Source organism: Streptomyces sp. NPDC002057 (genome assembly GCF_040296665.1).
In the GTDB taxonomy this organism is placed as follows: domain Bacteria; phylum Actinomycetota; class Actinomycetes; order Streptomycetales; family Streptomycetaceae; genus Streptomyces.
This window is the reverse complement of sequence record NZ_JBEOXR010000015.1, coordinates 1-57,671: the sequence shown is the minus strand read 5'-3', so window position 1 is coordinate 57,671 and position 57,671 is coordinate 1. Positions and strand designations below refer to the sequence as shown.

43 protein-coding genes are annotated in these 57,671 nt (G+C 73.7%); 17 read left to right on the top strand and 26 right to left on the bottom strand.

Annotated features, from left to right (window positions below; all coding sequences use genetic code 11):
• Positions 1 to 252: 252 nt before the first annotated feature.
• The 5 genes from ABT129_RS14870 to ABT129_RS14850 all read left to right on the top strand — a co-directional run bounded on the left by ABT129_RS14870 (position 253) and on the right by ABT129_RS14850 (position 7,558).
• Positions 253 to 2,094 (top strand): glycoside hydrolase family 15 protein, encoded by a 1,842-nt coding sequence (locus ABT129_RS14870; protein WP_351900772.1) that lies wholly within the window; start codon positions 253 to 255, stop codon positions 2,092 to 2,094.
• Positions 2,095 to 2,289: 195 nt separating this feature from the next.
• A complete protein-coding gene (locus ABT129_RS14865; RefSeq protein ID WP_351900770.1) occupies positions 2,290 to 3,360 on the top strand; it encodes a phosphatase PAP2 family protein in 1,071 nt (356 codons plus the stop codon).
• Positions 3,361 to 3,405: 45 nt separating this feature from the next.
• Entirely contained in the window at positions 3,406 to 5,625 is a 2,220-nt protein-coding gene (locus ABT129_RS14860; protein WP_351900768.1) for an NADP-dependent isocitrate dehydrogenase, read from the top strand.
• A 97-nt stretch (positions 5,626 to 5,722) separates the two neighbouring features.
• Positions 5,723 to 6,013, top strand: coding sequence for a hypothetical protein (locus tag ABT129_RS14855; protein ID WP_351900766.1), 291 nt, complete (start codon positions 5,723 to 5,725; stop codon positions 6,011 to 6,013).
• 93 nt (positions 6,014 to 6,106) lie between these two features.
• Positions 6,107 to 7,558, top strand: a complete 1,452-nt coding sequence (locus ABT129_RS14850) for a sigma-70 family RNA polymerase sigma factor (RefSeq protein ID WP_351900764.1) — start codon at positions 6,107 to 6,109, stop codon at positions 7,556 to 7,558.
• A 16-nt stretch (positions 7,559 to 7,574) separates the two neighbouring features.
• Here ABT129_RS14850 and ABT129_RS14845 read toward each other — a convergent pair whose 3' ends face one another.
• The 4 genes from ABT129_RS14845 to ABT129_RS14830 form a co-directional block, all read right to left on the bottom strand.
• Entirely contained in the window at positions 7,575 to 8,456 is an 882-nt protein-coding gene (locus tag ABT129_RS14845) for a CAP domain-containing protein (RefSeq protein ID WP_351900762.1), read from the bottom strand.
• A 151-nt stretch (positions 8,457 to 8,607) separates the two neighbouring features.
• Positions 8,608 to 9,480: a universal stress protein gene (locus ABT129_RS14840; protein ID WP_351900760.1), complete on the bottom strand. Its 873-nt coding sequence runs from the start codon at positions 9,478 to 9,480 to the stop codon at positions 8,608 to 8,610.
• A gap of 163 nt (positions 9,481 to 9,643) precedes the next feature.
• Positions 9,644 to 11,089: an acyl-CoA dehydrogenase family protein gene (locus tag ABT129_RS14835; protein WP_351900758.1), complete on the bottom strand. Its 1,446-nt coding sequence runs from the start codon at positions 11,087 to 11,089 to the stop codon at positions 9,644 to 9,646.
• A gap of 158 nt (positions 11,090 to 11,247) precedes the next feature.
• Positions 11,248 to 11,703 (bottom strand): RrF2 family transcriptional regulator, encoded by a 456-nt coding sequence (locus tag ABT129_RS14830; protein WP_351900756.1) that lies wholly within the window; start codon positions 11,701 to 11,703, stop codon positions 11,248 to 11,250.
• Positions 11,704 to 12,346: 643 nt separating this feature from the next.
• On the opposite strand from ABT129_RS14830, the gene ABT129_RS14825 reads away from it, so the two are divergent.
• Positions 12,347 to 13,207: a glutathione S-transferase C-terminal domain-containing protein gene (locus tag ABT129_RS14825; protein WP_351900754.1), complete on the top strand. Its 861-nt coding sequence runs from the start codon at positions 12,347 to 12,349 to the stop codon at positions 13,205 to 13,207.
• Between the two features lie 93 nt (positions 13,208 to 13,300).
• On the opposite strand, the gene ABT129_RS14820 is transcribed toward ABT129_RS14825, so the two are convergent.
• A complete protein-coding gene (locus ABT129_RS14820) occupies positions 13,301 to 14,338 on the bottom strand; it encodes an NAD-dependent epimerase/dehydratase family protein (RefSeq protein ID WP_351900752.1) in 1,038 nt (345 codons plus the stop codon).
• A gap of 141 nt (positions 14,339 to 14,479) precedes the next feature.
• Here ABT129_RS14820 and ABT129_RS14815 point away from each other — a divergent pair, with 141 nt between their 5' ends.
• Complete coding sequence (locus ABT129_RS14815) at positions 14,480 to 14,722, top strand: DUF5133 domain-containing protein (protein WP_351900750.1); 243 nt, start codon at positions 14,480 to 14,482, stop codon at positions 14,720 to 14,722.
• A 198-nt stretch (positions 14,723 to 14,920) separates the two neighbouring features.
• Positions 14,921 to 17,302 (top strand): ATP-binding cassette domain-containing protein, encoded by a 2,382-nt coding sequence (locus tag ABT129_RS14810; RefSeq protein ID WP_351900748.1) that lies wholly within the window; start codon positions 14,921 to 14,923, stop codon positions 17,300 to 17,302.
• A gap of 108 nt (positions 17,303 to 17,410) precedes the next feature.
• On the opposite strand, the gene ABT129_RS14805 is transcribed toward ABT129_RS14810, so the two are convergent.
• Entirely contained in the window at positions 17,411 to 18,745 is a 1,335-nt protein-coding gene (locus tag ABT129_RS14805; protein ID WP_351900746.1) for a D-alanyl-D-alanine carboxypeptidase family protein, read from the bottom strand.
• 330 nt (positions 18,746 to 19,075) lie between these two features.
• Here ABT129_RS14805 and ABT129_RS14800 point away from each other — a divergent pair, with 330 nt between their 5' ends.
• Both ABT129_RS14800 and ABT129_RS14795 read left to right on the top strand, forming a co-directional pair.
• A complete protein-coding gene (locus tag ABT129_RS14800; RefSeq protein WP_351900892.1) occupies positions 19,076 to 21,010 on the top strand; it encodes an NAD-binding protein in 1,935 nt (644 codons plus the stop codon).
• Between the two features lie 136 nt (positions 21,011 to 21,146).
• A complete protein-coding gene (locus tag ABT129_RS14795; RefSeq protein WP_351900890.1) occupies positions 21,147 to 22,352 on the top strand; it encodes a cytochrome P450 family protein in 1,206 nt (401 codons plus the stop codon).
• A 39-nt stretch (positions 22,353 to 22,391) separates the two neighbouring features.
• Here ABT129_RS14795 and ABT129_RS14790 read toward each other — a convergent pair whose 3' ends face one another.
• The 5 genes from ABT129_RS14790 to ABT129_RS14770 form a co-directional block, all read right to left on the bottom strand.
• The gene (locus tag ABT129_RS14790) at positions 22,392 to 22,637 is read right to left on the bottom strand and encodes a hypothetical protein (RefSeq protein ID WP_351900744.1); all 246 of its coding nucleotides are present in this window, start codon (positions 22,635 to 22,637) and stop codon (positions 22,392 to 22,394) included.
• A gap of 62 nt (positions 22,638 to 22,699) precedes the next feature.
• On the bottom strand, positions 22,700 to 23,176 hold the full coding sequence (locus ABT129_RS14785; protein WP_351900742.1) for an NUDIX hydrolase: 477 nt from the start codon (positions 23,174 to 23,176) through the stop codon (positions 22,700 to 22,702).
• A gap of 84 nt (positions 23,177 to 23,260) precedes the next feature.
• A complete protein-coding gene (locus tag ABT129_RS14780) occupies positions 23,261 to 24,466 on the bottom strand; it encodes an FAD-dependent oxidoreductase (RefSeq protein WP_351900740.1) in 1,206 nt (401 codons plus the stop codon).
• On the bottom strand, positions 24,463 to 25,884 hold the full coding sequence (locus ABT129_RS14775; RefSeq protein WP_351900738.1) for an FAD-dependent oxidoreductase: 1,422 nt from the start codon (positions 25,882 to 25,884) through the stop codon (positions 24,463 to 24,465). Before ABT129_RS14775 ends, ABT129_RS14780 begins: the two co-directional genes overlap by 4 nt.
• On the bottom strand, positions 25,881 to 27,404 hold the full coding sequence (locus tag ABT129_RS14770) for an FGGY family carbohydrate kinase (RefSeq protein ID WP_351900736.1): 1,524 nt from the start codon (positions 27,402 to 27,404) through the stop codon (positions 25,881 to 25,883). The genes ABT129_RS14775 and ABT129_RS14770 overlap by 4 nt, the downstream gene beginning before the upstream one ends.
• Positions 27,405 to 27,707: 303 nt before the next feature.
• On the opposite strand from ABT129_RS14770, the gene ABT129_RS14765 reads away from it, so the two are divergent.
• Together ABT129_RS14765 and ABT129_RS14760 are read left to right on the top strand one after the other, a co-directional pair.
• Positions 27,708 to 28,682 (top strand): hypothetical protein, encoded by a 975-nt coding sequence (locus tag ABT129_RS14765; RefSeq protein WP_351900734.1) that lies wholly within the window; start codon positions 27,708 to 27,710, stop codon positions 28,680 to 28,682.
• Positions 28,683 to 28,853: 171 nt separating this feature from the next.
• Positions 28,854 to 30,383 (top strand): amino acid permease, encoded by a 1,530-nt coding sequence (locus ABT129_RS14760; RefSeq protein WP_351900732.1) that lies wholly within the window; start codon positions 28,854 to 28,856, stop codon positions 30,381 to 30,383.
• A 164-nt stretch (positions 30,384 to 30,547) separates the two neighbouring features.
• Here ABT129_RS14760 and ABT129_RS14755 read toward each other — a convergent pair whose 3' ends face one another.
• Complete coding sequence (locus ABT129_RS14755; protein ID WP_351900730.1) at positions 30,548 to 31,303, bottom strand: GntR family transcriptional regulator; 756 nt, start codon at positions 31,301 to 31,303, stop codon at positions 30,548 to 30,550.
• Positions 31,304 to 31,488: 185 nt separating this feature from the next.
• On the opposite strand from ABT129_RS14755, the gene ABT129_RS14750 reads away from it, so the two are divergent.
• The gene (locus ABT129_RS14750) at positions 31,489 to 32,829 is read left to right on the top strand and encodes a DUF2252 domain-containing protein (RefSeq protein ID WP_351900729.1); all 1,341 of its coding nucleotides are present in this window, start codon (positions 31,489 to 31,491) and stop codon (positions 32,827 to 32,829) included.
• Between the two features lie 96 nt (positions 32,830 to 32,925).
• Here ABT129_RS14750 and ABT129_RS14745 read toward each other — a convergent pair whose 3' ends face one another.
• From ABT129_RS14745 to ABT129_RS14700, 10 genes are all read right to left on the bottom strand, one after another.
• Positions 32,926 to 34,317: an FAD-dependent oxidoreductase gene (locus tag ABT129_RS14745; protein WP_351900727.1), complete on the bottom strand. Its 1,392-nt coding sequence runs from the start codon at positions 34,315 to 34,317 to the stop codon at positions 32,926 to 32,928.
• A gap of 152 nt (positions 34,318 to 34,469) precedes the next feature.
• Entirely contained in the window at positions 34,470 to 35,006 is a 537-nt protein-coding gene (locus tag ABT129_RS14740) for a PadR family transcriptional regulator (RefSeq protein ID WP_351900725.1), read from the bottom strand.
• Positions 35,007 to 35,133: 127 nt separating this feature from the next.
• On the bottom strand, positions 35,134 to 37,149 hold the full coding sequence (locus tag ABT129_RS14735; RefSeq protein ID WP_351900723.1) for an oxidoreductase: 2,016 nt from the start codon (positions 37,147 to 37,149) through the stop codon (positions 35,134 to 35,136).
• Positions 37,150 to 37,374: 225 nt separating this feature from the next.
• Positions 37,375 to 37,794, bottom strand: a complete 420-nt coding sequence (locus ABT129_RS14730) for a PTS-dependent dihydroxyacetone kinase phosphotransferase subunit DhaM (protein WP_351900721.1) — start codon at positions 37,792 to 37,794, stop codon at positions 37,375 to 37,377.
• Between the two features lie 23 nt (positions 37,795 to 37,817).
• Positions 37,818 to 38,462, bottom strand: coding sequence for a dihydroxyacetone kinase subunit DhaL (dhaL, locus tag ABT129_RS14725; RefSeq protein ID WP_351900720.1), 645 nt, complete (start codon positions 38,460 to 38,462; stop codon positions 37,818 to 37,820).
• Positions 38,463 to 38,488: 26 nt separating this feature from the next.
• Positions 38,489 to 39,481, bottom strand: coding sequence for a dihydroxyacetone kinase subunit DhaK (dhaK, locus tag ABT129_RS14720; protein WP_351900718.1), 993 nt, complete (start codon positions 39,479 to 39,481; stop codon positions 38,489 to 38,491).
• A 605-nt stretch (positions 39,482 to 40,086) separates the two neighbouring features.
• A complete protein-coding gene (locus ABT129_RS14715) occupies positions 40,087 to 40,371 on the bottom strand; it encodes a WhiB family transcriptional regulator (RefSeq protein WP_502981766.1) in 285 nt (94 codons plus the stop codon).
• Positions 40,372 to 40,626: 255 nt separating this feature from the next.
• Complete coding sequence (locus ABT129_RS14710) at positions 40,627 to 41,784, bottom strand: Rieske 2Fe-2S domain-containing protein (RefSeq protein ID WP_351900714.1); 1,158 nt, start codon at positions 41,782 to 41,784, stop codon at positions 40,627 to 40,629.
• A 288-nt stretch (positions 41,785 to 42,072) separates the two neighbouring features.
• Positions 42,073 to 43,881: a cytochrome c biogenesis protein CcdA gene (locus ABT129_RS14705; RefSeq protein WP_351900712.1), complete on the bottom strand. Its 1,809-nt coding sequence runs from the start codon at positions 43,879 to 43,881 to the stop codon at positions 42,073 to 42,075.
• 628 nt (positions 43,882 to 44,509) lie between these two features.
• A complete protein-coding gene (locus ABT129_RS14700) occupies positions 44,510 to 46,135 on the bottom strand; it encodes a sulfatase family protein (RefSeq protein WP_351900710.1) in 1,626 nt (541 codons plus the stop codon).
• Between the two features lie 276 nt (positions 46,136 to 46,411).
• Here ABT129_RS14700 and ABT129_RS14695 point away from each other — a divergent pair, with 276 nt between their 5' ends.
• On the top strand, positions 46,412 to 48,250 hold the full coding sequence (locus ABT129_RS14695; protein WP_351900708.1) for an APC family permease: 1,839 nt from the start codon (positions 46,412 to 46,414) through the stop codon (positions 48,248 to 48,250).
• Between the two features lie 142 nt (positions 48,251 to 48,392).
• Positions 48,393 to 49,148 (top strand): DUF4118 domain-containing protein, encoded by a 756-nt coding sequence (locus tag ABT129_RS14690; RefSeq protein ID WP_351900706.1) that lies wholly within the window; start codon positions 48,393 to 48,395, stop codon positions 49,146 to 49,148.
• Here the strand turns inward: ABT129_RS14690 and ABT129_RS14685 are convergent.
• The 4 genes from ABT129_RS14685 to kdpB all read right to left on the bottom strand — a co-directional run bounded on the left by ABT129_RS14685 (position 49,126) and on the right by kdpB (position 53,930).
• Positions 49,126 to 49,662 (bottom strand): hypothetical protein, encoded by a 537-nt coding sequence (locus ABT129_RS14685; RefSeq protein WP_351900704.1) that lies wholly within the window; start codon positions 49,660 to 49,662, stop codon positions 49,126 to 49,128. The two genes, ABT129_RS14690 and ABT129_RS14685, sit on opposite strands and share 23 nt — an antisense overlap.
• A 53-nt stretch (positions 49,663 to 49,715) precedes the next feature.
• Positions 49,716 to 50,453, bottom strand: a complete 738-nt coding sequence (locus tag ABT129_RS14680; protein WP_351900702.1) for a GNAT family N-acetyltransferase — start codon at positions 50,451 to 50,453, stop codon at positions 49,716 to 49,718.
• A 230-nt stretch (positions 50,454 to 50,683) separates the two neighbouring features.
• Positions 50,684 to 51,493, bottom strand: a complete 810-nt coding sequence (locus ABT129_RS14675) for an SDR family NAD(P)-dependent oxidoreductase (RefSeq protein WP_351900701.1) — start codon at positions 51,491 to 51,493, stop codon at positions 50,684 to 50,686.
• Positions 51,494 to 51,758: 265 nt separating this feature from the next.
• Positions 51,759 to 53,930, bottom strand: a complete 2,172-nt coding sequence (kdpB, locus tag ABT129_RS14670) for a potassium-transporting ATPase subunit KdpB (RefSeq protein ID WP_351900699.1) — start codon at positions 53,928 to 53,930, stop codon at positions 51,759 to 51,761.
• Positions 53,931 to 54,753: 823 nt separating this feature from the next.
• Here kdpB and kdpF point away from each other — a divergent pair.
• Positions 54,754 to 54,843 (top strand): K(+)-transporting ATPase subunit F, encoded by a 90-nt coding sequence (kdpF, locus tag ABT129_RS14665; RefSeq protein WP_351900698.1) that lies wholly within the window; start codon positions 54,754 to 54,756, stop codon positions 54,841 to 54,843.
• A 98-nt stretch (positions 54,844 to 54,941) separates the two neighbouring features.
• A complete protein-coding gene (locus ABT129_RS14660) occupies positions 54,942 to 57,344 on the top strand; it encodes an ATP-binding protein (protein WP_502981765.1) in 2,403 nt (800 codons plus the stop codon).
• Positions 57,345 to 57,671: the final 327 nt, after the last annotated feature.

The following is a 57,671-nucleotide window of genomic DNA, read 5'->3' as shown; positions in this document are numbered from 1 at the left end:
GCGGCGGACCCGCGTTCTCCGAATGACCCGCGTTCTCCACGATCCTGCGCGGCGGAGATCCCGTCAAGAAAAGGGGAAGGGTATGCGAGACCCCGCGAAACGAAGCACCGGCCGAACTCGGAACGGGCCGACGATCGATCACCCGCGCACGGCCGAGCGGTGGCGCGTGAATTCCTGACGGGCTTTCGATCGGGCCCCGCCGAAACGACGGCCGATTCGGCAAGGGAATCCCGTAAGGCATACAATCCGGTCATGGCAGGGCGAATTGAGGACTACGCCCTCGTCGGTGACCTGGAGACGGCCGCGCTCGTGGGGACCGACGGGTCCGTCGACTGGTGGTGCGCGCCGCGCTTCGACTCGCCCGCCTGCCTCGCGGCCCTCCTCGGCGATCCGGGCCACGGCCGCTGGCTCCTGGCACCCGTGGGAAGGGCCCGTTGCACCCGCAGGGGTTACCGGGGCGACACGCTCGTCCTCGACACCGTCTGGGACTCCCTCGACGGCACCGTCAGGATCACCGACTTCATGCCCCCGCGCTCGCCGAGCGAGGACTCCCCGCGCATCGTCCGTGTGGTCGAGGGGATCGCCGGACGGGTCGACGTGCGGGGCGAGTTGAGGGTCCGCTTCCACCACGGCAGCATCGTGCCCTGGACCCGCTCGGTCGACCGCCGCACCGTCGCCTGGGTCGCCGGACCCGACGCCGCCTACCTCTCCTGCGGGCCCGGCGTCGAACCCGTCGTCACCCCGGACCGCGCCACCGTCGACTTCACCGTCACGGCGGGACGGCGCGTCGCGTTCGTCCTCGGCTGGCGCCCCTCGCACACTCCCGTGCCTCCCGCCGCCCCGCCCGCCGGGATCGACGCCGCCCTCACCCGTACCCTCGCCTTCTGGAACGACTGGTCCGCCTCGCTCCGGTACGAGGGACCCGCGCGCGAGGCCGTGATCCGCTCCCTGCTCACCCTCAAGGCCCTCACCTACGCCCCCACCGGCGGGGTCGTCGCCGCGGCGACCACCTCGCTCCCCGAGTCCATCGGCGGGGAGCGCAACTGGGACTACCGCTTCTGCTGGCTGCGCGACTCCACCTTCACCCTCTCCTGCCTGCTCCGCGGCGGCTACCGCCGCGAGGCGCTCGCCTGGAACGACTGGCTGGTCCGCGCCGTCGCGGGCGACCCCGCCGACCTCCAGCCGCTGTACGGGGTCGAGGGGCAGCGGCGCCTCCCCGAGCGGCACGCCGACTGGCTGCCCGGCTACGAGAACTCACGCCCCGTCAGGTTCGGCAACGCGGCCGTCGGCCAGTTCCAGCTCGACATCTACGGCGAGGTGCTCAGCACCGTCTACTCGGCCGTCCGGGCCGGGGTCGCCCTGGACGCCACGGCCTGGGCCCTGGTCGCCTCGCTCCTGGAGTACCTCGGCAAACGCTGGCAGGAACCGGACGAGGGCATCTGGGAGGTCAGGGGCCCGCGCCGCCACTTCGTCCACTCCAAGGTCATGGCCTGGGTCGCCGCCGACCGGGCGGTCCGCCTGGCCCGGGTCGCCGGTCTCCGCGGCTCCCTCCGCCACTGGCAGGCCCTGCGCCGCGAGATGCGGGCGGAGGTCTGCGCCCAGGGGTGGAGCGAGGAACAGCAGTCGTTCACCCAGTACTACGGCGGCCACGAGGTCGACGCGACCGCCCTGCTGATCCCCCGGCTCGGATTCCTGCCCGCCCACGATCCCCGGGTGCTCGGCACCGTGCGGGCGATGGCACGGCTCGACGACCACGGCTTCCTGCGCCGCTACGGCGACGTCCGGTACGGCGGCACCCATGGACTCGACGACCTCGGCGGCACCGAGGGGACCTTCCTCGCCTGCACGTTCTGGTACGCCGACGCGCTCGCCCTGACCGGCCGCCGCGACGAGGCCAGGGCCGTCTTCGAGCGGGTCCTCGCCGTCCGCAACGACGTCGGACTCCTCGCCGAGGAGTGGGACCCGGTGGCCGGCCGCCAGCTCGGGAACATGCCCCAGGCCCTCAGCCACGTGGCCCTGGTGAACACGGCCTTCACGCTGTACGGGACGCGCCGCCGCGACCGTACGCCTCCGAGGCCCGCGGCGGTGGCCTGAGCCCGACGGCTTCGGGCGCGGCGGCCGCACGCCCCACCGCTTCGAGCGCGGCGGCCGCACGCCCGACGGCGTCGGCCACGGCGGCACACGCCGGTGGGCGGCCTCGCGGGGCACGGACGCCGTCCGCGGTTCCTCGGCGTGTCGTTCGGGTGCGTCCAGCGGGCGAGGTGGGCGCACCTGGGTTCGAATCGGGGCATGGCTTCCTACGACAGGCCTCGCGCGGGCGGCCCCCCGAGGCCGCTGCAGTCCGGTGACACCTGGTGGTACGCCGCCGTGGCGGGCGAGGCCGCGGGATCGTTCAGCACCCGCGTCCGCACCCGGACCCGGCGCGCCTGCCTCGGGGCCGTCCTCCTGCTCACGGTCGTCTACGCGGGCCTCGTGCTCACCGCGACCGGCCGCCGCTGGGGCGACGCCGCCATGACCGGCCGGCGGGCCGACTCCGCCGCCGTCACCGTCCTCCGCGAGCACCCGTCGCTCGCCGGGTTCACCACCCTCTCCCTGGTCCTCGGCTGCGTCCTCCTCGTCGCCGTCGGCCTGATACGCAAGCGGTACGCCCTCACCGGCTTCGCCGCCGGCGCGGTCGTCACCGCCCTCGCCCTCACCGGACTGCTCCAGCGGTACGCGCCGCGCCCCCGCCTCCTGGACACCGTCGGGCTCGCGACGAGCGGCTTCCCCAGCGTCCAGACCACCCTCGCCCTGGGCGTCGCCCTCGGCCTGGTCCTCGTCGTCCCGTACCGGCTCCGGGGCCTCGTCGTCGGCGCCGCCGTTCTCTGGGCCGCCGCCGTCGGCGCGTACACGATCGCGGCCGGGCAGCACCGGCCCGGCGACGTCATCGCCGCCGCCCTGGTGGTCCTGGCCGTCCACTGCGGCCTCCTCGCCCTCCTCGCCCGCAGGGGCAAGGTGCGCCCCGGAGCCCGGCGCGGGCCCGCCCCGACCGGCCTCCCGGCGATCGTGCCCCTCGTCCTGGTGGCCGCCGCCGGGCTTGGCGCGGGCCTCTGGCTCCTCGGCGACACCCTCGCCCTGCCCGCCACCGCCCCGTACGACCCGGCCGAGCTCCGGCTCGCCCACCGCTGCGGCCAGGCCCTCGCCGCGGGTGTGGTCGCCGCCGCGGGGCTCGTCCCGCTCGCTCTGCTGCGCCGCGTCGACGTGGACGGTGCCCCCGCCCCGTACCGGCTCGGCGGACCTTTCGTCGAAGCCGCCGGGGTGCCCCGGGACGACGAGGTCGTGGGGCCCTTTACGGAGGACCTCGATCACGAGATATCTTGATGTCGAGCAATCTCGCATACGCAGACGTGGAGCTGGAGAACCCTGGTGACTGACTCGACCATCATCTACACCCACACTGACGAGGCGCCCGCCCTGGCGACGTACTCGTTCCTGCCCGTGATCCAGGCGTATGCCTCGCAGGCCGGCGTCACGGTCGAGACGCGGGACATCTCCCTCGCGGGCCGCATCATCGCCGTCTTCCCCGAGTTCCTGGAGGAGGGCCAGCGCATCGCCGACGCCCTCTCCGAGCTCGGTGACCTGGCCAAGACGCCCGGCGCCAACATCATCAAGCTGCCGAACGTCTCGGCGTCCATCCCGCAGCTCAAGGCCGCGGTCGCCGAGCTCCAGGCGCAGGGCTACGCCCTCCCGGACTACCCGGACGACCCGAAGACGGACCAGGACAAGGACGTCCGCGCCCGCTACGACAAGATCAAGGGCTCGGCCGTCAACCCGGTCCTGCGCGAGGGCAACTCCGACCGCCGCGCGCCCGGCTCGGTCAAGAACTACGCCAAGGCCCACCCGCACCGCATGGGCGCCTGGACCCCCGAGTCCAAGACGAACGTCGCCACCATGGGCGAGAACGACTTCGCCTCCACGGAGAAGTCCGTCGTCGTCACCGCGGACGACACCCTGCGCTTCGAGTTCACCGCCGCCGACGGCACCACCAGCGAGCTCCGCGAGCCGCTGAAGGTCATCGCCGGCGAGGTCGTCGACGCCGCCGTCATGCGCGCCGCCGCCCTCCGCACCTTCCTGAGCGAGCAGGTCGCCCGGGCCAAGGCCGAGGACGTGCTCTTCTCCGTGCACCTCAAGGCCACGATGATGAAGGTCTCCGACCCGATCGTCTTCGGCCACGTCGTGCGCGCCTTCTTCCCGCAGACCTTCGCCACGTACGGCGAGACGCTGGCCGCCGCCGGCCTCTCCCCGAACGACGGCCTCGGCGGCGTCCTGAAGGGTGTGGAGTCCCTCCCCCAGGGCGCCGAGATCAAGGCCTCCTTCGAGGCCGAGCTCGCCGCGGGCCCCGCCCTGGCGATGGTCGACTCCGACAAGGGCATCACCAACCTGCACGTGCCGTCCGACGTCATCGTCGACGCCTCGATGCCGGCCATGATCCGCACCTCCGGCCACATGTGGGGCCCGGACGGCCAGGAGGCCGACACCCTCGCGGTCCTCCCGGACCACAGCTACTCCGGCGTGTACCAGGTCGTCATCGACGACTGCCGCGCCAACGGCGCCTTCGACCCGTCGACCATGGGCTCCGTGCCCAACGTCGGCCTCATGGCGCAGAAGGCCGAGGAGTACGGCTCCCACGACAAGACCTTCGAGATCGCGCAGGCCGGCACCGTCCGCCTCGTCGACTCCGAGGGCAACGTCGTCCTGGAGCAGGAGGTCGCCGAGGGCGACATCTTCCGCGCCTGCCAGACCAAGGACCTGCCCATCCAGGACTGGGTCAAGCTCGCCGTCACCCGCGCCCGCGCCACCGGCGCCCCGGCCGTCTTCTGGCTGGACGAGAACCGCGCGCACGACGCCCGCCTGATCGCCAAGGTCGGCGAGTACCTCGCGCAGCACGACACCGAGGGCCTGGACATCAGGATCCTGTCCCCCGTCGAAGCGACGAAGTTCTCCCTGGAGCGCATCCGCCGCGGCGAGGACACCATCTCCGTCACCGGCAACGTCCTCCGCGACTACCTGACCGACCTCTTCCCCATCCTGGAGCTGGGCACCAGCGCCAAGATGCTCTCGGTCGTCCCGCTGATGGCGGGCGGCGGCCTCTTCGAGACCGGCGCCGGCGGCTCCGCCCCGAAGCACGTCCAGCAGCTCGTCAAGGAGAACTACCTCCGCTGGGACAGCCTCGGCGAGTTCTTCGCCCTGGCCGCCAGCTTCGAGCACCTCGCGACCTCCACGGGCAACTCCCGTGCCCAGGTCCTCGCCGACACCCTCGACCGCGCCACCGGCACCTTCCTCAACGAGGACAAGTCGCCGACCCGTCGCCTCGGTGGTATCGACAACCGCGGCAGCCACTTCTACCTGGCCCTGTACTGGGCCCAGGAGCTGGCCGCCCAGACCGAGGACGCCGAGCTGGCCAAGGCCTTCGCGCCGCTGGCCGAGACCCTCGCGGCCAACGAGCAGAAGATCGTCGACGAGCTCGTCGCCGTCCAGGGCTCCCCGGCCGAGATCGGTGGCTACTACCAGCCCGACCCGGCCAAGGCCGCGGCCGTGATGCGCCCGTCCGCCACGTTCAACGAGGCCGTCGCGTCCCTCGCCTGACCCGGTACGCGCCCCGCGTACCGCCCCGGCCGGAACTCCTCCGGCCGGGGCGGTCCCGTCGGTGGCGCATCCGCCGTTCGGGTGTGAACCTGGATGGATGAGCTGGGCATCTTGGACGACCGCCGGTGTCTACACCGGGCGAGGTGGGGTGCTGACCGTCGAGGCAGGCGTCGTCACGGGCGATGTGACCGTGCACACGACCTGGACCGAGACCGAGGCACGCGTGGCCGTGCAGTACAGCGGCGCATCCGACTGGTTCACCATGTCGGGCAGTCCCGTTCCGTGCGCGTCGGAGGGAGAGAGCCGCGATCTGCACGACGCCGTCGTGCAGGCCGTCCGGGAGGGCCACGGGGCCACGGTCCCGACGCTCCCCGTACCACCCGTGTAGCTTCCCGTACCACCCGTGTAAAAGTGTTATCCCTCCCGAGCCCGTGGGTCTCCGAACGACGGGGGACTCGTACCAGGGATGAGGGAGCGATCCATGCACAGCGACGAGCGCCGCACCACCGCACTGGTGGAGGCGGCCAGGGCCGGTGACGCGCAGGCCAGGGACACACTGGTACGCGCGTACCTGCCCCTCGTCCACAACATCGTCGGCCGCGCCCTCGACGGGCACGCCGACACGGACGACATCGTCCAGGAGACGATGGTCCGCGCCCTCGACGGCCTGACCGGCCTCCGCGACCCGGCCCGCTTCAGGTCCTGGCTCGTCGCCATCGCCATGAACGGGATACGCCGCCGCTGGCGCGAGCGCCAGCAGGCACCCGTGCCCGGCCTCGACCGCGCGATGGAGCTCGCCGACCCGGCCGGGGACTTCACCGAGGTCACCATCCTCCGCCTCGGCCTCTCGGGGCAGCGCCGCGACGTGGCCCGCGCCACCCGGTGGCTCGACGAGGACGACCGCGAACTCCTCGCCCTGTGGTGGCTGGAGGCCGCCGGCGAGCTGACCCGCGCCGAACTCGTCGAAGGCCTCGACGGGATAACCCCGCAGCACGCCGCCGTCCGCATCCAGCGGATGAAGGAACGCCTCGAAACCGGCCGGACCGTCGTCCGCGCCCTCGACGCCGTACCCCGGTGCCCCGGGCTCGCCGAGACCGTCACCACCTGGGACGGCCGCCCCTCCCCGCTCTGGCGCAAGCGCGTCGCCCGGCACCTGCGGAGCTGCGCCGCCTGCACCGCCCGTGTGACCGGCCGCAGCGGCCTCACCCCCGTCGAGGGACTGCTCGTCGGCCTCGGCCTCGTCCCCCCGCTCGCGCTCGCGTTCACGGACGGCCCCACCCCGGAACCCGTCGCCCTGGAGACCGTCTCCCGGTGGACACCGCTCCGCCGCGCCGGCGTCGCCGGAGCCGCGGCCGTCGTCGTCCTCGGAGCGGTCGCCCTTCTCGTACCCCAGGAGCCACGCGCGCGCCTGGCTCCCGCCGCCCCGGTCGCCGCACCCCCGGCGCCCTCCCCCCGGACCACGACACCGCCCGCCCCGGCGGTCACCACCACCACCCCCGCGCCGACGACCCCGCCGCCCACACCGCGCCGCACCACCCGTCCCGCGCCCACCGCCGAGGAGCGGGTGACCGGACTCGTCAACCGGCTCCGGGCGTCGGCGGGCTGCGCCCCGCTGCGCATCGATCCCCGCCTCACCGAGGCGGCCCGGGGATACGCCCGGGACATGGCCGCGCGCGGCTACTACGGACACGCCAGCCCCGAGGGCGAGGCCGCGGACTCACGGATCACCGCCGCCGGATACGACTGGAGCGCCTGGGCCGAGAACCTGGACCGCGGTGCGAACGACCCCGCGACCGTCGTCGACGACTGGACGGACGGCGCGGGGCACGAGCAGAACATGCTCGACTGCCGGTACCGGGACACCGGCGTGGCGTCGGCGCCCGGCCCCGACGGCAGGGTCTGGGTGCAGAAGCTGGCCGCCCCCGCACCCTGACGTCAGCGGCCGGTGCTCAGCGCCTCACCCCGAAGTTCTGCACCCACCAGGGGCCGTTGGCGGTGAGGGTCACCCCGACGCCGATGTCCTCGAAGGAACAGTTGAGGATGTTCGCCCGGTGGCCGGGACTCCCCATCCAGCCCTCCATGACGCCGGCCGGGGTCTTCGGCCCCCGGTGGATGTTCTCCCCCCAGGTGCTCCAGTCGTACCCGGCGCCGCTCATCCGGTCGCCCGCGTCCCGGCCCTCCGGGTCGGCGTGCTCGTAGTAGTCCCGCGCGGCCATGTCGTCGGCGTGCCCCTGGGCGGCCGTCCGCAGACGGCCCTCGGCACGCAGCGGGCCGCAACCGGCCTTCTCGCGCTCGGCGTTGGCCAGGGCGACGACCTCCCGCACGAACCGCGCCGCCTTCCCCGCCGGGGCCACGGCCGCGGAGGCCACGCCCCGCCGCTCGGACTCCGCCTTCGGCCCCGGCCCGGTCCGCCCGGCACCGGGGGAGGGCGTGGCCGCGTCGGCGGGGACCGACGGCCGCGGGGAGCCCGGCCCGGCCTCCGCGACGACGGGAACCACGGTGCCCGGGGGGCCCGGCGCCGTCATCCGTACGGTCTCCGGCACGCTGGACACGGCTCCGGCGGTGGCGGAGTCCCACGAGGCCACGTACATCCCGGTGGCCACCGTCAGCACGGCGGCCGCGGCTCCGGCGACGGTGACGGCGGTACGGAAGGAGGGGCGGGGCGACCGGCGTCGTCGGCGTGCCCCGCCGTCCCTGCGGTGCCGGCCGGCCGTACGCGGAGGAGGGTCCTCCTCGCGTACGGTCTCCGCCGCGAGGTCCCGCGGGGAACCGTCGGGGTGTGAGATGGGTCCGGGGTCGTCGGGGTGACCGGAACGGTCGTGGTGCCGCATGGAACTCCGCTCTCTCGCCGTGGTCGCCGGACGGTCCGGCGCTGGAGAGAGCCACCGGGGCGACGGCGGTAACACTGTCCGGCCCCGACCGCCCCGACACTCCTCGTCAACGCGACGCGTCAACCTGACGCGTCAACCACAAGAGACCCTGTCAGCCCTGCGGGACGACCGCCACCGGACAGGGCGCCAGATGGAGCGCCGCGTGCGCCACGGAACCGATCCTGGACCCGAGGGCGCCCCGCCCGGCCCGCCGGCCGACGACCAGGAGCTGCGCGGCCCCCGAGGAGGAGAGCAGCACCTGCCCGGCGCTGCCCAGCTCGACGTGCTCGGTGACCGGCACGTCCGGGTAGCGCTCACGCCAGGGCGCGAGGGCCTCGCGCAGCGCCTTCTCCTCGTACGGGACGAGCCCGCCGGCCTCGTCGGCGAGCCGCATCGAGGCCGGGCTGTACGCGTACAGGGGCGGCAGGCTCCACGCGCGCACGGCCCGCACCGAGGCCCCGCGCGCCGCGGCCGTCGCGAAGGCGAAGCCCAGGGCGGCGGCGCTGTCCTCCGGGTCGCCGAGCTGCCCCACGAGCACGTGCCCGGTGGGCGGTTCGGCCGGTTCGCCGTCGCGGGACCGGACGGCCACCACCGGGCGGGTGGCGCCGGCGATGACCTGCTGGCCGTACGAGCCGAGCAGGAAGCCCGTCACGGCCCCGTGGCCCCGCGAGCCGATGACGAGCATCTCGGCCCGCTCCCCGGTCCCGAGCAGCGCCGCGACGGGCGTGTCGCGGAGCACCTCGGCCGTCAGGGCGAGCTCCGGGTAGCGGTCGGCGAGCGCGGTCTCCGCCTCGCGCAGGACCGCGTCCGCGACGCGCTCCTGCGTCTCCCGGTCCTGGACCAGGGGGAGGTCGATCGGTTCCCAGCGCCAGGCGTGCGCGAGCCGTAGCGGGAGCCCCCGGTGGAGGGCCTCGCGGGCGGCCCAGTCGGCCGCGGCGAGACTCTCCGGGGAGCCGTCCACTCCTGCGACGATCTCACGACTCATCAGGCTGCCTCCACGGGTGCGGTGTCGGGCCCGCCGGTCGGCAGGGCCGTTCTCCTCCCAGCTTGGGCCCATCGGCGGCCCGACGGGAGGGCCGGACGGCCCGACATGCCGGTCCGTCCGTCCCTTCGCCGCCTTCCCCGGGTTCCGGGGGCGACGCGTCCCGTCAGGCCAGCAGGGTGAGGCGGGGGTGGGTGCCGTTGAGGTAGTGGTCCCCGATGTCGCGGAGCCGGTGGGCCGCCTGGGTGGGGGCGGTGAGCGCGCGGGCGTTGCGCCAGAAGCGGTCGAAGCCGGGCCCGCCGCCCCGGACGTCGGCGCCCGCGGTGCCGTCGACCAGTTCGAGGATCCGGGTGGTGATGTGCACGGCCGCGCGACCGGTGACCGTCTCGGCCGCCGCCACCAGGACGGCGATGTCGGCCCGTTCCTCCACGCCGAGCGACCAGCCGGCCAGCAGACCGTGGGTCAGGGCGTCCGTCGCCCGCTCGACCACCGCGGCGGCGGCGTGGGCGGCCGTCGCCAGTTCCCCGTAGGCGAGGAGGAGGTACGGGTCGTCCCCGGTGCCGACCGGAGCGGAGCCGTCCGAGGCCGAGGGGCCCCCGACGTGACCGCCCGCGCCCGGCCCCGCCTGGTCGGCGCGGCTGATGTCCCGGGCCTCGGCGAGCGCCCCCTCGGCGATGCCGAGCCCGACCTGGACCAGGAGCAGCCGCAGGGCGAGCGGGGCGAGGGTGGTGAACGGCGCGACGGCGTGCTCGTCGTGCGGGAGGACACCGAGGACGTCCTCGGGCGCCACGGGGACCCGGTCGAACGTGACGGTGCCCGCGCCGGCGAGCCGCTGCCCCACCCGCTCCGTACCGCCGTCGGTGAACACCCCGGACCCGGCCGGGTCCACGAGCACGACGAGGAGGTCGCCCGTGCCGCCGGGGCGCGCCGCGACCACGAACCGGTCGGCGACGGTCACGGCGGAGGCGAAGGCGCGGCGCCCGTCGAGGAACCAGCCGCCGCCCGAGTCGGCGGGGGTGAGGGTCAGACCGGGTTCGGTCTCGTTGCGCGGCGGTTCGATGCCGCCGGCGAGCAGCCAGCGCTCCTCGGCCGTACGGGCGTCGAGCTCGGGTGCGGGCGGGTGCGAGGCGCCGGAGGTGCGCGAGGTGGCGGAGGTGCGTGCGGCGCCGGTCGGCTGCGCGGGGCCCGCGTCCCGCAGCGGGCCGAAGAAGCGGCTGCTCCAGGACAGCGCGTAGTGGTGGGCGAGGAGTTCGCCCACCGAGCTGTCGGCCGCCGAGATCTCCCGTACGACCGCACACGCGGCCCGCCAGTCGGCGCCCCGCCGGTTCGGTCCCGGTGCGGTGAGGAGGGCCGGGAGCCCGGCCTCCTGGAGCCGGGCGACCTCGTCGAACGGCGCCTTGCCGGCCCGGTCCCTGGTGAGGGCGTCGACGGCGAGGTCGTCGGCGAGTTCGCGGGTGACGCGGGGCCAGATCTCGTCGTCCGCGGGCCGGTCGACCAGGCGGTCGACCAGCAGGTCGGCCGGGCGTGCGCCCGCTCCGGAGGGGGGTCGGCCCGACGGTGCGGAGGCGGTGCGTATCGCTGGTCTCTTCGGCGATTTCCTCGGCGTACTCACGTCACCTCACATGATCCCTAGTATTCCCACTGGAATAGTAGGGATAGTGGCAGAGGTGGTCGCCCCGCCCCAAGGGGCGTCCGAAAGCTGGACAAGCTCGTCTTGATCAGTGAGACGCGGTCAAGTCTCCGCAGGTCGCGCGTGGTTGACCCCGCCGGTCAGGGGTTGGTCCACGCCTCCGGGTCGTCCGCGAGGTCGACGATTCCGGCCGGCAGCCGGGCCGCCGCCACCTCCGCGAGCGACACCCCGAGCACCTCGCGGACGCCGGCCCGGAGCGCGATCCACAGCGTGAGCAGCGACTCGGCGGGGCCGGTGTACGACAGGTCCGGCGGCCGCTCGCCGCGCACGGAGACCAAGGGGCCGTCCACGCACCGGATGACGTCCGCGACCGAGATCGACTCCGCCGGCCGGGCCAGCCAGTAGCCCCCGTTCCCGCCGCGCTGGCTCTGCACCAGACCGCCCTTGCGCATGTCGCCCAGGATGCCTTCGAGGAACTTGTGCGAGATGCCCTGGCCCTCGGCGATGGCCTCGGCCTTCAGCGGCCCCGAGTCCCGGGCGGCGGCGAGCTGGAGGGCGGCACGCACCGCGTAGTCGGCCCTGGCTGAAATGCGCATGCGCGCATTATTCCGCACACGGGTGACGGGAACCGCGCCCCTGCCGGGCGAGCCGCGTCCCCGGGGAGGTGACCCGCGACGCCGGGAAGGTGACCCGCGACGCCGGGGAGGTGACCCGCGCCCCCGGGAAGGAGGCCCGTGGCCGGGAAGGTGGCCCGTGTCCGCGGGAAGGTGGCTCGTGAGCCCGGAAAGGTGACCCGTACCGCACCCTTGACGCCGCCCTTGGGCGGTCGGACACTCAGGAACGAGGAAACCGAGCGAACAGGTAGGGAACCATGGGACGCAGCGGTCGGCGGAACACCTCACTCGCCGCACCCCTCCCGCGCTCCCTGCCCCTCACCTCCCGCCGCCACATCGATCTGCTGCGGGTCTGCAGCGCCGCGTAGCCGCCCGGCCGAGCGTCCCGCCCGCCGGGACGCCCGGCCGCCACGGCGCCCGCCCGTCGAGGAGCCCGCCCGTCGGGACGATCGTCCGTCCAGACCCCCTCCCGACCCTCGTGGCGCCCCGTCGGGCCCCGCCCGTCTCCTCTTCCCGTACCTCTGCTGCCTCCGGGCCCCGCGCGGCCGGTGCCGCCGTCGCGCCGTCGCGACCGGCGCGCCGCGCGCCGCCCCGACCCAGCACCGAGCACCTTCAAGGGAGAAGCATGTCCGTCGTCCCGTCCTCGCTGCTGCCCGCCTCCGCCGTGCCCGCCTTCCGGGGCCGGATCGGTCGCGACGTGCACAGCGGCCACTACGCCGTGCCCCACCGCTACCGCCTCCACGTCGCCCCGTACGACCCCGACTGTCTGGGCATCGTCCTCACCCACAGCCTCCTCGGACTCGACGACACGCTCCCGCTCACCGTGCTGCCCGAGACCCCCGACACGCCCGACGGCGGGTACACCGCCCTGCGCCCGCTGTACGAGGCGAGCGCCCACCTCTACGACGGCCCGGCCGCCGCGCCCGTCCTGAGCGACAGCTGGACCGGACGGATCGTCAGCACCCACGTCCCCGACATCATCCGGGACCTCGCGCTGCGCTTCCGGGGCGAAGGACCCGAGCTGCTGCCCGAGGAGCACCGGGGCGAGATCGAGGCGATCGCCGACCTCTGCGAGCGGAGCGTCAACCGGGCGGCCCAGCACGCCGGCGAGCTCGGACTCGACGGCGAGGCGGCCCACCACGATCCGCTCGCCGTCCTCTTCGCGGCACTCGGCTCCCTGGAGCGCAGGCTCGCCGCCGACCCGTACGTGCTCGGCGACGCGCCGACCGCCGCCGACGTCCACGTCTGGGTCACCCTGGTCCAGCTCGACACCGTCCACCGCTGGCACCTGGACGCCGCCGCCATGGACCGGGTCGCCGGATACCCGGCCCTGTGGGCCTACGCCCGACGCCTCGCCGCGCGCCCCGAGTTCGCCCGCCACCTCGACATCGAGGCCTTCCTGCGACGCCACCGCGCCCACTGCCGGGGCCGCGAGGCGGCCGGCGGGGCGATCCGCCTGGTCGACTGGTCCGGCACGGCACGCTGACGGGGGTGGGGGAGGCCGGCCACGGCCCCGCGCGCGTGCTCGCGTGCGGGGCCGTGGCCGGACCGAGTCCGTGCCCCGGGCGGTTCGACGCGGTCAGCCGATGCGGTGTCCCACCAGGGGGCCCGTGTCGTCGCCCGCGCCCGTGCGGACCCCGCGCAGGAACTCCTCCAGGGCGTCGAGCGAACTCCTCGACGGCTCCCACTCCAGCTCGCGCCGCGCCCGCTCCGTGGCGAGGAGCGGCATGTGCCGCAGGGCGTCGAAGAGACCGGGGGAGGCCGAGGCGAGCCGCAGGCGCCAGGCCGCCGACAGGGCGCCCCGCACCGCACCCGCTGGGACCCGGACCGGCCGGGCGTTCAGGAGCTCGCCCAGGGTCGCCCCGTCGATCACCGGCTCGGCGGCCAGGTTGAACGGGCCCCGCACGTCCCGCAGCAGCACCCGCCGGTAGGCGTCGGCGGCGTCCTCGGTGTGCAGGACCTGGAAGCGGAGCCCCTCGAACTCCGGGAGCATCGGCAGCAGATCGGGCCGTATCAGCGATCCGGGGAAGAAACGGCCCGCGAAGATCCGCCGCTGCCCGCTCGCCGACTCCTCCTTGAAGAGGAACGCCGGACGCATCCGGACCACCCTGATCAGCGGATGGTCCCGCTCGAAGGTGTCGAGGACCCGCTCCAGGTAGGCCTTCTCGCGGGTGTACGCGGCACCCGGCCAGCCATGGGTCGGCCACGCCTCGGACACCGGCGCCCCGCCCTCCGGGCCGGGGGAGTACGCCCCCACCGAGGAGGCGTGGACGAGCACCGGCACCCGGGCCGCCGCGACCGCGTCGAAGACGCGCACGGCCCCCAGGACGTTGGTCCGCCAGGTCGCCACCGGGTCGTGGGTCGGCCCGAACCGCCAGGCGAGGTGGACGACCGCGTCCGCGTCCGCGAGGTACCGCGCGAGTCTCGGTTCGTCCCGCTCCAGGGAGATGTCCACCTCGGCCCACTCCACCCCCGGGAGTTCGAGTCCCGGCCGCCGCCGGGCGAGACCCAGGACCGAGCCGACGCGCGGCTCGCTCGACAGGAGCCGTACCAGACTGGTGCCCACGTTGCCGGTGGCGCCGGTGACGACCACCCGCGGAACAGCGCTCGGGTTCATGTCTTCGACCCTCCTGCATCGCGGGCGGAAGCGCACTCCGGGACGCTTCTCTGCCCAGAGTCGTCACACAGCGTGTCCGTGTCGGTCGCGGGCGTGGCCGTCGACCGGGAGTATGGAGCGACTCAGGAGAAGGAGGACACCATGCTGCTGCCCGACAGGAACACGGTCGAACGGCTGCTCCGGCACTACCGCGCCCAGGAGCGGGCCGTGCTGGCCAGGCCGTGCGACCTGTCGGCGCGCCGGCGCTTCGAGGACACGGCGTACACGCTGTGCGTCCTGATGGGAGAGCGCACCGCTCCCCGGGCCGTCCACGCCGCCGAACTCTACGTGGCCGGAACCGGCCCCGCGCCCCGGCCGACCCTGGAAGGCCTGCCCGGGGCCTGACCGCGAGAACCGATCGGTACCCCCAGGGCCGAGCGGGTCGGGCGGCCGACCGGGATCCACGGGTCGATCAGGATGTGAGAAGCGTCGCCGACCGGCCGCCGCTAGCGTGGCTGCCATGGACCCCGCGATACGACGGCCGTCGCAGACGACGGGTCGTGCCGGTCCACGTTTCGGCCCCGCGCGACAGCTGGAGAGATGATGAGCAAGGCCCCCAGGGCGGACAGGCAGTCGCCGCACCCGGCCGACCGCCACGATCTGATCCGCGTGCACGGCGCGCGGGAGAACAACCTCAAGGACGTCAGCATCGAGATCCCGAAGCGCCGGCTCACGGTGTTCACGGGCGTCTCCGGCTCGGGCAAGAGCTCGCTCGTCTTCGACACGATCGCCGCGGAGTCGCAGCGGCTGATCAACGAGACGTACAGCGCGTTCCTCCAGGGCTTCATGCCGACCCTGTCCCGGCCCGAGGTCGACGTGCTCGACGGACTGACGACGGCGATCATCGTCGACCAGCAGCGGATGGGCGCCGACCCCCGCTCCACGGTCGGCACCGCCACCGACGCCAACGCGATGCTGCGCATCCTCTTCAGCCGGCTCGGCAAGCCGCACATCGGCCCGCCCAGCGCCTACGCCTTCAACGTGCCGTCGGTGCGGGCGAGCGGCGCCATCACCGTCGAGCGCGGCGCGAAGAAGGCCGTGAAGGCCACCTTCAACCGCACCGGCGGCATGTGTCCGCGCTGCGAGGGCCGCGGCTCGGTCTCCGACATCGATCTCACCCAGCTGTACGACGACTCCAAGTCGCTCTCCGAGGCCGCGCTCACCATCCCCGGCTACACGCCGGGCGGTTGGAACTACCGCCTCTACACCGAGTCCGGCCTCGTCGACCCGGACAAGCCGATCCGCAAGTACACCAAGCGGGAGCTGCACGCCTTCCTCCACCACGAGCCGACCCGCATGAAGATCGCGGGCATCAACATGACGTACGAAGGGCTGATCCCGCGGATCCAGAAGTCGTTCCTGGCCAAGGACAAGGAGGGGATGCAGCCGCACATCCGGGCGTTCGTGGAGCGGGCCGTCACCTTCACCACCTGCCCCGAGTGCGACGGCACGCGACTCGCCGAGGGGGCCAGGGCGTCGAAGATCAAGCGGATCAGCATCGCCGACGCCTGCGCGATGCAGATCAGCGACCTGGCCGCCTGGGTCCGGGGCCTGAAGGAGCCGTCGGTGGCGCCGCTGCTCACGGCGCTCCAGCTGACCCTCGACTCGTTCGTGGAGATCGGCCTCGGCTACCTGTCCCTTGACCGGCCCGCGGGCACGCTGTCCGGCGGTGAGGCGCAGCGCGTCAAGATGATCCGGCACCTCGGCTCCTCGCTCACCGACGTCACCTACGTCTTTGACGAGCCCACCGTCGGCCTCCACCCCCACGACATCCAGCGGATGAACGAACTGCTCCTGCAACTGCGCGACAAGGGCAACACGGTCCTCGTGGTGGAGCACAAGCCGGAGACGATCGCCATCGCCGACCACGTCGTCGACCTCGGTCCCGGCGCCGGTACGGCGGGCGGCACCGTCTGCTTCGAGGGCACGGTCGAGGGGCTGCGGACCGCCGGCACCGTCACCGGCCGCCACTTCGACGACCGGGCCTCCGTCAAGGACACCGTGCGGGAGCCCGGCGGGACCCTGGAGATCCGGGGCGCGAACACCCACAACCTGCGGGACGTCGACGTCGACGTCCCGCTCGGGGTCCTCACCGTCGTCACGGGGGTCGCCGGCTCCGGGAAGAGCTCGCTCGTGCACGGCTCGATTCCCGTGAGCGACGACGTCGTGTCGATCGACCAGAGCCCGATCCGGGGCTCGCGCCGCAGCAACCCGGCCACGTACACCGGGCTGCTCGACCCGATCCGCAAGGCCTTCGCCAAGGCCAACGACGTGAAACCCGCGCTGTTCAGCGCGAACTCCGAGGGTGCCTGCCCGACCTGCAACGGCGCGGGTGTCATCTACACCGATCTCGGCATGATGGCCGGTGTCTCCTCCACCTGCGAGGACTGCGAGGGCAAGCGGTTCCAGGCCTCGGTCCTCGAATACCTCCTCGGCGGCCGTGACATCAGCGAGGTCCTCGCGATGTCCGTCACCGAGGCCGAGGAGTTCTTCGCCTCGGGCGAGGCCGCCACCCCGGTCGCCCGGCGGATCCTCACCCGTCTCGCCGACGTCGGCCTCGGCTACCTCAGCCTCGGCCAGCCCCTCACCACGCTCTCCGGCGGCGAGCGCCAGCGGCTCAAGCTGGCCACGCACATGGGCGAGAAGGGCGGCGTCTACATCCTCGACGAGCCCACCACCGGCCTCCACCTCGCCGATGTGGAGCAGCTCCTCGGCCTGCTCGACCGGCTCGTGGACTCCGGCAAGTCGGTCATCGTCGTCGAACACCACCAGGCGGTCATGGCCCACGCGGACTGGATCATCGACCTCGGCCCGGGCGCGGGCCACGACGGCGGCACCGTCGTCTTCGAGGGCACCCCCGCCGACCTGGTGGCGGCACGCTCCACCCTCACGGGCGAGCACCTGGCGGCGTACGTGGGCGCCTGAGGGAGCGGGGGAGCGGCGGCGGAGCAGGCCGGGCGGCGGCCCGGAGCACCCGCCCGCCGCCGCTCCGGTCGGCCCACCCCGCCCGGCGTCCGCCCGCCGACCGCCCGGTCAGCCCGCCTCGCGGGCCGTCCTGCGTCGCCAGGCCCACAGGGCGAGGGCCGCCGCGCACGCCGTGCCCAGCAGGGTCAGCGGAAGGCCGGCCGAAGCGTCCGAGGAAGCCCGCGCGGGGGCCTTCGCCGACTTGTCCGGGGCGCGTGCCTCCGCCGCTGCCTCCACTTCGGCGCCGGCCCGGGGCGCCCGGCCGACCGGCTCCGCGGCGCCGTCGTCACGGGCCGCCGACACCGCCCTGGTGCCCGCGTCCGCGTCCTGCGTCCGTACCGGCAGCAGGGAGCCCACCGGCTGGACCCGGTCCGCCGCCTCGAAGCCCCAGTCGAGGAGTTCCCGCGCCTCCTCGTAGACGGCCATCCCCCCGCCGCCCTGCGGGTTCATCACCGAGACGACGAGCGTCCGGTCCCCCCGCCGGGCCGCCGAGATCAGGGTGTTGCCCGCACCGCTGGTGTAGCCGTTCTTGATCCCGATGAGCCCGGGGTAGCGGGACACGCCGTCCTCTCCGGTCAGGAGCCGGTTGGTGTTGGCGATGCCGTACGACCAGGAGCCCGCCGGGAAGTCCGCGTACCGCGTCGAGCAGTACCGGACGAACTCCGGGTCCTGGAGACCGGCCCGGCCGAACACCGCCAGGTCGTACGCGGAGGACACCTGCCCCGGGGCGTCGTAGCCGTCGGGGGAGACCACGTGGGTGTCGGTGGCACCCAGGGAGCGGGCCTTCTCCTGCATCTGCCGGGTCATCGCCTCCCAGCCGCCGTTCATCGAGGCCAGCACGTGCACCGCGTCGTTCCCGGAGCTCAGGAACACGCCGTTCCACAGGTCGGAGACCTTGTATGTGTACCCCTCCTTCACCCCCACCAGGCTGCTCCCGTCCCCGATCCCGGTCAGCTCGGAATCCTCGACGGTGTGCCGCTCGGAGGGGTCGTGGTGGGGGAGCGCCGTCAGGGCGAACAGGGCCTTGAGGGTGCTGGCCGGCGGCAGCCGCCGGTGCGCGTTGCGCGCGGCGAGCACCTCGCCGGTGGACGCGTCCGCCACGACCCAGGCGAGCGCCGAGAGCGAGGGCACGTCGGGCGCGCCGGGGAGCGCCTGCACCTGGGTGCCCTTCCGGTCGAGCCGGGCCCGGTCGACCTGCCGCCGCGCGGGCGGCGTGGGCTCCCGGACGGACCCGGCCGCCTCGGAGGAGACCGGGAGGGCAGGGGAGGCGGCCGAGGCCGGCCAGACCGCGGCGCCGGTGGCGGACGCGGTGACGGGAGACGCCGTGGCCGCCGGGGCGGACAGCACGAACAGCACCGCCGCGGTACCGGCGGCGGCATGACGGACAGCTGACGTGACGATCATTCAGCCACCGTAGGAAGGAGGCGCGGGACCCGCAGATCGGAGTGCGCCGACCGGCGTAGCGGGTGTGGCGTACGGGGGCGCGTCGTGCGCCCGCCCGGGTGGCGAGGGCCTCCCCGGCCCGCTGTCGGTGGCGCAGGGCATTCTTGTGACGTGCCCTCACACCCGTACCAGAGCAACGCCGTTCCGGCCGAGAGCGCCGGAGCGCCGACCGTCGAACCGGCCTCCCGGCCCGTCCCGGCCCCGGCGCGGCCCGCCGGGGCCCCCGGCGGCCCCTTCGGCGCGCCCGCCTTCCGCACCGAGCGGCAGCCCCGGCAGGCCCCCGCCGGGCACATGATCGTCTGCGGGGGCGACGCCCTCGCCCACCGCCTCGCGGGCGAGCTCCACGAGGTGTACGGGGAGCGGGTCACCCTGCTCGTACCGGTACGGCCCGACGCCCCGCGCACCCCCACCGCCCGCACCGGGCGCGCGCTCGCCCTCTTCGGCCGGGTCACGGCAGCCGTCTCCCGCACCACCGCCCCGGCCCTCCCCGGGACCGCCGGCACGGGCGGGGACGGCGGCGAGCCCACCGGCACCCTCCGGGTCGTCGAGTCGAGCGACGCCGACGACCGGGCCCTCACGGACGCCGGGGTCGAACGGGCCGCCGCACTCGCCCTCGTCCACGAGGACGACGAGACCAACATCCGGGCCGCGCTCACCGCCCGCCGCCTCAACCCCCGGCTGCGCCTCGTCATCCGGCTCTACAACCGCAAGCTCGGCCAGCACCTGGAAACCCTCCTCGACCAGGCCGCCGCCGTCGCCGAACCGGGACTCGATCCCGAGAAGATCGACGCCGCCACCACGGTCCTCTCGGACGTCGACACGGCCGCTCCCGGACTCGCCGCGGCCGCCGTCGCCGGCACCAGCAAGGTCGTCCAGGCCGGCGGACTGCTGCTGCACGCCGTGGAGCGGCTGCCCGCCGCCGGCCAGGCCCCCGACCCCGGCCTGTGCACGCTCGCGCTGCTCTCCGCGACGACCCGCGACCCGGCGGGCTGCGAGGGCTCCGAACGCAGCGGCGACGCGGGCCCCCGCCTCCTGCCCGACGACCGGACGGTGGCGGAGGCCACCGGCCGGGCGGCCGTCACCCTCGAAGCGGTCACCCCCGCGGGTCCCGCCCTGTCGACCGCCCGCCTCGCCGCCGCCGCGCTGCCGGTCGCCTCCCTCTTCTCCCGACGCCTCCGCTGGTCCCTGGCCGGCGCGGCGGCCGCCGTCCTCGCGCTCGCCCTCGCCTCCACGTTCACCACCGGCGACCACCCCCTGCACGCCGCCTATCTGACGCTCCTCGACATCTTCGCCATCGGCGACCCGGCCCTCGGGGAGTCGACCAGCCGTCAGGTGCTCCAGATCCTCGCCGGATTCGTCGGGCTGCTCCTGCTGCCGGTGATCGTCGCCGCCGTCGTCGAAGGCCTCGGCACCTTCCGTACGGCGACCGCCCTGCGCCGGCCGCCGCGCGGCCTCTCCGGGCACGTCGTCCTCCTCGGTCTCGGCAAGGTCGGCACCCGTGTCCTGGCCCGGCTCCGCAGACTGAACATCCCGGTGGTCTGCGTCGAGTCCGATCCCGAGGCCAGGGGCATCGCCGTCGCCCGCCGGCTGCGCGTCCCGACCGTCATCGGCGACGTCACGGAGGAAGGCGTCCTGGAAGCGGCCCGCATCGACCGCGCGCACGCCCTCCTCGCCCTGACCAGCGTCGACATCACCAACCTGGAGGCCGCGCTCTCCGCCCGCGCCGTCACCCCCGACCTGAGGGTCGTCCTGCGCCTGTACGACGACGACTTCGCCACCGCCGTCTTCCGCACCCTGCGCACCGCCCATCCCGGGGCCCTCACCCGCAGCCGGAGCGTCTCCCACCTCGCCGCACCCGCCTTCGCGGGCGCCATGCTGGGCCGTCAGGTGCTCGGCGCCATCCCGGTGGAGCGCCGTGTGCTCCTCTTCGCCGCCGTGGACGTGGCCGACCATCCGCTCCTGGACGGCCTGACCGTCGCCGACGCCTTCCAGCCCGGTTCCTGGCGGGTCATCGCCCTCGACGGATCCGCCACGGGCACGGGCGGCGCGGCCGACCGGGACCGGCCCTGGCGTCTGGACCCCGAACGGGTCCTCGCACCGGGCGACCGGGTCGTCGTGGCCGCCACCCGGCGCGGCCTGGCCGAACTGCTCGGCCGCGGCGGGCGCGGAGCCCGACCGGACGAGGAGACGACACCGGACAACTCCGCACGTGCGGAACGGGGTTGACCGTAGGATCTGACCGCGCACGCGCCGATCCACCGGAGCGGCCCCCACCGCCGGTCCGGCCCGTATCCCGCAGTCAGGAGCCCCCTCCGTGAACGCACCGCACAGCGCGGCCGCCGCCGGCCGGCCGCCGTACCGCATGGACCCGGCCGGCGGCTGCCCCCACGCGGAGAACGCCCGGCTCCTCGCCGAGGGCGCGGTGGCGCCCGTGATCCTGCCCGGCGGCATCGAGGGCATGGCGGTCCTCGGCCACGACGCGCTCCGTGACTTCCTCTCCCACCCCGACGTCGCCAAGGGGGCCCAGCACTTCACCGCCCTCGCCGAGGGCCGCGTACCCGAGGGCTGGCCGCTGCGGACCTTCGCCACCGTGCCCGGCATGACGACCGCGGACGGCGCCGACCACCGCCGGCTCCGGACCCTCGTCAGCAGCGCCTTCACCGCCCGCCGGGTCGAGGAACTCCGCCCGCGCGTCGAGGCGGTCACCGCCGGACTCCTCGACGGGCTCGCCGAGGCCGCCGGGGCCGGGGACGGTGTCGCCGACCTCCGCCGCCACTACGCGCTGCCGCTGCCGCTCGGCGTCATCTGCGAACTCCTCGGCGTCGACCCCGTCCACCAGGACCGGCTGCACCATCTCTCCAGCCTGGTCGTCGCCACCGACACCGAGCCCGCGCGGGCCGTGACCGCCAACCGCGAACTCGTCGAACTGCTCGCCTCCATCGCCGGGGCCAGGGCCGAGGCACCCGGCGACGACCTCACCAGCGCCCTCCTCGCGGCCCGGGACGAGGACGGGGACCGGCTGAGCCAGCCGGAGCTGATCGGCACCCTGCTCCTGCTGATCGTCGCGGGCCACGAGACCACGCTCAACCTGGTCACCAACGCCGTACGAGCGCTCTGCGCCCACCGCGACCAGCTCGCCCTGGTCGTCGAGGGGCGCGCCACCTGGGCGGACGTGGTCGAGGAGACCCTCCGCTGGGACAGCCCGGTCAGCTACTTCCCGTTCCGCTACCCCACCCGCGACCTGACCATCGACGGCACCCTCGTCCCCCGCGGCACTCCCGTCCTGGCGGGTTACTCGGCGGCGGGCCGGGACACGAAGGCCCACGGCCCGGACGCCGACCGCTTCGACCTCACCCGCACGGCGGCGGTCAAGCACCTCTCGCTCGGCCACGGCCCCCACTACTGCCTGGGCGCCCCGCTGGCGCGGATGGAGGCCACCCTCGCCCTGGAGGCGCTCTTCACCCGCTTCCCCGACCTCGACCTGGCCGTCCCGGAGTCGGAGCTGCCCCGGCACGCGGGCTTCGTCGGCAACAGCGTCCGGACGCTCCCCGTCCGTCCGGGCGGCTGACGGCCCGCGGCCGCGCGGGAGCCCGCCCCCGCACGCTCCTCAGGCGCGCCCCCACACGCTCGTCGTGGGGGAGGCGCGCAGGGAGGAGACGAGCCGCAGGAGCCGGTCCTCGTTCCCCGCGAGGCCCGCGGCGCGGAGCGCCTCGTCCGCTTCCGCCATCGGGTTGGTGAGCATCGCCCCCGCGTACGGGGCGAGCTGGGGGTCGGTCAGCACGGCCTGGGTGGATTCGAGCAGCCGCAGGTACGCCTGGGCGGCCGCGCGCTCGCTGGCGGTGATCGTGGTCATGTCGGGCTCCCTCTCGACAGTTCGGCGCTCACCACCCTCTCGTACGGGTCTGACAATCGCCCTCAGCCCCGCCCGTCGAGCCGGTCCTCCAGCCGTTCCAGGAAGACCCGCTGGCCCTCGACGAGCAGGGGCGAGGCCGTCTCCGGGGTGAACCAGCCCACCCGGTCGATCTCCGGGAACTCGCCCTGGACGCCGGAGCGGGGCGGCCACTCCATCGTGAACGTGCCCGGCACGACCTCGGCCGGGTCGAGAGTGCCCTCGACCGCCCAGACGGTGACGAGCTTTCCGTTGCGCTGGCGGGACTCGCCCAGGTCCCACCACTCGCCCTCCGGCGCCGGGAGGCCCAGCTCCTCCTGGAACTCGCGGCTCGCCGCGGCCTCCGGAGCCTCGTCCGGCTCGTACTCCCCCTTGGGGATCGACCAGGCCGCCTGTTCCCGGGACGCCCAGAGGGGCCCGCCCATGTGACCGATGAGAACCTCGACGCCGCCGTCGGTCGTACGGCGGAAGACCAGGAGACCCGCGCTGCGCTTGTCCGGCATGCCGTCCAGTGTGGCCGAACGGCCGCGCCACCGCAGCCGCGCGCAGCCCCCGGGCGCGCGCCCCGGCCCGCGCGCCCGCGCGTCTCATTCCTCGGCGCTGACCACCACCGGGCCACCCCGCGGGTCCACCACGCGCGTCCAGCGGGGCGGGAGCCGGACCGAACGCCAGGGGGCGAGCGAGCCGCTCAGCCGCTCCCGGTGCAGCGGGGCGCCACCCTGGGCGACGGTCAGGACCGGGTGGACGAGCCGCCGTTCCGCCCGGAGGAGCAGGGGCGCGGACGCCGCTCCGAGGAGCCCGGGTGTCACCCACCGCAGCGGCCCCGCCGTCGTCACCGGCACGCCGTCCTCGGGCCAGGAGCCCCCGGCGAGCAGGTCGAGTACGGCAGCCGCCGAGGCCCGCCCCTCGGCGGCGGCCACCGGCGCCGGCTCCCCTCCGCGCAGGAGGTCGCCGATCGCGAAGACGCCCCGCTCGGCGGTCCGGAAGGCGCTGTCCGTCGCCGGGCCCCGGGTGTCCGGAGCGAGTGGCAGCCCCCGCGCGCGGGCGAGTTCGTGGTCCGGGATCCAGTCGCCGGTGAGGACCACGGTGTCGCACCGCAGGGTGGCCGCGCGGCCGTCGCCGGTCCGGACCACGACCCCGGTCAGCCGGCTGCGTCCGACGAGCTCCGTCACCACCGCTCCGGTGAGCACCGGCACGGCGCCGAACGCGGACCGGTGCACGGGGAGTTCGGCGACGACCGCCGCCACCTCCACCCCGGCGGCGCGGAGCGTACGCACGGCCCCACGGGCCACGCGGTCGCCGCCCACGACCACCGCCCGCCGCCCGATGCGGTCCGGTCGCCGACCGAACCGGAGCACCGTCCGCTGGAGTTCGCCCGTCGTCAGCACCCCTGCGGGTCGCGACCCCGGTACGAGCCGGGCGCTGCGCGGACGTTCACGGGCCCCGGTCGCGAGGACCACCGCGCGGGCGCGGACGCGTTCGAGCCCGGTCGGGGCGGTGACGTCGAGGGTGAGCGGCCCGGCCCAGCCGGTGACCGAGACGCCGGTACGGACGGTGGCCCCGGCCCGGAGCGCCGCGCGCACCGCACGGCGCGCGTAGGCCGGACCGTCCAGGGGACGGCCCAGGGCGTCCGCGCCGAAACCCGGGTGGGCGCAGTGGCGGGGAACCCCGCCCGCGGCCGGCTCCCGTTCCAGGACCTCGACACGGCCCGCGCCCGCCGCCGCGAGACGGGCGGCGGCGGCGAGCCCGGCGGGTCCCGCGCCCACCACGAGGACGTCGACGGCGCGGTTCACCGGGCCCCCTCCCCGTACTCCTCGAACAACGCGCGGACCTCCGCGCCGCAGAAGGTGCCCTGGCAGCGGCCGCCCCGGGCGCGCGTGCGGCGCCGCAGCCCGTCGAGGCCACCCGGCGGGATCGTCGAGGTGAGCGCGGCCCGGATCTCGCCCCGGGTGACGCGCTCGCAGTGGCAGACGACCGCCCCGAAGTCCGGTGCGCGGGCGATGAGCGAGGCGTCCCGGTACGGGCGGAGGAAGGCCTCGCCGATGTTCGGCATCCGGACCCGGGCGAGCGGGCGCTCGGGTCCCGGGTCGAGTCCGCAGTCGGCCAGCAGCCCGCGGACGTGCTCGGCGATGGCCAGGGAGGCGGTGAGCCCGGTGGAACGGATGCCGCCCACCGTCACGTACCGGAGTTCGGGGTGCGCGGCGATCCGGTAGTCCTCCTGCCCGGTGGCGGCCCGCAGCCCCGCGTACACGGCCGTGACCTCCTCGTCGAGCAGGGCCGGGAGGACGCGCCCGCCCTGCTCGCGGAGCCCGGCCAGGCCCTCCGCCGTGGTGCCGGTGGCGGTCCTGTCGTCCAGGTCCTCGGCGGTGGGGCCCAGCAGGACGTTCCCGTACACCGTCGGGGTGACGAGCACCCCCTTGCCGAGCGGGCCGGGCACGGGGAGCAGGATGTGCCGTACGAGGTCGCGGGCGAACTTGTCGAAGACGAGCAGCTGGCCCCGGCGCGGGGTGACGGTGAAGTCCTCGCGGCCGAGCAGCGCGTCGAAGGCGTCGGCGTGGAGTCCGCAGGCGTTGACGAGGTGACGGGTCCGCAGCACCCCGCGCCGGGTGATCAGCCGGTGGTGCGGATCGCCCGGACGGACCTTCTCCACCCGGCAGTCGAGGTGCAGGTCAACCCCGGAGCGGACCGCCTGGGTGGCGTACGCGAGGGTGGTCGTCCACGGGCAGATCACCGACTCGCCCGGCACCTCCAGCGCGGCGAGCGCCCCGGGGCCCAGATGGGGCTCCCGCGCGCGCAGTTCGGCCGCGGTGAGGAGCCGGGTCGTGCGGTGGCCGTTGCGCCCGGCCTTCTGCGCGAGCCGGGGGAGTGCGGCGCGCTGCTGCTCGTCCCAGGCCACGAGCAGCGCGCCCAGCGGTTCCACGGGAACGCCGGTCTCCTGGGCGTACGCGGAGAGGAGCCGGTGTCCCTCGCGCACGAGTCGCGCTTCCAGGGTGCCGGGCGCGGAGTCGAAACCGGTGTGGAGGATGGCCGTGTTGGCCTTCGACGTACCGTCGCCGACGTCGTTCGCGGCCTCGACGAGCGCGACCCGCAGCGGGTGACGGGCGAGCGTGCGCGCGATCGCGGTGCCGACGACCCCCGCACCGACGACCACGACGTCGTACGTCGATTCCTCGGCGCCCGTGGGGAGGGGGCCGGTCCGGGTGACACTCATACGGAGCCGGAGCCGGAGCCGGAGCCGGAGCCGGAGCCGGAGCCGGGGCCGGAACCGGGGCAAGGGCTGGGGCCGGCGACCGTGTCGGACCTCTCGACCAGCGCCGACACCTCCGAACGGAACCGGGCCAGTCGCTCCGCCGCCTCGTCGCCCGAGATCCGGGGCTCGTACACGGCCGACGGCTTCCACTCCGGCACCGCCTCGCGGAGCGAGAGCCCCGGCTCGTGACCGAGCCGGGCCACCGCGCCGACGCCGAGCGCCGTGGCGTCGGGCAACGACGAGACCTCGACGGGGAGTTGCAGGAGATCCGCCTGGGTCTGCAGGAGCAGGGCGGACCGGGTCAGGCCGCCGTCGGCGCGCAGTGAGGTCAGTGGCGCGCCCCGGTCCGCCGCGACGGCCGAGGCGAGCTCCACGACCTGCGCGGCGATGCCCTCGCACAGGGCGCGGACCAGATGTCCCGGCGTGGTGTCCAGGCCCAGTCCGGTGAGCGAGCCGCGCACGTCCCCCCGCCACCAGGGCGCGGCGAGCCCCGCGAGCGCGGGCACGAAGGTGACCCCTCCGGCGTCGGGCACGCCACCGCCGACCGGGTCGATCTCCGCCGCCCCGGCGATGACGCCCAGGTCGGTGAGCCAGCGCACGGCCGAGGCGACCGTGTACACCTGGCCGTCCAGACAGTGGGCGACCCGCCCGCCGAGCCGCCAGGCGACACAACTGACCAGGCCCGAGGTGGCGCGCCGGGGCTCCGGGCCGGTCTGCGCGAGGAGGAAGGCGCCGGTGCCGTACGTGCACTTGGCGGCGGCCGGGTCGTCGGCGCTCTGGGTGAGCAGCGCCGCCTGCTGGTCCACCAGGAGGCCGGTGAGGGGCAGCGGCGGCCCGAAGGCGGTCGTGGTGCCGACGGGCGTGTCGCAGTCGACGACCCGGGGGAGCCGTTCGCCGCCCAGGCCGTACAGGTCGAGTGCGGTCTGCGACCAGGCGACGGTGTCGAGGTCGAGGAGTCCGGTCCGTCCGGCGGTCGCCGCGTCGGTGACGAAGGCGCCCGTGAGCCGGTGGACGAGCCAGGCGTCGCTGGTGGTGACGACGCCCGCGCCGGTGGCGTGGCGGCGGATCCAGGCCATCTTCGGCGCGGCGAAGTAGGGGTCGAGCGGGAGGCCCGTCAGGTGCCGCAACTCCTCGGCGTGGTGCGCGAGTCCGGCGCAGACGGACGCCGCTCGGCGGTCCTGCCACACCAGGGCGTCGGTCAGTGGTTCGCCGGTGGCGGGGTCCCAGGCGAGTACGGTCTCGCCCTGGTTGGCAAGGCCCACGGCCGTGACCGGGGTGTCCGCCTCGGCGAGCGCCGCGCGGCCCGCGGCGACCACGGAGTCGTACAGCTCACGCGGGTCGACCTCGACCAGGCCGCCCGGCAGGTGGCGGGGCCGCACCGGGGCCGTGCCGCTGCCGATGACCCCGCGCTCGGGGCAGAGGACGAGGGCCTTGGTGCCCGAGGTGCCCTGGTCGACGGCGAGTACCGGGCCGCCCGTCATCCTGCTGCTCCTGTCCGTGGACCGTCGGTGATCATCCGATCACCGAAAAGGGTCAGGGTGCCGTCGTCGAGAGCCTTCGTCAAGCCTCGGCGGGGGACCCCGTCAGGTCCGTCCCACCTGCCTGACAGTCAGTCAAATCCGGTCGTTGGCTCAATAGTTACTGTCAGCCGAGAAAGTGGACCGGTCGCATCCAGAGCCCTCTATAGTGATCGCCGATCAACGGCCGGGACGCCCGCCGGGGGACTGACCACCCCCTTCCATCCACCGAGGACCCATGTCACCCACACCACGCCCCACCCCCTGATGGCCGGGCAAGGCTTCCGCCCCGTCTACCACCCCGCGGGCCACGACCACGCCCTGCGCAACGCCGTCCAGGACTTACGCACCGGCCGCTGGGTGGCGATGGCCCGACTCCTCGACGAGACGGCGGACTGGGACGCCTGGACCCGGCGCACCCAGGTCCTCGCCGCCGTCGCCGCGGGCACCGACGTCGTCCACACCTGGCGGTCCGAGCAGCCCGGGAGCCTCGCCGCCGTCGTGATGCACAGCCGCGTCACCGTGGAGCGGGCCGTACGCGCCCACCGCGCCGGCCACGGCCGCACCCGGGAACTCTGGCAGGAGGCCTGGACCGCCTGCCGCGACGCCGCCGACCAGGCCCCCGACGACCCCGTGCCCTGGGTGGGCCTGATCGCCCTCGCCGCCCTCGACGGACGCCAGCGCATGGCCGAGCACCGGCTCACCCCGCCCGCACCCATGCTGCCGCCCGGCCCCTGGGGCCTGCTCGCCGAGGCCGAGAAGCGCGACCCGCACAACCGCGAGGCGCACCACCGGATGCTGCAGTTCGTCTACGCCCGGCGCACCGGACCGCTCTCCGAGGCCGTCAACTACTCCCACTGGGCGGCCTCCTCGGCACCCGTGGGCTCGGCCCTGCACGTCCTCCCGCTCTATGTGCGGGTCGAGCGCTACCGGCGCGAGCGCGGTCACGAGCGTGCCCTCGACCTCCACTGGGTCGCCGAGGACGCGGTGCGCGACGCCCAACGGGCCCTCGACACCTGGTTCCTCTTCTGCGCCACCGACCAGGCCTCCCTGCTCGACCTCAACTACCTGGCGCACGCCCTCTTCGGGGCCCTCCGCTTCGCCGACGCGGCCCGGGTCTTCGCGGCGCTCGGCCCGTACTACACGACCCTGCCGTGGGCGTACCGGACTCCCCATCCGGACAACCGCGTGCTCGCCGAAGAGATCTTCCTACGCGCCCGCGCCCGCTGTCTCAGCGGCTGAAGCCCGGCGCGCACCACCGCGGGCCGACGCCCCGGCACTCCGCGCCCGCACGTCGACCCCGTACGCCCCTTCCGTCCCCCACCCCGCGCCCCCGATTCCGCGCCCCCGATTCCGCTCCCCCGATTCCGCTTTCCCCTCGACCCCGCTCACCCCCCGTCCCCGGAGGACCCCATGTCCCGCACCGCCCCCACCGACGAGATACGCAAGCCACCCCCCGTCCAGGACGAGGAGGCGCGGCTGAGGGAGCTCGGCTACCAGCCCGTCCTCGCCCGTCGCATGGGTGGCTTCGGCAACTTCGCGATCAGCTTCTCGGTCATCTCCGTCCTCTCCGGATGCATGACCCTGTACGGCTTCGGCATGGGCACCGGCGGCCCCGCCGTCATGCTGTGGGGCTGGGCGGGCGTCGGGCTCTTCGTGCTGTGCGTCGGTCTCGCCCTCGCCGAGGTCACGAGCGCCTATCCGACCTCCGGCGCCCTCTACTACATGGCGGACCGGCTCGGCGGACGCCGCTGGGGCTGGTACACCGGCTGGCTGAATCTGCTCGGTCTGCTCGGCGCGATCGCCGGCATCGACTACGGCGCCGCGCTCTTCACCGGCGCCTTCCTCAACCTCCAGTGGGGCTTCCAGCCCACCGCGGGCTCCACCTTCCTGATCTTCCTCGCCATCCTGCTGCTCCACGCCGTCCTGAACCTCTTCGGCGTCCGCCTGGTCAGCGTGCTCAACTCGATCAGCGTCTGGTGGCACCTGGCGGGCGTGGCCGTGATCGTCGGAGCCCTCGCCTTCATCCCCGACCGGCACCAGTCCGTCGACTTCGTGTTCACCGAGTTCGTCAACGACACGGGATGGGCCAACCCGTTCTACGTCGCCGCGATCGGCCTGCTCCTGGCGCAGTACACCTTCTCCGGCTACGACGCCTCGGCCCACCTCTCCGAGGAGACCTCCAACGCCTCCGTCGCCGCCGCCAAGGGCATCGTGCGGGCCATCTGGGTCTCCTGGATCGCCGGATTCGCCCTGCTCGCCGGGTTGAGCTTCGCCATCCAGGACTACGCCGCCACGCAGAACAGCGCCACCGGGGTCCCGCCCGCCCAGATCCTCCTGGACGCGCTCGGCTCCGGCGGCGCCACCGCCCTGCTCCTCGTGGTGATCGTCGCCCAGCTGTTCTGCGGCAACGCCGAGGTGGCCGCCGCCAGCCGGATGGTCTTCGCCTTCAGCCGCGACAACGCCCTTCCCGGCTCGGCGATCTGGCGGAAGGTCAGCGGCCGTACGCAGACCCCGGTGCCGGCGGTCTGGCTCGCCGTGGCGGTGGCCGCGCTGCTCGCCGTCCCCTCGCTGTACTCCGCGACCGCCTACGGCGCCGTCACCGCGATCAACGTCATCGGCATCACGCCCGCCTACGCCATCCCGATCTACCTGCGGCTGCGCGCCGGTGACCGGTTCACCCCCGGCCCGTGGAACCTGGGCCGCTGGAGCAAGCCGATCGGCTGGACGGCCGTCGGCTGGGTGGCGATCGTGACCGTGCTGTTCTGCCTGCCGCAGAAGTCCCCGGTGACGGTCGACACCATGAACTACGCCGTGATCGCGCTCGCCGTCGTCCTCGTCCTCGCCAGCGTCTGGTGGTACGTCGCCCGCCGTTCGTACGGGACGCCGACGGCGTACGGCACGGCCCGCGAGGAGGCGGAGATCTCCGAGGGCATCGTCTGACCGCGGCGGGCGCCCTCCGGCGGAGGGCGCCCTGTGGAGAAGGGCCCGGATCCTGTCCCCGTACCGGACAGGAGCCGGGCCCTCCGCCGTACTCGACGGCCTGCGTCAGGACGCGGGACCGACGCCGGACGCCCATGACAGCGATGTCGGAGACCGGACGGGCGTCAGGCGCTGAACTCGTACGTCCAGGCCGCCGACTGGGCCGAGAAATCGATGTCAGTGATCTCCAGCGCGTGACCGTGCTGATCGCTCACCACCCGGTGGACGACCAGCCGGGCCGCGCCGCCGGCCGTCGTCGTGATCGGGACCGGCGGGACGCCGACCGACTCCCGGTGGGTGATCCGCAGCCCGGCCTGGTGCATCCAGTGGTACAGCAGTCGCAGGTCGGGCTGCTGGCGGCAGTCCCGGCCCCGTCGGTAGCGGGCCAGCTGGGGGATCTCGGTGACCGCCGGCCGGGAGAACCACGACACCGCCCGCTGCAGCGCCGAACCCTGCGGTCCGAGCACCACGTGCCGGTGGACGAGGGTCGGCTCGCCCGGGGCGAGCAGGAGCCGGGGTGCCAGCGGGGTGGGCGGCGGCTCCCAGGTGAGGGAGGCCCGTACCAGCGCCTCGGCCGCGCGGGGACCGCCGGGGAAGGTCGGCCGGCGGGCCGTCAGGGCCGGGACGACGGGCTCGCCGCCGGCTCCGGCGGCGGCGAAGGTGCCGCGCCGGTCGGTGACCACGAGCCGCTCCTCCCGCAGGAGTTGGAGCGCGCTGCGGACGGTCTGCCGGTTGACGTGGTAGCGCTGGGACAGGGATCGTTCGGAAGGGAGCCTGCTGCCGGGGGAGATGCGCCGGTGGGCGAGGTCCTCGCGCAGTGCGGCGGCGACCCGGAGATAGAGCGGCGCTTCTGCCGCCGCCTCGGAATCGGGCTCGGCCATGATCAAACCCTCTCTTCGCTCAGCGTGACCGCATGGGTCGTGTGGGTGATCAATTTCTACCATTGGTCTAAACCATTTTGCCAGCCCGTTCGGGCAGAGTGGCCGAAACGAACGAGGCGCCTTGTAATGAGGTACCAGGTGACGGGGTCGAGACCGCGGCGGCGGAGGAGGGCGGGCGAGGCCGGATGATGACATCGTCGGAGCGCGCCGCGCGCGGCAGAGCGGCCCGCAAGAGCGTGCCCCGCTCCTCCCACGGCCGCTGGATCCCCAGCTCACAGCGCCCCGACCCGATCGACGTGCTCGAACGCCAGTCGCTCGACCGGCTCCCCGACCTCGTGCCCCTGCGGTACGGCCGCATGGTCGCCTCTCCCTTCGCCTTCCTCCGCGGCGCCGCCGCCGTCATGGCCGCCGACCTCGGCGCCCAGCGCCACACCGGACTCACCGTCCAGCTCTGCGGCGACGCCCACCTCCTCAACTTCGGGGTCTTCGCCTCACCCGAACGGACCCTTCTCTTCGACGTGAACGACTTCGACGAGACGCTCCCCGGCCCCTTCGAGTGGGACGTGAAGCGGCTCGCGGCCAGCGTCACCGTCGCCGCCCTCCAGAACGGCAGCACCAAGCCCAAGGCCCACCGCGCGGCCCTCGTCGCCACCGAGTCGTACCGGACGACCGTCCGCCACCTCGCCGAGCTGGGCGAGCTCGCCGTCTGGTACGAGCGGATCGCCGCCGACGACCTCGTCCCCCTCGTGCGCCGCGAGGAACGCGCCCGGTTCGTCAACCGGCTCGCCCGCGCCCGCCGCCGTACGAGCCTGCACGCCCTCGGCAAGCTCACCGAGGCCGACGCGACCGGCGCCCGGCACATCGTCGACGACCCCCCGCTCCTCGAACGGACCACGGACGTCGACCGCGTCTCCCTCGGCAAGATATTCAGCGACTACCGCAGCTCCCTCACCGAGGAACGACGCGTCCTCCTCGACCGCTACCGCTTCCGCGACGCCGCCCGCAAGGTCGTCGGGGTCGGCAGCGTCGGCACCCGCTGCTTCGTCCTCCTCCTCGAAGGACGGGACGACGGGGACCCGCTCATCCTCCAGATCAAGGAGGCCGTCCCGTCCGTCCTGGAGCCGTACCTGGCGCCGAGCGCCTACCCCCACCAGGGACGGCGCGTCGTCTGCGGCCAGCGCCTCACACAGGCCGCGAGCGACATCTTCCTCGGCTGGATGACCGGACCCGAACAGCGCCACTTCTACTGGCGCCAACTCCGCGACATGAAGGGCTCCGCCGAGGTCGAGAGCATGTCCCCGGCCATGCTGCGGGACTACGCGCGACTCTGCGGCCGGGCCCTGGCCCGCGCCCACGCCCGCTCCGGCGACCGGATCGCCATCGCCGCCTACCTCGGCGGTTCCGACGTCTTCGACCGCTCCGTCGCGGACTTCGCCCTGGCCTACGCGGGCCAGAACGCCGACGACTACGCGGCCCTCGGCGCGGCCATCGCGGCGGGCATGGTGACGGCGGCGCCGGGAGCCTGAGGGCGGGCCCGGCGGCGGGCCGCCCGGCGCCGGAGCCGCCCCGGAGGCCCGCCCCGGCACCGCACGCGCCATCCCCTCCCGCCCTCCTGCCACCGCCTACGCGTCGCGGCGCGTCGGCGGATCCGACGGCGTCTCGGGGACCGGCCCGAACAGCACCGCCCGCGCCACCGACGGGGCGAACAGACTCGTCAGCGGGGCGGTCAGGGTCATCGCCGCACGGAACGGCGCGCCCACGGCCGGATCACCCGCGGCCCGCTCCACCACCCGGCCCAGGTACCAGCCGACGACCCGGTCCGCCGGACCCGGCCGCACCGCGTCGCCGATCGCGCCCGGCATCTTCTTGTCGGCACCCGCGGAGATGTCCCAGGCCTGCCGGGAGGCGTCGAGCAGGGCCCGCTGCACGGCACGGGTGGTCGGGGTGCGCCGGGTGTCGGCGAGCGCCCGGCGCAGCGCGACCGCGCTGAGCGCCGCGACGGCCATGCCCTGCCCGTAGATCGGGTTGAAGGCGCAGAGCGCGTCGCCGGTCGCGAGGAAGCCGGCCGGGCGGCGGCCCGGACGGTCGTACCGGCGCCGGATGTTGGCGGTCCTGCGGAAGCCGTACACCGGGGAGACCGGCTCGGCCCGCGCCAGCCAGTCGGTGATCATCGGGTGCGGCAGCCGCTTGGCGTACTCCTCGAACGCGCCCTCCTCGGTGGGCGGTTCCTCGCCGCGCAGCCCCGACAGGGTCACCAGGTGGTGCCCGTCGCCGAGGGGCAGCACCACGCCGCCGTACGTCTGGGCGGGGTTGGGCACGATGTAGCAGCCGACGGCGTCGGTGTCCGGATCCGCGACCGGCACGCGGTACACCCGGGTGCTGTACGCGAGGCCCGTGTCCAGGGTCTCCTCGTGCGGGGCCTCCGCGCCGATCCCGGCCAGCCAGTCGGCGGACCTGGTGGACCGCCCGGAGGCGTCGACCACCAGATCGGCGGTGAGCGTACGGGGCTCCTTGCCGGCCCCCGCACCGCGCTCCCGCAGCCGCACGCCCCTGACCCGCGAGGAGTCACCGACCAGGCCCACGGTCTCGGTGCCCTCGACGAGTTCGATACGCGGATCGGCGAGCACCCGCTGCCGCACCAGCCACTCCAGCTGCGGGCGCGGCCCGGTGTAGTGGTGGGTGGTCGCGGGGGTGCGCCGGAACCACTTGCCGTTCTGCCACTGGACGATGTCGGAAGGGGCGCCCACCTTCGGCGCCCCCAGCGCGGACAACTCGTCCAGCACGCCCGGGAGGAGCTCGTCGAGCGCCTGCTGCCCTCCCTCGATCAGCACATGCAGGTGCCGGCCCTGCGGGACCCCCGCCCGCGCCTCCGGCCCCTCGGGCAGCCGGTCGCGCTCGACGACCGTCACCCTCTCCGCGTGCTCGGCCAGCACCCGAGCGGCGAGCAGCCCAGCGAGACTTCCCCCGATGACCACCGCGTGACGCGTCACACGGTGCCCCAAGTCGTCGGCCATACCGGCCCCTTCGTGTCGTCGGTCTCCAACGACCCAGTATCACGCCACCTCGCGCGAAACGGTGCAACGGCCATACGCTTTCGGCCGCCCCGGGACCCGGGACGCCACCCGGGGTCCTCGCTCCGGTCCGCCCCGGAGCACCGTCCGGCGCGTCACTCCGTCCCGAGCTCCGCCAGCGCCGCCGTGAGCCACTCCACCCAGAACCGCTCCATGTCGATCCCGCCCCGCAGGACGAGGTGGCGCAGCCGGTCGGGCTCCGTGCTGCGGCGCTCCGGCGGGAAGTCGCGGTTCTCGATCGCGAGGTACTCGTCCAACTGTTCCCGGTGCAGGGCGAGATGGCGGGAGAGCTCGGCGCGGAGGCCCGCCGCGCCGACCACCGCGGCCGCCCGCATCCGCAGCAGCAGGGCGGCCCGCATCGGCTTCGGGTCCTCCGACCTCGCGACCCAGGCGCCGAGTTCGGCCCGGCCGGCCGGCAGTACCTCGTACTCCTTGCGCTGCCCCCGCACGGGCACCGGGGCGGGCAGGGCGCGGATGTGCCCCGCCTGCTCCAGCTTTCCCAGCTCGCGGTAGATCTGCTGGTGGGTGGACGACCAGAAGTAGCCGATCGACCGGTCGAAGCGGCGCGTCAGTTCGAGGCCGGAGGACGGCTTCTCGAGCAGCGCGGTCAGGATCGCGTGCGGGAGGGACATGGACGCATCCTAGAAGTGGCCGGCGACGGCGCCGCGGCGGCCGAGCACGCCGACGACGCTGCCCGTGAAGGCCTGGGAGGGGCCGGCCGGGCCGCCCGCGAAGACGGCGCTGGGCCGGCCGCGGTGATCACAGGGTGGCCGCGAGGCGGGTGCCCTGGTCGATGGCCCGCTTGGCGTCCAGCTCGGCCGCGACGTCCGCGCCGCCGATCAGGTGCGCCACCCGGCCCGCCGCCACCAGCTCCTCGTACAGGTCGCGGCGCGGCTCCTGGCCCGCGCAGAGGACGACGGTGTCGACCGGAAGCAGCTGCGCCTCGCCGCCGATGGTCACGTGCAGGCCCTCGTCGTCGATCCGGTCGTACGACACGCCCGCGACCATCGCGACGCCCCGGTGCTTGAGCTCGGTGCGGTGGATCCACCCCGTGGTCTTGCCGAGGCCCGCGCCGACCTTGGACTCCTTGCGCTGGAGCAGGTGCACCTGGCGCGGCGGCGCGGAGCGCTCGGGGGCGCGCAGTCCGCCCCGGCTCTCGTACGAGGTGTCCACGCCCCACTGGCGGAAGTACGTCTCCGGGTCCTGGCTCGCGCCCTCGCCGCCGTCCGTGAGGAACTCCGCGACGTCGAATCCGATGCCCCCCGCGCCGATGATCGCGACGCGCTCGCCGACGGGCGCGCCGTCGCGCAGCACGTCGAGGTAGCTGACGACGCTCGGGTGGTCCACGCCCGCGATGCCGGGGGTGCGGGGGGAGACTCCGGTGGCGACGACGACCTCGTCGAAGCCGTCGAGGTCGCCCGCGGCGACCGGGGTGTTCAGGCGGACGTCGACCCCGCGCTCGGCGAGCTGGACGCGGAAGTAGCGCAGCGTCTCGTCGAACTCCTCCTTGCCGGGGACCCGCTTGGCGACGTTCAGCTGGCCGCCGATCTCGGCGGCGGCGTCGAAGAGGGTCACGGCGTGGCCGCGCTCGGCGGCCGACACGGCGCAGGAGAGCCCGGCCGGGCCCGCGCCGACGACGGCGATCCGCTTGGTGCGGCGGGTGGGGGAGAGGACCAGCTCGGTCTCGTGGCAGGCGCGCGGGTTGACCAGGCAGGAGGTGATCTTCAGGTTGAAGGTGTGGTCGAGGCAGGCCTGGTTGCAGCCGATGCAGGTGTTGATGGTGTCGGCGCGGTCGGCGGTTGCCTTGGCGACGAAGTCCGGGTCGGCCAGGAAGGGGCGGGCCAGCGAGACCAGGTCGGCGCGGCCGTCGGCGAGGATCTCCTCGGCGACCTCGGGGGTGTTGATGCGGTTGCTGGTGACGAGCGGTACGGAGACCGCGCCCATCAGCTTCTTCGTCACCCAGGTGTAGGCGCCGCGCGGCACGGAGGTGGCGATGGTGGGGATGCGGGCCTCGTGCCAGCCGATGCCGGTGTTGATGATGTTGGCGCCGGCGGCCTCGATCTCCTTGGCCAGCTGGACGACCTCGTCGAGGGTGGAGCCGCCGGGCACGAGGTCCAGCATGGAGAGGCGGTAGACGAGGATGAAGTCCTCGCCGACCCGCTCGCGGATGCGGCGGACGATCTCCAGGGGGAAGCGGACGCGGTTCTCGTAGGAACCGCCCCAGCGGTCGGTGCGCTGGTTGGTGGCGGCCGCGATGAACTCGTTGATGAGGTAGCCCTCGGAGCCCATCACCTCGACGCCGTCGTACCCGGCCTCCTTGGCGAGCTCGGCGCAGCGGGCGTAGTCCTCGACGGTCTGCTCGACCTCGGCGTCGGTCAGCTCGTTCGGTACGAAGGGGCTGATGGGGGCCTTGAGGGCGCTGGGCGCGACGAGCGCGGGGTGGTACGCGTACCGGCCGAAGTGGAGGATCTGCATCGCGATCCGCCCGCCCGCCTCGTGCACGGCGTCGGTGATCTGCCGGTGCTCGGCGACCTCCTCGGCGGTGGTGAGCTTGGCCCCGCCGTCCCAGGGACGCCCGGCGTCGTTGGGCGCGATCCCGCCGGTGACGATGAGGCCCACGCCGCCCCTGGCGCGCTCGGCGTAGAAGGCGGCCATGCGCTCGAAGCCGTGCTCGGTCTCTTCGAGGCCGACGTGCATCGATCCCATGATCACCCGGTTGGGCAGGGTGGTGAACCCGAGGTCGAGCGGGCTCAGCAGGTGCGGGTACGGGGTCATGCGGGCGCCTCCTCGCGCAGGAACGTCGACCTCAGTTGTAGGGGACCCCTTCCCGTTATGCAACTAGTTGCAGAAGATCTGGCACGTGATATCTACTACTCAGTAGCAAACGCTTCCGGAGCGACGCCTCCGACCTGCCCGTCCAGGCCACCGGGCGCGGCCTGGACGGGCACTCCGCGCGCTCGTCCGTGCCCACTCCACGGGCCCACTCCCCGCTCCCCTCGCTCACACCTTGCGGTAGGCGTACGCCTCCCCGGCCGCCGCCGCCACCGCGTCGAGGTCCCCGCCCGCGCTCGCCGTGACGAGCGCGGCGACCGCACCCTCCACGAAGGGGGCGTCCACCAGACGGGCGCCCTCGGGCAGTTCGTCGCCCTCTGCGAGCAACGCCTTGACGGTGAGCACCGCGCTCCCGAGGTCGACCAGGATGGCCACGCCCGCGCCCCGGTCCACGGCCTTCGCTGCCTCGGCGATCAGCTCGGAACTCGTCCCCAGACCACCGTCCGGGGTCCCGCCGGCCGGCCGGACCGGTGCCAGGTCGCCGCCGCCGGCGAGCCCCCGCGCCAGCTCGGCCACGGCCGACGCGACGGCCGCGCTGTGCGAGACGAGCACGATCCCGACGCCACCCCCACCCCTCGCGGCCGTCACGCCACCCTCACCACCGATGCCCGTCACGCGACACCCTCCGCTCCCGAGCCCGCCGGACCCTCCCCGCGCGCGGTCTCGTCGAGCGCCGCGAAGAGCAGTGCGGAGGACGTGGCCCCCGGGTCCTGGTGCCCCACCGACCGCTCGCCCAGATAGCTGGCCCTGCCCTTGCGGGCCCGCAAGGGCACGGTCGCGAGGGCGCCCTCCTCCGCGGCGGCGCGGGCGGCCGCGAACGAGACCCGCAGCCCCTCCACGGCCGGTACGAGCGCGTCCAGCATCGTCTTGTCGCCCACCTGGGCACCGCCCAGCCGGGACACGGCGGACACACCCGAGGAGAGCGCCTCGGCGAGCTGCGCCCGGCTGATCAGCCCGTCGTCGCCGAGCGTCTTGCCGGTACGGCGCAGCAGCGTGCCGTACAGCGGTCCCGACGCGCCCCCCACCGTGGAGATCAGCTGCCGACCGGCGGTGGCGAGGGCGGCGCCCGGTGTGGCCGGCGGCTCCTTGGCCAGGATCTCGGTCACGGCGGCGAAACCCCGCCGGAGGTTCGCGCCGTGGTCGGCGTCCCCGATGGCCGAGTCGAGTTCGGTGAGCCGGTCCGCCTCGCGGTCGACGGCCCCGGCCACCGCGGCCAGCCAGCGCACCAGGAACTCCGCACCGAAGGTCTCCGTCATGTCGGTCTCCTCTTCCCTCGCTCGTCTCACCGGCCCCAGCGCAGCGCGGGCGTCTCCACGGGCGCGTCCCACAGGCGGAGCAGCTCCTCGTCCACCTCGCAGAGGGTCACCGAGCAGCCGGCCATGTCCAGCGAGGTCACGTAGTTCCCGACGAGGGTACGGGCCACCGGCACGCGCCGCTCGCCGAGCACGCGCTGTACCTCCGCGTTGAAGCCGTACAGCTCCAGGAGCGGGGTCGCGCCCATCCCGTTCACCAGGGCGATCACCGGGCCGGTCGGGCGGAGGTCGTCGACGACGGCGTCGACGGCGAAGTCGGCGATCTCGTGGGAGGTCATCATCGGCCGCCGCTCGCGTCCCGGTTCACCGTGGATGCCGATGCCCAACTCCAGCTCGCCCGGGGGGAGATCGAAGGTGGGGCTGCCCTTGGCGGGGGTGGTGCACGCGCCCAGGGCCATCCCGAAGGACCGGCAGCGCTCGTTGACCCGGCGGGCGACGGCCTCCACCCGTTCCAGCGGCGCGCCCTCCTCGGCGGCGGCGCCCGCGATCTTCTCCACGAAGAGGGTGCCGCCGGTCCCGCGCCGGCCGGCCGTGTACAGGCTGTCCGTGACGGCGACGTCGTCGTCGACCAGGACCTTGGCGACCCGGATGCCCTCGTCCTCGGCGAGCTCCGCCGCCATCTCGAAGTTCAGCACGTCACCGGTGTAGTTCTTGACCACGAACAGGACCCCGGCGCCGCTGTCGACGGCGGCCGCGGCCCGCACCATCTGGTCGGGCACCGGCGACGTGAACACCTCTCCCGGACACGCCGCCGCGAGCATCCCGGGTCCGACGAACCCGCCGTGCAGCGGCTCGTGCCCGGACCCGCCGCCGGACACCAGCGCCACCTTCCCCGCCACGGGCGCGTCCCGCCGCACCACCACCCGCCGCTCCACGTCCACGGTGAGCTCGGGGTGGGCGGCGGCCATCCCGCGCAGCGCGTCGGCGACGACGGTCTCGGGAACGTTGATGAGCATCCTCATGGGTGTCTCCTAGGAGTTCTGGCGGAGGGGCCTTCGGCTTGCGTCTTGGCAGATCGGGTTGCGTTCCCGAGGCAGGTGCTCTTGGTGCGGCGCGGCGACGGGAAGCGCCTCCTGTCGGTGCTGACGCTCACTGTCGTGATGATGCGTCAGTTCTGTGGGGTTGCCTTGGCACGCGGCGATCGAGATTCCCGCTCGGACGATATCGACACTGCGGCCGCGAAGAGCATGTGGACAAGACTGATTCCTGCGAGTGTCTTCCCGCCACGCCAGATGACGCCAGCACGTCGTGATGCTCTGAACGACGCTCGTGCCCGTCTGGTCCCACGCGTCGGCCCGGCCTGGTGAGGCGTCGGCCGGCCGGGGCTCGTGATGAGTGCTCGGAGCACGGCGACCGTGCGGTGGAGCGCATGACCGATAGTCAATGGCGCCGGGCCCTGGGCGAGTGCGCCCACCGCCCTCGTGAGCCCACCCGGTCCCGTACGGTCGTCGCGGACACCTCACCGCATGGGTGCCTCTTGCCGGTGTGCAGGTCCCGTCACGCCCCGAGGGCGACAGGGCCGGCACACCCTCGGCGGTTCCCGCCGGGTCCCTGACGGTTCACGGGGTCACGCGGACCGGCGCTCCGTCGCCGCCTCCCGGTCACGCTGGCGTCTGGCCGCGTCCAGGAGTTGTCCCCACGACCGCACGGTGGGCCGGCGCTTCAACAACGCGCGGCGTTCCCGTTCGGTCATCCCGCCCCACACGCCGTACTCGATCCGCCCGTCCAGCGCGTACGCCAGACACTCGGCCTTCACCGGGCACCCGGCACACAGTGTCTTCGCCCGGTTCTGCGCCGCGCCCTCCACGAACAGATCGTCCGCGTCCACCGCCCGGCACAGCGCCGACCTCATCCAGCGATCGTCCACGCTTCCCACCCCGCCCCCATGCGCGCGCCGCCCCCGAATCCGCAGCGCTGACCGTGCAGGGACGGTACGGCGGCATGTGCCACGGGTCTACAGCCTGCCCCGCTCTTCGCCCGTTCGAGTGACACCCACAGCCGGTCCCCGGCCACCACGCCCGACATCCGGCCACCCGCTCACGACACCTCACCGGACGGGTGTCCGCCGCCGGCCATCGGATGCCGCGCGACGGCGCCGAGCCTCGTCCTACCCTGGTGCGTTCTCGCCGGTGGCGGCGCACGTGCCGGCCTCTCGGCAGCCTGAGGAGGCGGGCGAGGGGCTGAGCGTGGCGCCGTTCGCGCGCAGCACCTTCCGCACGTCGAGGATGAGCGGGAACACCTCCTGGTTCCAGTCCGCGCCCTGCTCGTCCCAGGCCCGTTGTTCGGCCTCGACGGCCATCCTGTCCTGGGCGAACACGCGCTCGGTGAAGCGCCGGATCAGTGGCCAAGCCAGGTGGAGGGCACCGGGGATCGAGGGCTTCGCGATCATGAGCAGCCCGAACACGCGGCTGACGCGCTGCTCGGCGTCCTCCGGCACGTACGCGGCCCACAGGGAGAACGCGGCGGTGTCGGAGGACTCGGGAACCGTCCGGAGGGTCTGGTACGGGTACTCGGTGCGGATCGTGACGACGTCGGGCGTCGAGGCGCCGCCCACGCCTTCCGCGGACAGCAGGCCCGCGCCCCGGTCCTTTCTGCCGCCGGAGGGGACGAAGAGATACCTGGCCTCCACGGAGCGCGGGCCTGTGTCGTACCCGAGCAGCTTCGGCTGGATCCGGCCCAGGACGCCCCGGTGGAGGAACTGATGGTTCATGTCGAGCAGGTTCTCGTGCAGGAACGAGTAGTGGCAGCGCACCGTGCGCGCGAACATCATGGTCCGGTGCCGGGCCGATTCCGCCTCTGGCAGTACGGGCAGGGGCGTGCCCGCGGCCCTGGCGGGGTCGCCGGGGAAGACGAAGACGAGTCCGTAGCGTTCGCGGACGGGGTACGAGCGCACTCCCCGGGGCGGCCGGTCGGCACCCTTGGGCAGGTAGGGGATCCGCGAGATGTGCCCGTTCCCCCGGTAGGCCCACGCGTGGTAGCAGCAGCGGAGCGTCTCGCCGTCCACCACTCCCAGGCTGAGCGGCACCTGGCGGTGGGCGCAACGGTCCTCCAGGGCGTACGCGGTCCCGCCGGCGCCCCGGTAGAGGGCGATCCGCTCGCCGGCGAAGGAGGTCGCGCGGACCCCGTTCCTGGGCAGGCTCGCCGACCGGGCGACGGGGTACCAGAAGTGCGGATCGATCCCGACGCGCCGCAGATCGGGTTCACCGGCCCCGCGTTCCCTCGGCCCGTGCCGTGTCGCGCGGGTCGTGTTCGCCTCCTCGGTCATTCGCCTGCCTCTCCCTCTGGCACGGGACCGTTCGCCTCGTGGGCATGCCGGGACCAGCGGAACACAGCCCGCTCCCGTGCGCGATCTGTCGTCCGGCGGATGGGTTCCGAGGCCGGGGAGTGTCCTCGGCAGTGCTGACGCCGCGGGCTGCTGCCGACGGGGAGCCGTTCACACGGTTCGGGTGGTGGTGTGATCGAGTGCGCCGACGATCTCCACGACGGACCCACCGACCCTGCCGACGGTGCGGGGTCGACGCCCGGGGGAGTCGTCCCGGGAAGCCGTCCGGGTCTATCCGAAGGTGAAGGAGTAGACCTGGAGCCCGGGGGTGAGGCGTAGTTCGAGGCCTGCGGTGCGCGGTTCCTTGTCGTCGGTCAGCCGGTACAGGGTCGGGGATCCGGAGACGTCGATCGTCTTCGTGGTCCGGCCGTCGAGGAGGACGGTGACCTTGCCGGTGCCGGCGAGGACGAGGTTGGCGTTCCGGGCGCGGTAGGTGAAGGCGAGGCGGGCGTCGGGGCCGGTGGTGAAGTGTTCGTATCCGGCGGTCCATGTGCCGTCCAGCGAGAGCCTGTTGAGGGGAAGAGGGGTGTTGGGAAAGCGGTAGGTGGTGGGTGTGTCGTCCACCAGGGGGGTGCCGACGTATCCGCGGATACGGAGGTTGCTCAGGTACGTCTCGGGGGTCCGGTCGGCGGTCAGGTCGTCCATGGCGCGGCCGGTGGGCGCGGGGAGTGCGACGGTGGGGTTGGCCTGGCGCAGCAGGTCGCGGATCATCTTCTCGGTCTGGTCGTACTGTCCCTCGCCGAACTTGAAGTAGCGGACGGTGCCGTCGGCGTCGATGAGGTATTTGGCGGGCCAGAAGCGGTTGCGGTAGTTGCTCCACGTGGCGAGGTCGTTGTCGAGGGCGACGGGCCAGGTCACGCCGAGTTTCCGGGCCCCGGAGACGACGTTGCCGCGTTTCTTCTCGAAGGCGAATTCCGGTGAGTGGACGCCGATGATGCGCAGGCCCGCGTCGCGGTAGGCGCGGTCCCAGTCCTTGAGGTGGGGCACGGCCCGCTGGCAGTTGATGCAGGAGTACGTCCAGAAGTCGACCAGGACGACGTTTCCGCGCAGGCTCTTGAGGTCGACGGGGCGGTTGCCGGGGGTGTTGATCCAGGAGTCGATGCCCTCGATGGGCGGGGCCTGGCCGCAGGAGCGCAGTTCGTCGGCGCCGTCCTGGCAGCGGGAGAGTTCCTTGTTGGAGTCGTCGTAGAGGCCGGAGAGCTGCTGCCGTGCCGTGTCGCTGTCCTCGATCTTCTTCTGCACTCCGGAGGTGTAGTCGGGCAGGGCGCGCTGGATGGCGCTGGTGACGTCGAAGGCGAGGCCCAGGGCGAGCACGATCATCAGAGAGCCGGCGACGATCCGCAGTCCCCGCGCCCGCTTGCGGAACGCGGCGACCCGCTCGGCGACCCTGCGTCCGGCGAGGGCGAAGACCAGCAGGGGCAGCGCGGTCCCGACGGCGAAGGCAAGGGTCAGCACCACGATGTCGGCGCTGATCTCGCCCCGCGCGCCGGCCACGGTGATGGCGGCGAGGACGGGACCGGCGCAGGGGACGTAGAGCAGGCCGAGGCCCAGGCCCAGGGCGAAGGCACTTCCCTCCTTGTTGACCTGACGCTGGGGGATGCGGGCGAAGGGCTTCTCCAGGAGCCGCTCGACGGGCGGGAGGATCAGACCGAGGCCGATGAGGACGAGCAGGCCGAGCCCGATGTAGCGCAGGATGTCCTGGGGCAGGCCGAGGGCCGAGATGATCGTGACGCCGAGCAGGGTGAAGAAGGCGAAGCTGACGACCAGGCCGGCCACCACCGCGTACGGCCTGTGGTTGCGGGGGCCGCTTCGTTTCACCTCTTCCACGGGCCGGGTGCGCACCGCGAGGTGGCTCGGAGCGCCGTCGCGCGTCGGGGAGGCGCCGGGTGGGGCTCTCGCGGGGTCCGGCCGTGGTGCGACGCCGTCTTCCTTGCCGCCGGTGCCGCCCGCCAGGAACACCACGGGCAGGACCGGCAGGATGCAGGGCGACACTGCCGTGATCAGCCCTCCCAGCAACCCGATCAGGATGAGTGTGAGCATGCTGGTCGCCCTCCGTCCGGAGTGCGGCTGCTCCGCGCTCCCTGCACCAGCTATTCGTCACATCGGCCTCCTCGGATGGGCGGAGGCACGGTATGGCCCCTCCGGGGCTTGCTGCGGAGGCACTGCATGGCCCCTCCGGGGCTTGCTGGTGTGGCCTCCGCTCACGGTTGCCTGGCAGAGGCTGACAGTTCCGTGGTTGCTGTTCGGGACCCTCGCGCTGCCCGGCGTCCGACGAGGAGCCGCACGGGGACAAGCCCCGAGAACCGGCGGCCTGGTCACCCTTGCGGGTGAAGGCTGTCGGCCCCGCCCATCCGCCGGGCGCTCTTCTCCGAAGGCTGGGCAGAGGGCTCCGGCTCCTACCGGTGAGTGTCCGGGACGGGAGGGGCCGGCGGGTCCGTCGAGCCGTTCGCACCTCCGCGCGAGGCGGAGTCAGAGGTGCGGAAGGGACGGGCCGGAAGGGCGGAGGACGGCGAAGACCTGTCCTCCGCCCTTCCTGATCTCTCCGCAGCGGGTCATGCCGCGAATCCACGAGTCGATACGTCCCCGAGGGGCGCATCACCGCGGCTGCCCACGAGCTCGTCGGCCGTCCGTCCCGTACTCCCGGTCCTCGGCACAGAGCCGGCCCGGGCTACCTCCTGGAGGCGCCCCCCGCCGTGGTGGCGGGCTGATCGGTGTCACCGTGCCAGGTGGGCCAGCCGAGGAGCCGGGGCCGTTCGGTCACCCAGGCGCGGGTGTCCGTGCCGATCTCGGCGTCGATCAGGGCCTCCAGCCGACGGGAGTACCGCAGGACGAGGTCCTGGTGCGCGGGGTCCGCCGCGAGGTTGCGTACCTCGGACGGATCTTCCTGGCGGTCGTAGAGCACGACGTCGTTGTCGGCGAACAGTGCCTTCAGGTCCGCCGGGCGGTTGGCGTTCAGCGGGGAGAAGTACCGGCCGAAGGTGTAGCGGGCGTCGGTGTAACCACGGAGGAATCCACGCTTGGTCCAGTCCGGGCGCAGGGCGCCACTCTGGACGCGTGCCGGGGCTTCGGGGTCGGCGAACTCGAACCAGAACGAGGCGTCCAGGGTCACCAGCGACTCGACGGCGGACAAGACTCCCTCGCGTACCGCCGAGCCGTTCAGGGCCGGCATGAGGGAGTGGCCCTTGAGCGCGGGGAAGCGTGCGGCGATGTCTGCGGGGGCGATGCCCGCGCATTCGAGCAGGGTCGGGGCGAGGTCGACCGCCGACGCGAGGGCCTCGGTGCGCGTGCCGCCGTCGATGTCGGGATGGCAGAGGATGAACGGGACGTGGAAGTTCTCGTCGTAGACGAGATTCCCCTTCTGCCGGAGACCGTGGGACCCGGCCATCTCTCCGTGGTCGGCGGTGAAGACGACGAGCGTGTGGTCCGCCTGCCCGGAGGCTTCCAGCGCGTCGAGCACCAGCTCGACGCTGCGGTCCACGTCCCGCAGGGCGTTGAGGTAGAAGTTCAGACCGTCGTACCAGTGCGCCTCGTCGGCCACGGGCCCGAAGACGGTGTCGAGCATCCGTGCGTACTCGGCCACGGCGGGAGCCGCGCCGGACAGATCGTCGTGCAGGCTCTCGGGCAACGAGAACTCCCAGCGCTTCCGGTACACCGGAACGTCGGCCGCCGCCTTGGCCACCACCGCGTGCGCGAGACCGAACGGCAGCTCGACCTGGGGGGAGCCGCCGTAGTCGAAGCTCATGATGTCGTGCGGGTTGACGAAGTTGACGGCCATGAACCAGGGCTGGTCCTCCGCCACGACAGGCGCCCTGTCGCGTAGCCAGCCCACCGCCTGGCCGGCGATCACCGGGTCGATCTTCAGCCCTGCCCACGCTCCGCCGTCGATGTCGCCCCAGGCGTTGAACTCGCTGAATCCGTAGGGCTCCAGCGCGTCCGTCGTCGGTGCGGGCCGGTCCGGCGTGACGTAGGCGTTCGAGAGGTGCCACTTCCCTTGGTAGGTGCAGTAGTAGCCGGCCGACCGGAGCATGGTGCCCAGCGTGCCGAGGGCCGGATCGAGCGGACGGATGTACGGCATGTTGTCGTTGTCGTAGATCTCGGTGGCGGGCAGGTGCCGGCCGGTGTACAGCACGGACCGGGCGGAGCTGCACATCGCGGACGCCGAGTAGAACCGGTCGAAGACCGTGCCCCGTGCGGCCAGCCGCTCTCGTGCCGGCAGTGAGAAGCCGTCGGGGCGGGGGATCGCCGCCCGCTCCTCGTCCGTGACGATCAGCAGAATGTTGGGGCGACGAGTCATGGCCATTCCCTTCGACGTGCTGCACTGCACCGGCGCCGCAGAGTGCAGGTACGCGCGGCAGGGCTGCACCCCGGCCAAATCTAGGTCGCGAGGACGCGTGCCGCTCGCGAGGACGCCTCGACGTGAATCCGTCCGGGTGACTGCGGTTTCCCGCCGGTCGCGTCAAGAAGGTGTGAAGAGAGCGGCGTCGGGCGCAAGGAACGCGCAAGGAACGCCGGGCTCCACGCCGACCGGGGCACACCCTGAGCGGACCTGAACACGAAGGAGCTCACCCGCATGTCCGCTCTGACCACCGAGAACGGTGCCACGCCCGCCGTCGAGGAACCCCCGGACACCGGAGCGCGTCACAAGCTGACCGCGGTCACCGGTCTCGCCGCGCTGTCGCTCGACGCGATGGCCTCGGTGGCGTACGGCCCCGAGGCCATCGTCCTGGTCCTCGCCGCGGCCGGAGGGTACGGGCTCGGCTTCACGCTCCCGGTCACGCTGGCCATCGCGGGTCTGCTGGCCGTCCTCGTCGCCTCGTACCGGCAGGTCATCGCCGCGTTCCCGGACGGCGGCGGCTCGTACGCGGTGGCCAAGGCGTACCTCGGTCGTCGCACCAGCCTGGTCGCGGCGGGCTCGCTGGTCCTCGACTACGTCCTCAATGTCGCCGTGGCCGTGACGGCCGGTGTCGCGGCCCTGACCTCGGCCTTCCCCGGGCTGTACGGCGACCGGCTGTGGATCTGCATGGCGGTCCTCGTGCTGATCACCGGCGTGAACCTGCGCGGCATCGTCGACTCGGCCCGCGCGTTCATCGCCCCGACCGCCGTCTTCATCGGCGCGATCCTGGTGCTGATCGTCGTCGGCCTCTTCCGCGACGCCCCCGTCTCCACGGCCACCTCCGTCGGTCACGCCTCGGTCCTCGCGGACAACGCCACCACCGTCGGGGCGCTGCTCCTGCTGAAGGCGTTCGCCTCGGGCTGTTCGGCGCTCACCGGCGTCGAGGCGATCGCCAACGCCGTGCCGTCGTTCCGCGCCCCGGCCGCCCGCCGGGCGATGCGCGCGGAGGTCGCGCTCGGCGCGCTGCTCGGTGTGATGCTGATCGGGCTCTCGGTCCTGATCTCCCGCTTCGGGCTCCAGCCGGTCGAGGGCGTCACCGTCCTCGCCCAGCTCGCCGACGCCTCCCTCGGGCACAACTGGGCCTTCTACGTCGTCCAGTTCGCCACCATGGTGCTGCTCGCGCTCTCCGCGAACACCTCCTTCGGCGGTCTGCCCGTGCTGCTGAAGCTGCTGGCCCGCGACAACTACCTGCCGCACGTGTTCGGCCTCAAGGCCGACCGCCAGGTCCACCGGCACGGCGTCGTCTGGCTGGCCGTCGTCTCCGCCGCGCTGCTGCTCTTCTCCGGCGGCGACACGAACACGCTCGTTCCGCTCTTCGCGATCGGCGTCTTCGTCGGCTTCACGATCGCCCAGACCGGCATGGTCCTGCACTGGCGTCGCGAACGCGGCCCCCGCTGGGCGGCCAAGGCCCTGCTCAACGGCCTCGGTGCCGTGCTCACCGGTGTCTCGGCGGTCGTCGTCACCGCCACGAAGTTCCACGACGGCGCCTGGCTGATCGTGATCGCCCTGCCGGCCCTCGTGCTCGCCTTCGAGGCCGTGCACCGGGCGTACGGGAGGATCGGCGAGCGCCTGGGCGTCGGCCGGATCCCCGAGCCCCCGCACCGCGAACGCTCCCTCGTCCTGGTCCCCGTCTCCTCCCTGACCCGGCTCACCAGCGAGGCCCTCACCGCCGCCGTCTCCCTCGGCGACGAGGTCCGCGCGCTCACCGTCTGCCACCCGGACCCGGAGGACCGGGAGGCCACCGAGGCGCTGGAACGCGACTGGGCCCTGTGGAACCCGGGCGTCCCCCTGGTCCGGCTTCCCGCCGAGCGCCGCTCGCTCGGCCGGCCGATCACCGCCTACGTACACGACCTGGAGGCGACCGAGCCGGGAACGAGGGTCACCGTCCTGATCCCGGAGGCCGAACCCGAGCACCTGTGGCAGCGAGCCCTGCAGAACCAGCGGGGCGCGGTCGTCGCCCACGCCGTCCGCCGCGACACGAACGCCGTCGTCTGCCGGCTCCGCTTCCGCTGCTGACCACTTCGGCCCCTGACCGTCTCCGCTGGTGAACGTCAGGAATCCGTCAAGGACCCCTCCGCCCGGTGCCACCCGCGCCGCACCGGGCGGAGGCTTGACGTGTGTCGGGGGACAGCGGGGGGCGGATCCTGTGAGGTGGATGATGAGGATTCCGCTTCGGGACACGGCCGCCGTCGCCGCCGGAGTCCTGGCACCGCTGGCCGCCGCTCTCGCGCTGATACCGCTGCGGACGTCCGTCACGCACACCGATCTCGCGCTGCTGCTGGTCGTCGTGGTCGTCGCCGTGGCGGCGTTCGGCAACCGGTTCGCCGGCGCCCTCGCCGCGCTGTCGGCCGCCGCGTGGTTCGACTTCCTCCACACCGAGCCGTACCGGAGCTTCCACATCGAGGACCGGGCGGACATCGAGACGGCCGTCCTCCTCCTGGTCGTCGGTCTGGCCGTCTCGCAGCTGGCCGCGCGCGCCCGGACGCTGAAGCGGGTCGCGGTCACGGACGCCACGCATCTGGAGCGGTTGCACGGCACGACCCGCCTGGCCCGCTCCGGTACGGCCTCCTCCGACGACGTCGTCCGACGCGTGCGGCAGGAACTCGTCGAGGTGCTGGAGCTGCGGGCGTGCCGTTTCGAGTACGGCACGCTCATCGGGCGTCCGCCGAGGCTCGACCCGGACGGGTCGGTGAGGGTGGACGGCTGGATCTGGGATCCGGAGCGGCAGGGCTGGCCGGAGGGCGAGATCGAGCTGCGTGCCGTCGTCCGCGGACGCTACCAGGGCCGCTTCCTGCTGACCCCCGAACCGGGCTCCGTACCGCCGCTGGAGGCACGGCTGGTCGCCGTCGACCTGGCGGCCCAGGCCGCCGCGGCGCTCGACGACGACAGCGTCAGCGCAGGCCCGAGATCGTGAAGACGGAGCGGGCGGTGTCCCGCTCGACGCGGCGGGCGAGCCGGTCGAGGTCCCGGACGCCCTTCTGGAGTATGCCGTTCTCGTAGGAGATCCGCGCGTCCGTCTCCAGCAGGAGCCAGAGCGCCGGGTTGGCGAGGAGGACGCGCAGTTCGACCTGGGCCAGGGCGCCGTCCGTGTCGGTCAGTACGAGACGCTGCTCGATCCCGTCCGGCCAGCGGACGACGGTGAGCCGGTCCGTGCGGACGCTCCGCAGGCTCCACAGGCCCCGGACGGTCAGCCGGCCCGATGTCGCGGAGACCCTGGCGGGCAGCAGGACGGTGAAGAGGACGACGGCCAGGACGATCCACAACAGCGCGCTCGGCAGGGTCAGTCCGCCGTTCCCGGCCTCCACGGTCAGCGCCAGGGCCAGCAGGAGGCCCGCGCAGCCGACGGCGGCGCGGGCCTCGCCGGCCCACTGGCCGTCCTGGACGCTGTGGTCACCGGGTTCGTGTCGCGGGGCGAATCGTGGCTCCATGGAACGGACGCTAGAACCGGGGCCGGCCGCGGCCGGGCCTCTTGACGCGGTACCTATGCGGCCTCGGTCAACCTTGACGCGTGGTTGACGGGTCCGGCGACGAGGTGGACGTATTCGTGGTCCAGGCGGAAGCCGGCGGTCCAGGCGAGGAGGCGGCTCGGGCGGTTGTCGCGGGAGCAGCTCCAGCTGGCGCGGTGGCCGCGGGCCGCGATGTCGGCGGTCAGTCCGGCGACGCAGGCCAGGGCGAGGTGCTGACGGCGTTCGTCGGGGGCGGTGGCGCAGGCGACGTCCTCGTAGCGGTGGCCGAGGTACCGGCTGCAGGCCACGGCGAGGACCCGGCCCTTGCGGACCGCCACCCAGCCGAGGCCCGACGCGGCGAGGGCGGCGGGTCCTTCCCAGCTCTCGTGGATCCAGTCCATGGACGGGTCGAGCGTCGCGAGCGCCGGCAGGTCGGCGGGGGACAGGCGGCGGACGGTCACGCCTCGCGGGACGCGGGGCGCGACGGCCCCGACGCGGTGGACGTAGAGCATCCGCTCCCACGGGACGAGCTGCTGGAAGGCGGCACCGAGAACGGGGACGAAGCGGCCCGGCGTGTCGACGTAGTGCCCGGCGAGGGGGGCCAGTTCGTCCGGGGTGACGGCGCTGGGATCGCCGGCCAGAAGGGCGTGTCCGCCGCACGTCACCGCCACCACGCGGGGCTCCTCGGCCCGGTCGGTCCACCACTGGCCGTGGCCGGTGGTGAGGACGTGTTCGGCGAGGGCCCCGGTGCCGGCCGCGCCGGACAGGAACACACGTGCAGGGGCGGGCGGTTGGTGGGACGCGTGCGGGATCACGGGCACCTCCTGGTGCGGAAGGAGAGGGGGCGGCCCGGTCGGGGCCGCCCCCGGGGGGTCAGCGGGCGCCGGCCCCGCGGCTGCGGTCCGCCCTCCTCTCGCGGCGGTCCTTCTTCACGCGGGCGTGCCCGGGCAGGGAGGGAGGGGTTCCTCGCGGGCCGTGCGGGCCGGGCACGGCGTGCGGGTCGTCAGGCGCTCTGGCCGACGAGGAGGTCGGCGAGCTTGGTGAGGCGCTTGACGGTGCGTTCCTCGGAGGCGGCGGGCGCGGGGGCGACGCGGTGTTCGCGGTCGTAGTACGCCCCGTTGACGATCTCGACGGCCGGGTCGCAGAGCCGTACGACATGGGCGGCGCCCTCGGCCGGTGCGACGCCCTCGTGGGCGTAGAGGGGCAGGAGGCTGGTGGTGCAGATGCCGGGGTGGACGGAGACGGCGGTGACGCGCGGGTCGGCGGCGAAGACGGTGAGGGCCAGCTGTGACTGGGCGTAGGCGGCGAGGCGGGAGTAGCGGCGGACCCGGTTGGGGTCGTTCCACTGGATGGAGCCGGTGCGGTGCAGGGAGGACGAGACGTTGACGACCCGGCCGCCCGTACCGTCGGTGAGCGCGGGCTCCAGGAGGTGGGTGAGCAGGTAGTGGGCGAGGAAGTTGACCTGGAAGGCGATCTCGTTCCCGTCGGCCGTCACGGTGTGGCGCTCCGGCGCTGCCATGCCCGCGTTGTTGACGAGAACGTCGAGGCCCGGGTGCTCGGCCAGGACACGGGTCGCCAGGTGCTCGACCTCCTCCAGGTGCGTGAAGTCGGCGCCGAACGCGCGGAGTCGGTCGGCGTCGACCCCCGACAGGGTGACGAGCCGGTCGGTGGCGGCGAGCGCCTCCTCGGCGGTGCGGCCGTGGACGAGCACCAGCGCGCCGCGCTCGGCGAGCAGCCGCGCGGTCTGGTAGCCGATGCCGGAGGTGGCGCCGGTCACCAGGACGGTTCGGGAGGAAAGGTCGGATACGGACATGACTGGTCAGCCCCTCAGGGATGAAAGGTGTGTACGGGTACGAGGAAGGGGCGCCGGACGGTGGAGGTCACGACGCCCCGGAACTCCGGAGTCTGCGGTCAGCGGTGGGCGGACGGTGCCTCCGGGCGGCGGGACTCACGACGGGGCGCCGGATGAGGCGGCCGGTCGAGCAGGAGCCACGCGCTGTTCATGCCTCCCATCGAAGCCGTACGGGAAGCCCGGGGCAAGCGGGGCTGACGATCCCTGACGCCGCCCTGACGAGAGTTCACCCCAGCCCGGGGACACCGGAGATGAGGAGGTCGATCGCCTTGATGCCGACGAAGGGCAGCACGAGTCCACCGAGGCCGTACACCGTGAGATTGCGGCGGAGCAGGTCGTGCGCGGAGGCGGGCCGGTAGCGGACGCCGCGCAGGGCGAGGGGGATCAGGGCCACGATGATCAGGGCGTTGAAGATGATCGCCGAGGTGATCGCCGAGGTCGGGCTGTGCAGCCCCATGATGTTCAGCGCCTCCAGGCCCGGATAGGCACCCGTGAACATCGCGGGGATGATCGCGAAGTACTTCGCGACGTCGTTCGTGATCGAGAAGGTCGTCAGCGCGCCCCGGGTGATGAGGAGCTGCTTGCCGATCTCGACGATCTCGATGAGCTTGGTCGGGTTGGAGTCGAGGTCGACCATGTTGCCGGCCTCCTTCGCGGCCGACGTGCCCGTGTTCATCGCCACGCCGACGTCCGCCTGGGCGAGCGCGGGGGCGTCGTTGGTGCCGTCACCGGTCATCGCGACCAGCTTCCCTCCCTCCTGCTCCTTCTTGATGAGGGCGAGCTTGTCCTCGGGGGTCGCCTCGGCGAGGAAGTCGTCGACACCCGCCTCCTCGGCGATCGCCCGCGCGGTGAGCGGGTTGTCGCCCGTGATCATGACGGTCCGGATGCCCATGCGCCGCAGCTCGGCGAACCGCTCCTTGATGCCGTCCTTCACCACGTCCTTGAGGTGGACGATGCCGAGGACCCGCGGGCCGTCCCAGTCGTTCACCGCGACCAGCAGGGGAGTGCCCCCGGCCCCCGAGATCTGGTCGCTCCAGGCGCGCGCCTCGCCCGGCACCTTGCCGCCGTACATCTCGACCCAGGCGACGACCTGCGCCGCCGCGCCCTTGCGGATGTGGCAGGCGGCGCCGTTGTCCCAGCGCAGGTCGATGCCGCTCATCCGGGTCTGTGCGCTGAACTCCACGAACCTGGCGTTCGCCAACTCGCCCTCGGCCGGGGCCCGCAGCCCGTACCGCTCCTTGGCCAGGACGACCACCGACCGGCCCTCCGGTGTCTCGTCCGCGAGCGAGGACAGTTGTGCGGCGTTCGCGAGGTGCGCCTCCTCGACCCCCGGCAACGGCACGAAGTCGGCGGCCTCGCGGTTCCCGAGGGTGATGGTGCCGGTCTTGTCGAGGAGCAGGGTGTTGATGTCCCCGGCCGCCTCGACCGCCCGCCCCGACATGGCGAGGACGTTGCGCTGCACGAGCCGGTCCATGCCCGCGATGCCGATGGCCGAGAGCAGTGCGCCGATGGTCGTCGGGATCAGGGTGACGAGGAGGGCGACGAGCACGGTCGTGGAGGGAGCCGCGCCGGCGTAGGCGGCCATGGGCTGGATCGCGACGACCACCAGGACGAAGACGACGGTGAGAGCCGACAGGAGGATGTTGAGGGCGATCTCGTTCGGTGTCTTCTGCCGGGAGGCGCCCTCGACCAGGGCGATCATCCGGTCCATGAAGGAGTGGCCGGGGCGTGAGGTGACCCGGACGACGATCCGGTCGGACAGCACCGTCGTACCGCCCGTCACTCCCGTCCGGTCGCCGCCCGACTCGCGGATCACCGGCGCGGACTCGCCGGTGACGGCGGACTCGTCGACCGCCGCGACCCCGTCGACGACATCGCCGTCGGCCGGGATCAGCTCGCCCGCCCCGACGAGCACGAAGTCGAACAGCCCGAGGTCGGTGGCGGCGACGGCCTCCGTCTCGGCCCGGTCGAGGTCCGTGCCGTACCGCCAGTGCTTCAGCCGCAGCGCCACCGTGTCCGTGCGCGCCTTGCGCAGCGACTCGGCCTGCGCCTTGCCGCGGCCCTCCGCCACGGCCTCGGCGAGGTTGGCGAAGATCACCGTCAGCCACAGCCAGACGCTGATCACCCAGGTGAACACGGACGGGTTGAAGACCGCCGACAGTGTCGTGAGCACCGAACCGACGCCGACGACGAACAGCACCGGATTGCGTATCAGGGCCCGCGGATGCAGCTTGCGCACGGCATCCGGGAAGCACTTCACCAGCTGGACGGGGTCGAGCAGCCCACCCCGCGCCGAGCGCCGCCGTTTCGGCCCGGGGGCCGGGTGGCGGGACGGGGCGGCCGGAGCGGACGGCGTCGGGGGAGCGGAGGGCGCCTGCTGGGGCGCGCGGGAATGCATCGCGGAAGACCTTCTGAATAGCCCGGCCGCCCGATCGGCGCAGGCCGGGAGAGCACGGCAGGGCCGCCCTCGTCCGCGCCCCGTGGGCGCGGAGAGGATCTCCGGCACCCACAGGACGGCTGCGGACGGACAGCGACGCTCGCGGAGCGGAGGCACGGCAGCCGGATGGGAGGACCGCCGTGCCCCCGCGGTCCGGGGACGATCAGGCCACTGACGTCCACGGGTCGGTGAGCGACCGAGAAGAAAACTAGGCCAACGGGAAGCCGACGGCCGCACCGGAACGCCCGAATTGACGCCCCTCTTACGGACGTTGGGCCGAGCCGTCAAAGGCCCGTCAAATCGGACCGACGGAGCGTCAGGGCCACGTCAACACCGGCGGGCGAGGCCGAGACGGACCGCAGACTCCTCACCGCGGGGGATCGGGCAACCGTCCGACGCGTGGGGGTGAGAGGGATGTGTGATCACCACTACCGGGAGCACGCACGGTCCGGCACCGACGGCCCGGACCGTCACCACCACACCCACGACGGTTGTACGACCGCTGGGCCGTCCCGGTCCGCGACCACGAGGGGGGCGCGGACCGGACGGCCCGTCGGCAGGGCGGGCGCCGGTCCCGCCTCGTACACCCGGCCGCCGTGCCGCCGCGCCCGCGCCCCGTGGATTTCCCCTGATCGAGCGGCTCGCACGCCAGAGATCCGCCAAGACGCCGTCAGCATGCGACGGCACCCCGCAAGAGACCCGTCAAAGTGCACGTACGCGCGCCGCGCACCGGGTTTCCTCCCCACAGGACACCCGCAGGGACTCACCAGGGAGTGAAGCGCTCATGAGCGTGGAGAACGTGGTCGGACTGATCGTCGCCGTCAGCATCGTCGGCTATCTCGTGGCCGCGCTGATCCGCCCGGAGAAGTTCTGAACCTGCCCGCGCCGTCGAAGCCCGTCGACCCGGAGCTCCGTCCGGGGAGACTCAAGGTCTTCGTCGGTGCCGCCACCGGGGTCGGCAAGAGCTACCGCATGCTGGACGAGGGCCGCCGCCGAGCCGCGCGCGGCGCCGACGTGGTCGTCGGCATCGCCGACTGCCACCGCCGCCCGCACACCGAGGCGATGCTCGCCGGCCTGGAGACCCTGCAGCCCGCCCGCGTCGCCCACGGCGGCCGCGTCCGCCCCGAGCTCGACCTCGACCGGGCCCTGCGCCGCGCACCGGCGCTGATCCTCGTCGACGACCTCGCCCACACCAACGCGCCCGGCCACCGCAACGCCCACCGCTGGCAGGACGTCGAGGAACTGCTCGCCGCCGGCATCGACGTCGTCACCACGGTCAACGTGCAGCATCTGGAGTCGCTCAGCGACGTCGTCGAGAAGATCACCGGAGTGCCGCAGGGAGAGACCGTGCCCGACGCGGTCGTGCGCCGCGCCGACCAGATCGAGCTCGTGGACATGGATCCGCAGGAGCTGCGGCGCCGCATGGCCCACGGCAACATTCACCCGCCCGAGGACGTCGACGCGGCCCTCGCCAGCTACTTCCGTACGGGCAACCTCATCGCACTGCGCGAACTGGCCCTCCTGTGGGTGGCCGACCGGGTCGACGAGGCGCTGCGGAAGTACCGCTCCGAGCGCGGCATCGGCGGGGTGTGGGAGATACGCGAACGGATCGTCGTCGCCCTCACCGGCGGACCCGAGGGCGACACGCTGATCCGGCGCGCGAGCCGCATCGCCGCCCGGACCGCCCAGGGCCGGCTGCTCGCCGTCCACGTCGTCCGCAGCGACGGCCTCGCGGCAGGCACCTCGTCCGCCGCCCTCGCCCGCCAGCGACGGCTCGCGGAGAGTCTCGGCGGCAGCTTCCACACCGTCGTCGGGGACGACGTCCCCACGGCCCTCGTGGAGTTCGCCCGGGCCGAGAACGCCACCCAGCTGATCCTGGGCACCAGCCGGCGCGGCCGTCTCGAACGCTTCCTGACGGGCCGGGGCATCGGCGAGACGACCGTCGCCCTCTCCGGCGACATCGACGTCCACACGGTCACCCACGAGCGGGCGGGACACGGCCGGCTGCTCCCCTCCCGCCGCCGCACCCTGCCGGTCTCGCGACGCGTCGCCGGGCCGCTCGCCGGGCTCGTCCTGCCGGTCCTGCTCACCGTGCTCCTCGACCACACGCGCGGCGTGTTCAACCTGACCAGCGAGGCACTCCTGTTCCTCGCCACCGTGGTCGGCGTGGCCTGCCTCGGCGGGGTCGTCTCGGCGCTCGTCGCCGCCGTCTCCGCGTCGCTGCTGCTCAACTACTGGTTCATACCGCCCGTGGGCGCCTTCACCTTCACCGACGCCGACAACATGCTCGCCCTCGCCGTGTTCGTCCTCGTCGCGACCGTCAACGCCGCGGCGGTCGACCGCTCCCTGCGTCTGTCCCGACGCGCCGCCCGGGCCACCGCCGAGGCCGAGACCCTCTCCTCGCTCGCCGGGTCGGTCGTGCGCGGCGACCACACGGTGTCCGCCCTGCTCGCCCGTACCCGGGAGATCTTCGGCGCCGACTCCGCCGAACTCGTACCGTCCGCACAGCTCCCCGCTGCCCACGCGGGAGACTCCGAGGTCAGCCAGGTCGCCGTCGGCGACGGCCACTTCCTCGTCCTGCGCGGCCGCACCCTGCCCTCCTCGGACCGTCGCGTCCTGGCGGCCTTCGCCGCCCACGTCACCGCCGCCGAACACGCCAGGCTCGCCGAGGCCGCCGCCGAGGTGGAGCCCGTCCGGGCCGCCGACCGGATGCGGACGGCGCTCCTCGCCGCCGTCAGCCACGACCTGCGCACCCCCCTCGCCGCCGGATGGGCCGCCGTCGCCTCCCTGCGCAGCACCGACGTCGAGTTCACCGCGGACGAGCGCGACGAGCTGCTCGCCACCGCCGACGAGTCCATGGCCCGACTGGCCCGGCTCATCGACAACCTCCTCGACATGAGCCGCCTCCAGGCGGGCGCACTGAACCTCTCGCTCCGCCCCACGGCCCTGGAGGAGGTCCTGCCCGCGGCGTTCGACGCCCTGCCCGCCGACGCGGCCCGCCCCGTCCTGCACGGCTTCGAGCAGGCTCCGCCGGTCTTCGCCGACCCGCCGCTGCTCGAACGCGTCATCGCCAACCTGGTGGGCAACGCGAGCCGGTTCGCTCCGCCCGCCCACCCCGTCCTGCTCACGGTGAGCGCGCTCGCCGGCCGGGTGGAACTGAGGGTCGTCGACCGGGGCCCCGGACTCCCGCCCAGCGATCGGGAGCGGGTCTTCGAGCCGTTCCAACGTCTGGGTGACAGGGACAACACCACGGGCGTCGGTCTCGGACTGGCGCTCGCCCGTGGTCTCACCGAGGCGATGTCCGGCACGCTGACCCCAGAGGACACCCCGGGCGGCGGCCTGACCATGGTCGTCTCGCTGCCGAGCGCCGTCTGAGACCGCGGTGGAACGGGCCGCGTCGTCCATCCTGACGCGATCCGTCCACCCGCCGCCGTCGGCGAGGGCCACACCTTCCGCGGGCACCGAGGCGGGAACCGGGCCCCAGGCGCCCCCGCCGGGGACACGTCGGCGGGGTTCGGCAGCCGGGAAGCCGTAGAGGACGCGTCAAGAGCGCGCCGCGGAACGTATGAGGGCCGTTAACGAGAGCCGATCCGTGGCCGAAAGGCGATTTCCTCATCTCGTCCGAGAATCCGTTCTTCCTTCTTCCTGCATCCGGGAGCTCACGATGGCCGACGTGGCCTTCGTCGTCACCACGGTCGCGAT

Excerpts from the sequence above, each read along its gene's own strand:
- ABT129_RS14800 (WP_351900892.1), top strand. The coding sequence starts at position 19,076 with ATGATCGTCTGCGGGGGCGACGCCCTCGCCCACCGCCTCGCGGGCGAG.
- ABT129_RS14765 (WP_351900734.1), top strand. The coding sequence starts at position 27,708 with ATGGCCGGGCAAGGCTTCCGCCCCGTCTACCACCCCGCGGGCCACGAC.
- ABT129_RS14695 (WP_351900708.1), top strand. The coding sequence starts at position 46,412 with ATGTCCGCTCTGACCACCGAGAACGGTGCCACGCCCGCCGTCGAGGAA.
- ABT129_RS14770 (WP_351900736.1), bottom strand. The coding sequence starts at position 27,404 with ATGACGGGCGGCCCGGTACTCGCCGTCGACCAGGGCACCTCGGGCACC.
- ABT129_RS14740 (WP_351900725.1), bottom strand. The coding sequence starts at position 35,006 with ATGTCCCTCCCGCACGCGATCCTGACCGCGCTGCTCGAGAAGCCGTCC.
- ABT129_RS14830 (WP_351900756.1), bottom strand. The coding sequence starts at position 11,703 with ATGCGCATTTCAGCCAGGGCCGACTACGCGGTGCGTGCCGCCCTCCAG.
- ABT129_RS14795 (WP_351900890.1), top strand. The coding sequence starts at position 21,147 with ATGGACCCGGCCGGCGGCTGCCCCCACGCGGAGAACGCCCGGCTCCTC.
- ABT129_RS14805 (WP_351900746.1), bottom strand. The coding sequence starts at position 18,745 with ATGATCGTCACGTCAGCTGTCCGTCATGCCGCCGCCGGTACCGCGGCG.
- ABT129_RS14705 (WP_351900712.1), bottom strand. The coding sequence starts at position 43,881 with ATGCTCACACTCATCCTGATCGGGTTGCTGGGAGGGCTGATCACGGCA.
- ABT129_RS14825 (WP_351900754.1), top strand. The coding sequence starts at position 12,347 with ATGTCCGTCGTCCCGTCCTCGCTGCTGCCCGCCTCCGCCGTGCCCGCC.
- dhaL (WP_351900720.1), bottom strand. The coding sequence starts at position 38,462 with ATGACGGAGACCTTCGGTGCGGAGTTCCTGGTGCGCTGGCTGGCCGCG.
- ABT129_RS14755 (WP_351900730.1), bottom strand. The coding sequence starts at position 31,303 with ATGGCCGAGCCCGATTCCGAGGCGGCGGCAGAAGCGCCGCTCTATCTC.
- kdpF (WP_351900698.1), top strand. The coding sequence starts at position 54,754 with ATGAGCGTGGAGAACGTGGTCGGACTGATCGTCGCCGTCAGCATCGTC.
- ABT129_RS14685 (WP_351900704.1), bottom strand. The coding sequence starts at position 49,662 with ATGGAGCCACGATTCGCCCCGCGACACGAACCCGGTGACCACAGCGTC.
- ABT129_RS14785 (WP_351900742.1), bottom strand. The coding sequence starts at position 23,176 with ATGCCGGACAAGCGCAGCGCGGGTCTCCTGGTCTTCCGCCGTACGACC.
- ABT129_RS14715 (WP_502981766.1), bottom strand. The coding sequence starts at position 40,371 with ATGAGGTCGGCGCTGTGCCGGGCGGTGGACGCGGACGATCTGTTCGTG.
- ABT129_RS14855 (WP_351900766.1), top strand. The coding sequence starts at position 5,723 with ATGAGCTGGGCATCTTGGACGACCGCCGGTGTCTACACCGGGCGAGGT.
- ABT129_RS14865 (WP_351900770.1), top strand. The coding sequence starts at position 2,290 with ATGGCTTCCTACGACAGGCCTCGCGCGGGCGGCCCCCCGAGGCCGCTG.
- ABT129_RS14675 (WP_351900701.1), bottom strand. The coding sequence starts at position 51,493 with ATGTCCGTATCCGACCTTTCCTCCCGAACCGTCCTGGTGACCGGCGCC.
- ABT129_RS14870 (WP_351900772.1), top strand. The coding sequence starts at position 253 with ATGGCAGGGCGAATTGAGGACTACGCCCTCGTCGGTGACCTGGAGACG.
- ABT129_RS14660 (WP_502981765.1), top strand. The coding sequence starts at position 54,942 with ATGCTGGACGAGGGCCGCCGCCGAGCCGCGCGCGGCGCCGACGTGGTC.
- ABT129_RS14850 (WP_351900764.1), top strand. The coding sequence starts at position 6,107 with ATGCACAGCGACGAGCGCCGCACCACCGCACTGGTGGAGGCGGCCAGG.
- ABT129_RS14690 (WP_351900706.1), top strand. The coding sequence starts at position 48,393 with ATGAGGATTCCGCTTCGGGACACGGCCGCCGTCGCCGCCGGAGTCCTG.
- ABT129_RS14790 (WP_351900744.1), bottom strand. The coding sequence starts at position 22,637 with ATGACCACGATCACCGCCAGCGAGCGCGCGGCCGCCCAGGCGTACCTG.
- ABT129_RS14810 (WP_351900748.1), top strand. The coding sequence starts at position 14,921 with ATGAGCAAGGCCCCCAGGGCGGACAGGCAGTCGCCGCACCCGGCCGAC.
- dhaK (WP_351900718.1), bottom strand. The coding sequence starts at position 39,481 with ATGAGGATGCTCATCAACGTTCCCGAGACCGTCGTCGCCGACGCGCTG.
- ABT129_RS14710 (WP_351900714.1), bottom strand. The coding sequence starts at position 41,784 with ATGACCGAGGAGGCGAACACGACCCGCGCGACACGGCACGGGCCGAGG.
- ABT129_RS14745 (WP_351900727.1), bottom strand. The coding sequence starts at position 34,317 with ATGGCCGACGACTTGGGGCACCGTGTGACGCGTCACGCGGTGGTCATC.
- ABT129_RS14845 (WP_351900762.1), bottom strand. The coding sequence starts at position 8,456 with ATGCGGCACCACGACCGTTCCGGTCACCCCGACGACCCCGGACCCATC.
- kdpB (WP_351900699.1), bottom strand. The coding sequence starts at position 53,930 with ATGCATTCCCGCGCGCCCCAGCAGGCGCCCTCCGCTCCCCCGACGCCG.
- ABT129_RS14775 (WP_351900738.1), bottom strand. The coding sequence starts at position 25,884 with ATGAGTGTCACCCGGACCGGCCCCCTCCCCACGGGCGCCGAGGAATCG.
- ABT129_RS14735 (WP_351900723.1), bottom strand. The coding sequence starts at position 37,149 with ATGACCCCGTACCCGCACCTGCTGAGCCCGCTCGACCTCGGGTTCACC.
- ABT129_RS14700 (WP_351900710.1), bottom strand. The coding sequence starts at position 46,135 with ATGACTCGTCGCCCCAACATTCTGCTGATCGTCACGGACGAGGAGCGG.
- ABT129_RS14750 (WP_351900729.1), top strand. The coding sequence starts at position 31,489 with ATGATGACATCGTCGGAGCGCGCCGCGCGCGGCAGAGCGGCCCGCAAG.
- ABT129_RS14760 (WP_351900732.1), top strand. The coding sequence starts at position 28,854 with ATGTCCCGCACCGCCCCCACCGACGAGATACGCAAGCCACCCCCCGTC.
- ABT129_RS14820 (WP_351900752.1), bottom strand. The coding sequence starts at position 14,338 with ATGAACCCGAGCGCTGTTCCGCGGGTGGTCGTCACCGGCGCCACCGGC.
- ABT129_RS14815 (WP_351900750.1), top strand. The coding sequence starts at position 14,480 with ATGCTGCTGCCCGACAGGAACACGGTCGAACGGCTGCTCCGGCACTAC.
- ABT129_RS14840 (WP_351900760.1), bottom strand. The coding sequence starts at position 9,480 with ATGAGTCGTGAGATCGTCGCAGGAGTGGACGGCTCCCCGGAGAGTCTC.